The following is a 57,671-nucleotide window of genomic DNA, read 5'->3' on the forward strand; positions in this document are numbered from 1 at the left end:
ACAGCAGAAGAATTGTTGCCGAAATGGCTGCAGGCTGGCTTTAAACCCGATGCGATCGTCGTTGACCCACCTAGAACTGGATTAGATCAAAAGCTGCTCAAAGCGATCATGAAACAGCCGCCTAAAAAAATGGTGTACATTTCTTGTAATGTATCGACCTTGGCAAAAGATCTAGTTGATCTAGCTAAAGTCTTTGAGATCGATTATTTACAATCGGTAGATATGTTTCCGCAAACAGCACGTTGTGAAGCTGTGGTAAAATTGACTAGAAAATAGTCAGCTTTTTCAGAGTAGAATAAACTAAGAACCGTACAATGCAAGGCATGCATCGTACGGTTTCTCTATTCTTTTACATCTATATGTTCTATTCTTTTCCTTTTTCCAAATAACTTAGGTCACCGATTTTATCGATCGTAAATGTATCATCTTTGACTTTAACTGTTGTTACACTACAATTTTTGATGTCTTCTCCTTGATAGCCTCCTGGAACTAATATTTCCAAAATCGTCGGGATTTCACTACCATGAGCCACGATCAACACATTCCCGCCGCCTTTTACTTTCGCTTCTGCTAAAATTTGGTCCATCGCTTCTTTCGATCGTTTAACAATCTCTTTGTAATTTTCAGCTGTACCAGTTTTATCATTTGCGGCAATTTCATCAGCGATCTCTTCATCACTTAATTTTCTTGTTAATTCTCCATATTGAGTCCATTCCTCATCAAATTTCAGCCCATTTTTTTCAAAAATCGGTGTCCACATATCCGCATTATCCCGACCTTCATAGCCGCCATAATTCCATTCCCTTAATCCTGATAAGGTCTCCAGCGTTACTCCTTTGCGATCGCCTTCATCGAGTATATGATTTGCAGTAGACATCGCTCGGCCTAAATCACTCGAGTATGCTAAAACAAAAGGGGTTTCTTTTAATCCTATCGCTAATTCCTTGGCTCCTTGCACCCCTTCGTCAGTCAGCGGTGTATCAGACCAGCCTTGAACTTGCCCCGTTGTATTGAACATCGTTTTGCCATGCCGGACAAAATATAAGGTTGTTTCTTGTGCTGCTTTCGTTTCAGATGCGTTTGTTTTCTCAGTTGTTTTTCCAGTACTGCAGCCGCTCAACAAAAATACTAAACCAACAAATACTACCCAACTCTTTTTCACTATCGAACTCCTCCAATCGATTATAAAGCTTCCCCATTCGTCTCGATCACTTGTTTCATCCAGGCATAGCTATCTTTCAAATAGCGTCTTTGACTGCCTTTGCCATAATCATCCTGATCCACATAAATAAAACCATAACGCTTACTCATCTCTGAAGAAGAACAGCTGATGATATCGATCGGCCCCCACGCGCAATAGCCTCTAAGATCCACACCGTCTTTGATTGCTTCTTTCATTTGTTCGATATGCGCTTTATAATAATCGATTCGGTAATCATCGTGGATCGTTCCATCTGCTTCCAGTTTGTCATAACAGCCGATCCCATTTTCAGTAATATAGATCGGACACTGGTAACGGTCATAAAAAGAATTCAGCAAGGTTCTTAGTCCTAAGGGATCGATCGTCCAGCCCCAAGGATTTGCTGGTAATTCTTTATTTCGGTAAGGTTCATCATGCTTTGCATCGCAAATTTGCGTATAGTAGTATGAAAAGGACATATAATCAGCTGTGTTTCTTAAAACTGCTTCATCCTCTTCAGCAAAGGTGAGCTTGATTCCCTGCTCTTCAAAATAGCGAAACGCATAGCCTGGATAGTATCCTCTCAACAATACATCCGCAAAGAAATACTGCATTTGATTGATTTTTAATGTTGCCAATACATCTTCTGGCTGACAAGTCGCAGCGTATTCCGGCCCTCCACATAGCATCATGCCAACTTCATAATTTTCATCTACTTGATGTGCATATTCAGTAACTGCAGCAGAAGCCACCATCATATGATGCACTCCTTGATATTTTGCCTCCAGTAAATTATCTACTTTATCCTCCGCAATTCCTAAGTGATTGAAAGATTCATGCCCAATCAAATTGATCTGATTGATCACGATCCAATATTTTACTTTTCCCTTGTAACGATCTAAAATGACCTTGGCATAACGAATAAAGAAGTCTGCAACTTCCCGTGAGTACCACCCTTGATACTTCAATGTCAGGTTCAAAGGAATCTCATAATGAGAAAGAGTGATCATCGGTTCCATTCCATTTGCAATGATTTCATCGATCAGTTTGTCATAAAACCGGAGTCCAGCCTCATTTGGCTCCAACTCATCGCCATTTGGAAAAATCCGTGACCAGTCAATCGATGTTCTAAATAATTTTAAGCCCATATCGCCTAAGAGCTTCAAGTCATCAGGATACGTTTCTTTGAAGTTGATCCCCCATCTTTTCGGAAATACTCCCGTCTTGCTGTTCAAAGCTTCTTCAATATAACTAGTCGATATCTCTGCATTTGAGCGCTTTTCTAAAGGTAAATCTGCTCTAAATTCATTGATATCAGCAACACTTGTGCCTTTGCCTTCATATTCATAGGCTCCTTCACATTGATTTGCTGCAACAGCGCCGCCCCATAAAAAATCTTTTGGAAACCCTTTTGGTACTTGATACATCCGTCTTACCTCTTTTCTTTATTGTTTTTCAAGTTGTTGTAGTCGTTCATCAATCTGCTTAGCTATCTTGATCAAATGATTCGCCATATTGATCTCACTATAAATCGTCATCAATGTATCCTGTGCGTGTGTAAACAGTAGTGAATGAGGATGTTCTTCTGCTTCTTCTCCCATTTCACTTTGAATCGCTTTTGTCTGTACCTGATGTGCTTGTGTGATATTGCTTTTTGCAAGCTTCATTTCTTCATTTGCTGTATCAAAATCATTTTTCTCAATAGCAACAAGTGCATTTCGGCAATTGACTCTGGCATCTCCAGCATATAAAATGATTTTCATGGCTTGCTCTGATAATAGATCATCCATCCTTTTAAGCCTCCTTCAATGATTGGTTTTCTGCTTTTACTTCTTGATCGTCGTATGCTTTGAAAAATGGATACCAAATTGCAGCCGAGAGCATAAAAATCACGGCCATCAAAATCAAACCTGTGATCGTTCCAGTGGTAAACCATGTCGCAAACGGAAACGGACAATACCACAGTTCAAATTGAACTTTAGGAATCGGTGCAAATGGGATCACTTTCGTAAAAATATAAATCACGATCGGTAAAATAATCCCCTGAAGCCACATTGGGATCATTAAAAGCGGGTTCCAAGCAACCGCACCAAAAATCACTGGTTCATTGATGTTAAAAATCGAAGGTGCAATACAGGCTTTCCCCAAAGCACTGATTTTTTTTGAACGCGCCCGCATCATCATCAAAACAAGCGGCATCGTACAACCGATTCCACCAATCCAAAGATACGCAGAATATAACGTACTGCTAGTTACCAAATTCAATGTGTCAACACTTGCTGTACCATTTTGAACAAGAGCGATATTTTCAGCGATCGCTTTTAATAAAACTGGCTGTACCACTGGCGTTAAGACCCACGTTGAGATCCCCATTGAGTACAAGAAACAAATCAAGAACATCATACCGACAAAACCGCCTGGTGATTCCATAAAACTTGATAATGGCATAAAAATACTTAAGACGATATTGTACAGATCGACTTTCATGATCAAGACGACGACCCAGCCGAAAATCACAATGATTCCGATCGGCAGCATCGAATCAAACCATGCTCTAACAAAATCCGGAATCACCGATTCTTCTTTGAAGAAAGAGAATTTGCCTAGCGTCACCAAAACGAATCCTGCGATCAGCCCAGCTACGATCGCCACAAACATTCCCCCAGCGCCCAAAGCATCGTGACCAAAACCAATGACACTATCTTTTTCCACTTGCGGTGAAATGATCATCAAAAATAAGACCAAACCACTCATACCAGCAACGATCCGCTGTTTTCTTAATCTTTTTTTCTCCATTAAATTAAATGGAATCAAAAAAGCAACAAATAATGAAATTTTCCCCATCGTCCAGCCAAACGGTACCCAAAAACTTGGTAATGCCGGAAAGTAATCATTTAGAATCGCCAGCATTGAAAAGACTGATCCTAAAAAGATAAACGGCAATGTTTGCATGATCGAATCCTTGATACTAACGATCCAAGGATTGTTGTTCACTTTATTCATCTTTGGTGAAAAACTATTTTCCAGCCAGAAAATCAATTTGTTCATCATTTACTCCTCCTTTTTTATTCTTCTTCTTTCATTGATGCTAATAAGTGCTCGATTGCAGCTTCTCCGTCAAGTGTTGCATAATATTCTTTCTTCATCAGAATTACTTTTACTGGAAATCCATGAATGATTTCGTCGATTTCGTCAATAATATACTCAAGGTGAGGCCCAACCATCAACGCATCGATTTCTTCAATATAATTTTCAATTTCCGACTCACTTCTAGCAACAATATTCATATTCAGGTCCTTGGACTTAGCCGCCTTCCGCATATTTGCTGCCATAAATCCACTGCTGGCACCTGATCCACAAACTAATAACACATTCAATTCACTCATCTTTATTCCTCCTATTTTTCAAGATCGACGTATTTACGTAACTAGGCTGCTGCATACAAACGGTATATCACTGAATTGAAACAGCTCTTTGCTACACTTTCATCTTCAACTTTTTTTTAAACAGTTTCAAATATACTTCTTTCCTCTCACAAGAGTTTTAGCGGAAACAACTATACTTGATTTGCCGTTTGAAAATCTCAATAATAAGAAGTACAAAAGGGAAAGAAGGTGAAAAATGTGTCGTTAAACAAAAAGGAAGCAGAACTGATCAAATTATTGTCCCAGCATCATGACTGGTTATCTGCCGCTTTTTTAGCTGAAACGTTATCTACTTCGACTCGAACGATCCGCAATTACGTTACTCGAATCAATCAATTGACTGAGCATGAAATAATCTGTTCTTCCAGACAAGGCTATAAAATCAATGATGCCGTCCAAATCGATGACATTCTCTCTCTAAGCAAAAAGGAAATCAATACACCTAAAGACAGAATAAATTATTTGATGAACTTATTGATCCAGCATCATACTATAAATTATTTTGAGGCCGCTGAAACATTGTTTGTCAGCATTCCGACCATTGAAAAAGACTTGCTTCGTTTACGTAAAAAAATGGAAAAATATCGTTTAAAAATCATTAAAAACGGACAGCATCTTACGATGATCGGAGAGGAAATCGATTTTAGAAAGCTTACGAGTGATTTGCTGCAAGATGAAGCATTACGTAATTTCCAGTCACTTGATTATATTCAGACGATTTTTCCAGATGTTCCTATTGAAACGATTCAAAAAATCGTTGTCGAGCGTTTAAGTAATCAGCATCTCTATGTCAACGGCTATGCAATCAATAGTCTATTATTACATATTGCAATTGCTATCGATCGTCTCTTACATCATCAACGCTCAGATATAGAAATGACTTCAGAGCTTCTCTCAGAAGATCAGTTAGAATATAAGATTGCCACTGATATTGGAAAAGACATCCATCAAGCTCTATCTATCGAAATGGATCTTTATGAAATTCATAACTTGGCTCTTTTACTGATGACAAAAATTTCTCCTGCAAATGAAACCTTTTTAAGAGAGTATATGGATACCAGCATTTATGCCTTTATTTCCCAAACAATGGAAACAGTTGCAGAAAAATATTTTATTACTCATATCTCAGAAGAATTGATTTTGAACTTAGCCTTACATGTTTCAAATTTGATTTCACGAGCAAAAAGAGGCAAACAAGTCAGTAATCCTCTTTCCGAAGAAATCAAACAGTCTTATGCTTTTATTTACGAAGTAGCGATTTTTATTGCCAAACAAATTCAAAAACAAATCAATATTCCCATTTCTGATGATGAAATCACATTTATTGCACTTCATATTGGTTCTTATTTTGAAGAAAAATTCGAAACAGAAAATAAATTGAATTGTGTGATCTATACACCTGAATACTATGACATGCACAAACGCTTAGTTTATAAGATCAGCGATATTTTTAAGAAAAGTATAAACATAACAGGCGCATTCTATCGTTTAGATGAGCAAAGTCGCTTAGAGATGAGCAATTCCGATTTAGTTTTGTCTACGATCGAACTCAAGGAATTTTCTAATACAGTTCAACTCTCACCTTTTTTGTCTGGGAAAGATATTGATAAAGTTCAAAAAGCGATCAATAGGTTGAAACAACAAAAACTTGTTGCTGATTTGAAAGAAAGTATTGGCAAGTATCTGACTTCTGAACGTTTTGAGCGAAATGTTTATCTATCGTCCGAATATGACTATATCGACTATCTAGGGAGTAAGTTGATTGAAAGTCAGCATATCGAGTCTTCTTTCATCGAGCTGATCAAAGAGCGTGAAAAAATGTCCGCAACCTCTTTCAATAACTCAGTTGCATTACCTCATGCAATTGAAATGAGCGCAAAAAAAACGGGCATTTCGATCATTCTGAATGATCGGCCAGTTCAGTGGGGCACTCATTACGTTCAAGTTATCATAATGATCGTCATGAACCAAAGAGATATGAAAAAGTTTCGGCAATTATTTGATTTTATGATAGATACATTTTCTACAAGTGAAAAACTAGAACAATTGTTACTAGTCCAAAATTATGAAGCTTTTATAGAAAAATTATTTGATTAGCACAAAAAACCGCTTGGAAACAATGCTTCCAAGCGGTTTTTACTGAAAATACTTATTTTTTACCTAAAAAGAATGAAACGACTGCTACTAAAATCACCGCACCGATGATTGAAGGAATCAAAGCCATTCCAGCAAGCTGAGGACCCCAGCTACCAAGTAAAGCTTGACCGATCGATGAACCGACTAAACCTGCGATAATGTTGAAAATTATGCCCATAGATTTGCCTTTACTAGTGATTGCGCCAGCAATTGCGCCGATCACACCACCGACGATTAATGTCCATAACCAATGCATATTCATGTCCTCCTTCACAACAAAATTTAAAAATAAAAATGAGTACTTATTTATGCTAACAAATTCTATTATTTCATGCGAAAGATATGCATCAAAATGAGAAAATAATGAAATTTCCCATTTCAATGGATGATTAGAAGCTTCAATTTTATATAAAAATTCCGTTCTATTGTCAATCGAATCTACTAAAATGTCTAAAGAACATAAAATTCTAAATAAGTCTCATTTTATTTCATTTTCATGATATTGTTATCGCTTACTATGACTGATATAATATAAAAAACAAGTTAATAATTGGCTATTGACTTGTTTTTACTCATGATTTTATGAGAATATCCAAAAATATCACACAATGAAAAGGGGAGTAAAATGAAAAAATTTATTTTGTTAGCTGTTGGGGTCAGTCTTTTAGCTGGATGTAGTTCTGGCGGAAAAAAAGAAAATGTTAAAACAAATAGTTCGACGAAAGAAACTACGGAAATGACCAGTTCTTCAAAAGAAGAGAGCAAAACTAAAGATGAACCTGAGTCAGTTGAATTTGTCGCTAAAGGAGACTATATCGTAGGGACTGATATTGAGCCTGGAACTTATTATGCTGTTTTGACTGAATTAAGCCATGGAGAAAGAGATACTGACAAAAATGCTTATGTGAGCATGAATGTTCGTGGTAATACTAGAAAAAGTGAAATGCTTAGAGATGTAGGAGCCAAACAACGATTGATCTTAAAAGAAGGTGACACGATCACTTTTGATGATAATTACTCTCCAAGCTCTTGGACAGTGAGCTTTTTAAATGATTCAGATTTCAAAAAATATATGGGCGGTAAAGATACGGATACTTCAAGCTCTAGTTCAAAAGAAGCTCCTTCTTCTAGTTCTAAAGAAAGTACTCCTTCTAGCACTAAAGAAGAGACAAAAGCTTCTGAAAAATCTGAATCAACTGCATTTAAGCCTACTGATGTGTCTGATGAAACAATTAAATCGATCAAAACCTATGAAGATTATCTAGTGATGTATCAAGCGATTATCAATAATTATTTAGCTGAGTACGAAGCCGCTATAAAAGATACTGCACTTTACGATCAAGCTGCTTTTGAAGAACAGAAAAAGCAATATGAACAAGCTTTTGACGCCCAAAAAACACAGTATGCTAGCTACGGAAATAAGAAATTAGCAGGAAAAAGTACACTTGTTGATTTCCTGATCACCTATAGAGATAGTTTGTCAGATCTAACAAACAGCTTGAAAGATTCTTTATAATAAAAAAGACCCTAGGGTCTTTTTTATTACCTTAGACATATTCTCTAATTTCTCTAGAAATAATTTAATATCCTTTCAGTTTCTGATATCAATATCCCTATGGACGTCCCCTGACAAGAACAAAGCTTCTCAGCAATGCTTCATTCTTCTAGTTTTTCACCATTAGATGCGATTACTTGTTTATACCAATCAAAAGATTTTTTCTTTGAACGTTTCAGTGTGCCATTCCCTTCATCATCTCGATCAACATAAATAAATCCATAACGTTTACTCATTTGTCCTGTACTAGCCGAAACTAAATCGATACATCCCCATGTTGTATAGCCGAGTAATTCTACCCCATCGATTTCTACAGCATCTTTAAAAGCTTTAATGTGTTTTTTTAAGTAATCAATGCGATAATCGTCTGCAACATAACCATTCTCATCAGGGATGTCAACTGCCCCTAAACCATTTTCTACAATAAATAAGGGTTTTTGATACCGATCGTACAGTTGATTTAGCGAATTTCGTAATCCCAATGGATCGATTTGCCAACCCCATTCTGTTGAAGGGAGATACTCATTTTTAATAGATGGAAATAAGTTCCCAGTTGCTTGGGCATAATCTTCAGGATTAGCACTGACCGTTCTTGAGCAATAATATGAAAAAGTAACAAAATCAACTGGAGATGCAGCTAGAATTTTTTTATCGTTCGGTTCCATCCGTATATTCAATTTTTCACGTTCAAATTTTTTCAATGCATAATTTGGGTATTTTCCACGTGCTTGTATATCAATAAAGAAATAACCTTCTCTGTCCCGATTAATAGCCTCTTGATAATCTTCTGGGCGGCAAGTATATGGATAGTGACTCCCACCCGCTAACATACAACCAATCTTATTTTCACTATCTATTTCATGGGCAAGCTTGGTTACCAGTGCACTGGCCAGTAGTTGATGATGAGCCGCTTGATACTTGATTTCTTGTTTGTTATCACCTTCTTGAAAAACAATTCCTCCACCAACAAATGGCTGATGTAGGAGTATGTTAATCTCATTGATCGTTAGCCAATACTTCACCAAGCCTTTATAACGTGTAATAACTGTTTCAGCATACTTTGTATAGAAATCAACGAGACGACGATTTTTCCATCCACCATATTTTTTGATTAATTGAACAGGGATATCAAAATGAGCAATAGTTACTAATGGTTCAATCTCATGTTTTCTTAGTTCTTTGAAGATCTTCTCGTAAAAAATCAAACCTGCTTCATTTGGCTCTTCATCATCTCCATTTGGAAAAATTCGTGACCACGAAAGAGACATCCGATACACCTTAAAGCCCATTTCTGCAAACAGTTGGATATCCTCCATATAATGTCGATACATATCGATGGCCATTTTTGCTGGGTAATAGTAGCCGTCTTTCCATTCTAACATTTCTAAATCGCCAGCTGCGACTTTTTTCCTATCTGGTCCACTTGGCAGTAAATCTACATTTGATAATTTTCGTCCACCTTCCAACACGCCGCCTTCGGCTTGATTCGCAGCGATTGCGCCACCCCACAAAAAATTCTCATTCAATCCCATATTTTATCGCTCCTAAACTTTAATGGTTAGTATATCTTTATTTTTGTTTGTATTCCCTTGGTTGATAATTTCAATTGAGGAATACTGTGGTGTATTGGTTATGATAACTGGAACTTGAGTAGAGTATCCTGCTTCTTGAATCTTATCGATGTCAAACGTCAACAATAATTGACCTGGAGAAACCTCTTGCCCCACTTCCACCAGTGTTTCAAAATACTGTCCATTCAGCTCAACTGTGTTCAAACCAACATGAATCAATAGTTCCACTCCCGTTTCAGAAGTCAACCCAATGGCATGCTTTGTAGGGAAAATAGCGACCACTTTTCCTTTAAATGGAGCAACTACCTCTCCTTTAGATGGTTCCACTGCAAATCCTTTTCCTAAAGCCCCAGAAGCGAACGCTTCGTCTTGAACCTCATTCAAAGGGATAATTTTTCCCTCGATCGGAGTAGCAATCTTTGTGTCTTCTAAAATTACTTCTTTGATTTCTGGAATCACTTCTTCTTTTTCGAATTTAAAGCTTAAAACATAAGTTAGAATTGCTGTAGAAACAGCAGAGATAATTAGAGCGACCACAATATTCCAGAAAAAACGCATTGTGTCATCACCAATATAAAGAAAGATCGCTGGTAAACCAGAAGAACCAGTAGCAAAACGGTGTGTATTGGTCAATCCAGCATACAAACCACCTAATCCTCCACCGATCATTGCTGCGATCAAAGGGTATTTTTTCGGTAAATTGACACCATACAAAACAGGTTCAGTTATTCCCATATAAGCTGTGATCGAACCGGAAGTTGCTACTTGTTTCAACTTTTTATCTTTGGTACGTAAAGCTACGACTGCAGAGGCTGTTGCTTGCGCAATATTGGAACAAACACAGCCTGGTCCAAAAATACTGTCATAGCCTAATTCAGCCATTTGCATAACGCCTAGTGGAGCGACTCCATTATGCAAACCAAACATCACCATGATCGGTAAAAAACCACCAATCAGAACTGCTGGAACCCAACTGGCATTAATACTTAGGAAGGTAAAGAAGGTTGCCAAATATCCGCCTAACACACTCCCAATCGGTCCTAATATTGAAAAAGCTAATGTTCCCATGATAAGAAAAGTTAACATTGGTACAAATACCAACTCTACAGATTTTGGAATTATTTTTCCTAGGAATTTTTCTATATACGACTGCGCAAAAATGATGATCAAAATAGGAATCACGGAACCAGTATAATTAGCTAGAGTAAATGGAATAAAACCAAAAAACGTTACTGGCTCCCCAGCTGTTACTAAAGCGCCCCAATTAGGATGCATCATCATCGCAGCAACTGACACTGCGAGAATTGGATTAGATCTTAATTTTTGTGCTACGGTAAATGCTAGCATCATTGGTAGAAAGAAAAATACGCCATCTGCGAAAAGATTTAACATGTAGTATGTCTGAGAATCTGTCGTGATCACTTTAAAAACAATAAGTAATGCTAAAACTGCTTTAACCATACCAGCGCCAGATAGCGCAGGTATAATAGGTTGGAATGTTCCAGCGACAAAATCAATTACAGTCGCTGCTGGTCCTTTTTTCTCTGAGTGAGTACTGTCTGCTTGGTGTTGCACATCGATATTTTTCTCGATTTCTTCAAACACATCTTTTACATGTGTTCCTATGACGACTTGGTGAACACCAGCGTTGTTAATATATTTAGTTACCCCATCTAACTCTTCCAATTTCTCTTTGTCCAGCTTTGATTCATCCACTATTTTAAACCGTAGCCTTGTCTGACAATGATAGGCTTCAACTATATTATCTTTACCACCCAATTGCTGTATGATCTCTTTTGCTAACTGATTATATTTTTTACTCATCCAAACCACCCCTTGATAGATTGAAAGATGCTTATGATGTCACCGGTAACATCCATTATCCCTCTTAAGGTCAATCTATCATTTATGGATAGCGTTTCCAATAGATTTTTCAACATTCGAAATGCATTTCACTTTTTCTTTAAAACAGGTCTATTTTATGAAATCTATTTCATGAAAAAAGCAACTTGACTTGGAGTATACTCTACCTGCTATACTTAACTAAAAAAGGAGAAAGTTATGACACAATATCTTTATTTGATGCGCCATGGAGAAACCCTATTCAATCAATTAAATAAAGTTCAGGGAGCTTGCGATTCTCCTTTAACACAATTAGGTATTTCTCAAGCTCATGATGCAAAAGAATATTTCAAATCAGCTGGTATTTCTTTTGACAGCGCTTTTTCTTCCACACAAGAACGAGCTAGCGATACCTTAGAAATCATTACCACTTTACCTTACCAGCGATTAAAAGGATTAAAGGAAATGAATTTTGGTTTATTTGAAGCTCAGTCTGTTTTTCTGCAACCAAAAGGACCAGAATCTTTCGAAAATTTCTATGTTCGATATGGTGGAGAAAGCGCTGATTCTGTTAGAAAGAGAGTATTTGAAACATTGACAAGCATTATGCAGCAAAAGGAAAATACGAACGTGTTAGCCGTTTCTCATAATGGCACATGTTTCTTTTTCTTGTCTCAGATTTGGAAAGAAGATCTTGGTATACAACCTATTCATTTACCAAATTGCGGTATTATTAAGTTGGGATTCAACAATGATGCATTTGAATTTTTAGGTCTCATCGATCCCACACAGCACAATGATCAAGACTAGTTGACTTGACTGAAAAAAGTAAGGACCTTTCCTTCTGATGATGGATTATTGTAAACTTTGATTAAGAGTGTTGATAGTATACTGTAAATAAACTCTATACATTTTTTTGAATAGAGGCCCGATAATCTTCTGATAAAATCAGTATTCTAAGATAATAGCATTGAACCATTTTGTTCAAATCAAGAAAGAACAAACTAAAAAATTGGCTCTAAAAGAGCTTGTGATCGCTACCTAAAAAGGCATATCACAAGCTCTTTCAATTCATACAAACAAAACAATTATTATTGTATAATTTTTAAGTATCTTCAGAAATATCTTTAAACGTCGTTTCCCTTTCTATTTCCAACGAACGAGAATTGCTAAGCTTTGTCAGCATATTTTCCTCATAATTCAAAGAAAATACTTTTGCATATAAGATGTCCAAAATAAACTGAATCGATTCCTCTGTAGAAAAATTAGTTATTTTCGAATAGAGTTTTTCTCTACTCAATATATTTAGAACAATTGTTGAATAGTCACGCAAATAGTTATCACCACCACTTGTGATACTAATAATTGGAACTTGATTTCTTAATAACAACTTCACATTTTTCATGGGATACGAATCAGGATTATTTCCTGAATAAGAGATGATTATTGCACAATCTTTGTCAGTTAAGGTCGTCGAAATCAAACCTGACTCATCTGCATCCGCCAAAAAAGCCTTTTTATTGATCGTGTTTAGATTTCGCTTGAATAGCTCACCAAAATACGAATTTGGACTTCTTCCATAAATAACGATCGTTTCAGATTCAGCTAAAATTGAAGCTGCCTTATTTATATCAGAGACTGACATTAAGGACGAGGTTTCTTTTATTGTTTGAATTCGTAATTTAGCAATGTTTTCAATGATTTCTAGCGTATTTGCTGATTGATCAAATGGAATATTTATATCTACTTCAAGAGAGCTATTGTCAAACTGAACCACTTCATGTGTAAATGCATACATAAATTCTTTCCAACCAGAATAATCAAAATGTTTGGCAAATCGAACCAATGTAGACTTAGAGGTATGCGTCAATTTAGCAATATCTTCCATTGTATAGTCAGCTAAGTTTTCTCTATTTTCCAAAAGAAACTCTCCAATAATCCGCCGAGCATCAAATTGTTTAAATACAGCTTCTTCAATTTTTTGAAAGAGGTACATCACTTTTCACACTCCAGTGCATAATGCATTAGGTAACTTTTTATATTGTATTTTAACATAAATCAAACTATCAAGCACAAGAAAATTTCAATCACAATGTTGTACGCTCTAATGATAGATACTTTGTCTTCTTAACAGATAAATTTTAGTTATTCAACATACTAACATCTATTTTCTGGACACATCATAACAGATTGTCTTATAAACGTAAAAATCCATTCTATTCTTTCCAAACTACAGACAACACCAGTATTTCATTCTTATAACTTATGCTTTAAGACGATTAATTTATTACTAAAGAATAACTAAGCTCTTAATAAAACAAAAAAAGTCAGAGTCCTTATTGCTAAGGACTCTGACTCAAAATCATCAAAATGAATTATTTTAATGTTACAGAAGCGCCAACTTCTTCTAAAGCAGCTTTTAATGCTTCTGCTTCTTCTTTAGATGCGCCTTCTTTAACTGGTGCAGGAGCGCCATCAACTACAGCTTTAGCTTCTTTCAAGCCAAGACCAGTTGCTTCACGAACTGCTTTGATAACTTTAACTTTTTGATCTCCAGCTGCAGTTAATTCTACAGTGAATTCAGTTTGTTCTTCGCCACCGCCAGCTGCAGGACCTGCTGCTGCTGCAACAGGAGCTGCTGCTGATACGTCAAATTTTTCTTCGATAGCTTTAACTAATTCGCTTAATTCTAAGATAGTTGCTGTTTCTAGTTCAGCAATAATGTTTTCAATGTTTAATGCCATTTGAATTTCCTCCATTTAATTTAAAATTATTTTTTTAGTTTGTGTAAATTAGGCTGCGATTAAGCAACTTCTTCTTGTTTGTCTGCCACTGCTTTGACAGCGTAAGCCACGTTTCTGACTGGCGCTTGCAATACAGATAATAGCATAGAAAGTAATCCATCGCGGCTTGGTAGTTTTGCCAAAGCTGTGATTTCTTCGATAGAAGAAACTTTCCCTTCGATAACGCCACCTTTGATCTCCAATGCTTTCGCATCTTTCGCGAATTCGTCGATAATTTTAGCTGGTGCTACTACGTCTTCATTACTGAAAGCGACAGCAGTTGGACCAGTAAATACTTCGTCTAAACCTTCTAGACCTGCTTTTTTAGCTGCACGTGAAAGGATAGAATTTTTGATAACTTTCATTTCAACGTTTGCATCACGTAATTGTTTACGTAGGTTTGTTACTTCTTCTACTGTTAAACCACGGTAGTCTACAATAACAACTGAAGATGCTGCTGAGAATTTCGCTGCTGCTTCTTCAACTAGGGTTTCTTTTTTAGCGATTGCTGCTTCACTCATTTATTTTCACCTCCTGAATAGTGATGGTGGAGTTTCGACGTATATGTAGCAAAGAAATCTATTTTGCCACAAAAAGTTAGTAGCAATAACGGAAACTTCGCTCACTTTGTTCGCCAAGTATTGTTTTACATCGTCTTTTTTTCAAAAAGTCGTGTAAAACAACAAAACTCCATGCCACCGTTGACATAGAGGGACCATTGATCTATTTCATCAATCATTGTCCTCGGTAGGAAATTAAGACTTGCGTCACCTACTGTCTTCGGTACAGTTAATTATTAACCTCACTCACTTTACCATAAGGTAAGTGAGTGAGTCAAGAATAATTTTAAAAATCATTCAGCTTTTCTTTTGATCTAGTTCCATAGACCAGATTGCTCGACAAATAGATAAACTTCCTTCAAAGATAAAAACCATCTTTGAGTAAGTTTTCTAATTTGCTCACAACCTAACTGGTCTATTGTACTTTTTTATTGATCTAGCTTTATGAACTGAAACTTCGGAAAAAAGACAAATACTATTGGTGACAAAAAACGTCACAAATAGTATTTTCTATTTTTCTGTCAGTCTCGAACGAGTTCATTCAGCTTTTCTAATTAAAATGAAGCTTGGTCAACGTGGATTCCAGGTCCAAATGTTGTTGTTACTGAAATGTTTTTGATGTATTGACCTTTTGCTGCTGATGGTTTAGCTTTCAACAATACGTCGTTGATCGTATTGAAGTTTTCAACTAATTTTGCATCATCAAATGATACTTTACCGATCGGTACATGGATGTTACCAGCTTTGTCAACACGGTAAGTTACTTTACCAGCTTTTACTTCGTTGACAGCTTTTGTTACGTCCATTGTTACTGTACCAGTTTTAGGGTTAGGCATTAGACCTTTAGGACCTAAGACACGACCTAATTTACCAACTTCAGCCATCATGTCTGGAGTTGCTACAACTACGTCAAAGTCAAACCATCCACCTTGGATTTTTTGAACCATGTCAGCATCGCCTACGTAATCTGCACCAGCTGCTTCAGCTTCTTTTGCTTTTTCGCCTTTAGCGAAAACTAAAACAGATTGTGTTTTACCAGTTCCGTTAGGTAATACTACAGCACCACGAATTTGTTGGTCTGCTTTTTTAGGGTCTACATTTAAACGGTAAGCAACTTCAACAGTTGCGTCGAATTTTGCAATATTTGTTTCTTTAGCTAAAGCGATCGCTTCTGCTACTGGGTAAACTTTTGTTGATTCAACTTTTTTCAATGCTTCTTGCATTTTTTTGCTCTTTTTAGCCATTTTGTTTCCTCCTTGATTGTGGTTATAACGGTAGAACCTCCCACGTAATTCATATCTTTAAATATGAAATAAACTGAGAAGCTACTTCTTCGGGACGATAGAATAAAATTATTCTACAGTGATTCCCATGCTTCGTGCAGTTCCTTCAACCATGCGCATTGCTGACTCAACGTTAGCTGCGTTTAGGTCTGCCATTTTAAGTTCAGCGATTTCTTTTACTTGATCGCTAGTTACTTTAGCTACTTTAGTTTTGTTTGGCTCACCAGAACCTTTGTCGATTTTTGCAGCTTTTTTCAATAATACTGCAGCTGGTGGTGTTTTAGTAATGAATGTAAATGAACGGTCTTCATATACAGAAATTACTACTGGAATGATCAAACCAGCTTGATCAGCTGTACGAGCGTTGAATTCTTTAGTGAATCCCATGATGTTGATACCCGCTTGACCTAGTGCAGGACCTACTGGCGGAGCTGGTGTTGCTTTACCTGCAGGAATTTGCAATTTAACTAATTTTTCTACTTTTTTTGCCACGAGACATACCTCCTTGAGTCCGTGATGTGGTTAATTGGAGATGAAGATTTCTCCTCCCACGTCAGTCCTTCTTTGTTTGAGCAAAGAATTATGATGTACAAAATTGCACACTAAAACAGTATACACTCTTTTTATCCGTATTTCAACAGCTTACTAAATAAAAACGAGCAAGTTATCTGTACCCGTGCCAAAAATAGATCCCAAAATCTAGTTCTTTAGATTCAGCACATACCACTTGCTCTTTTTATCTATTTGATATATCCACTATAAGTAACAAACCAGATAATACCTGGTGCTTGGCTATGATGAGATTCTTTCGTCAGATAACCTGATTTTTTACCGTTGCTATACCATCGTAAAACAGGAGGAAATCCTGCAGTTGTAACATGGATCCTGACAAATTCCGGCTTGCCATCGCTCTGCGGAAACAACGGCTTGATCCCGTCGCCTATAGTGATCGTGTCTATTTTATTAAACCTTGTATTGACGTTCCCTTCTTTTACTATCCGATCATTGCTGCTTTTAGCACTTGCTACTGCAACATTCCCAGCAAAACAACTACAGAAAATCACCATTAAACCTGCAAAAGCCATCATTCTAATTTTTTTCATTGTTCTATCTCCTTTTTTCTTTTTGGATATTAAATATAACATTAAGTTAAAATAAATTCAATTTTTATTCTCTAGTATTATTTATACAAATATGATAGACTTTCGTTAGCAAAAATCTACGTTCAAAATAAGAAAATAGGTGAATGAAATCATGGAAAATTTACGTTATAAAAGTGTCTTTGACATTATTGGTCCAGTAATGATCGGTCCTAGCAGTTCCCATACTGCAGGAGCAGCACGTATCGGTAAAATCGTCCGCAGCATTTTCGGAGAACAGCCTGATACTGTCGATATTTATTTATATGAATCGTTTGCTAAAACCTATCGCGGGCATGGGACCGATATTGCTTTAGTCGGAGGATTATTGGATATGGAACCTGATGATGAACGATTGGCAGACTCATTAAAAATCGCTCATGAACAAAATATGGAAGTCCTATTTGTGCCACTCAAAGAAAAAGCAGAGCATCCCAATTCAGTAAAATTACTCGTCTCTAAAGGAGATCGTAAATTGTCAGTTACTGGAATTTCGATCGGCGGCGGTAATATTCAAATTTCCGAGCTGAATGGGTTCAAGATTTCGTTGACTATGGGAACTCCGACATTTATCATCGTCCATCAAGATGTTCCTGGAATGATCGCTAAAGTGACCAACCTTCTTTCTGAAACAAATATCAATATTGGCACAATGACTGTCACACGGGAATCGAAGGGTGAAAAAGCTATCATGATCATTGAGATCGATCATGCAGATATTGGGGACATTACTATGAAACTAGTCCAGATCCCTCATATTTTCAGTGTAAATTATTTTGATTAAACGAAAGGAGCAGTAAAAATATGTTTCTATCAATAGAAGAGTTAGTAGAACAAGCAGCAGCTTACCCTTCTGTGGCTGAATTGATGATCGCAACAGAAATCGAAAATCATGGTCATAGTCGTGAAAAAATCATTGAGACAATGGAACGCAACCTTGCAGTTATGAAGCAGTCGATCGAGGAAGGTGTCGCTGGTGTGACATCAGTCACTGGTATCACGGGAGGGGACGCAACCCGATTAAATACATATATTCAAGCTGGAAATTTTTTAAGCGGCGAAACGATTTTAACCGCTGTTAGAAATGCGGTTGCTGTAAACGAAGTCAATGCCAACATGGGCTTGATTTGCGCCACTCCGACAGCTGGAAGTGCTGGGGTCGTTCCCGGTGTTTTGATGGCAGCTATTGAAAAATTACATTTAACACATGAACAACAGCTGGATTTCTTATTTACTGCTGGCGCTTTTGGCTTGGTGATTGCCAATAATTCCTCTATCAGTGGTGCAGAAGGTGGCTGTCAGGCCGAAGTTGGTTCAGCCAGTGCAATGGCCAGCGCCGCTTTAGTCAGTGCTGCCGGCGGCTCCGCCGATCAATCTGCTCAAGCGGTTGCGATCACTTTAAAAAATATGATGGGGTTAATTTGTGATCCTGTCGCTGGACTTGTTGAAGTTCCTTGTGTGAAACGCAATGCCTTAGGTTCCTCACAAGCATTTATCTCAGCAGACATGGCACTTGCCGGCATCCGCAGTGTCATACCACCAGATGAAGTCGTAGCAGCAATGTATCAAGTAGGACGTCAAATGCCTCAAATCTTCAAAGAAACTGCCGAAGGCGGATTAGCGATGACACCAACTGCTCAATGGCTGACAAAAGAAATCGCAAATAATCAAACAAAATAAACTGAAAAACTGTTGCAGCCTCCATTGAGTTTCATCTGGAGTGCAACAGTTTTTCAGTTTTATTTTTCAGACAGCCACAAAAAGTTTGCAACAGTCTGATCTACTTCTCTATTTTCATGCAGCTGACTATGCTGTGCGTTTTTCCCATAAAAGATTTTTTCTTGAACACTATTTCCATGTGCTTTAAATAAGGCTACTACGCTTAGTGCATCTGCTACTGGAACGATTTCATCACTTAGACTGCCGTCCTCTATATCTCCGGCAAGAATCAGTACAGGTATTCCTGCTGAAACTTTATTGATCCCGTTTGCATAATCTACATAGCGTTCACTTTGAACAGACGGTCCATTTGCAAGCAATCCATCAATCGTCTCCCCTTCTGACAATTCAACAAAATTATTGAAAGGAGCGGCAATCGCAACAAATTTTTGAACTGCCGGTAAGCTTGGATCATCGCCATATGTCGTCAAATACCTTAACGCACTGACGCCGCCCATTGAATGTCCGACAAGATCGACTTGATCGATTTCAAATGTATCTCGAAGATAAATCAGGCAATTCTTGATCCACTCCGCTTGGTTCCATTCATTATTTTTATTATCTTCAAATAATACTTGAATACTTGGATTGTCCTGTTTTCCCGTAAGATTTCCTGAAGCTTTCACTTCTCCTTCAACGCTAACCGTTAGAACAAGTTCTTTCTTCGTGACGCGATCTGCTTCTAGTCGTTTGATCATTCCGCCAAAAGAACCGCTGCCGCCGCTATAACCATGAATAAAAAGTGTAGGAACTGCTGATTTTGACTCAGTTACACTAGAACTTGTCGGGTCTGATGAAGGCTGCTTCTCCACTATTTTTTTACTTGTACAGCCTGTAAAAAGAAGCGCTAAACAAATCAGAACTGTATAAAACATCTTTTTTCTTTTCATAACCGAACCTCCATAACAATAAAATCAAAAAAGCAAGCCAAACCGAATCTCCAGTCTTGACCTGCTTTAGTATATTGGATCTTTTAAATTGAATCTACTTGTTCAAAGTCTAGCTCTGTGCTTGTTTCACGACCGAACATATCGATATTTACTTTCAGTTTTTGGCGTTCTTCATCTACCTCAGTCACTTCTCCTTCAAGACCAGAGAATGCTCCTTCAATGATTCGAACTGTGTCTCCTAAAGAAACATCTAGATCAGACTGACGAGTACTCATGCCGATCGAACGCAAAATGTGGTTGATCTCTTCTTGTAATAACGGTGCTGGTTTACTCCCCGCTCCATGTGAGCCGACAAATCCCGTAACACCTGGTGTATTACGGACAACGTACCAAGAATCATCCGTCATTGTCATTTCTACTAAAACATATCCTGGGAATGTTTTATTGACGATTTCTTTTTCTTTCCCATTTTTTATTTCTGTGGCTGTTTCTTCTGGAACAACAACACGGAAAATAAAATCACCCATTCCCATGCTTTGCGCACGTGATTCAATGTTTGCTTTGACCTTATTCTCGTAACCAGAGTATGTATGAAGTACATACCAATTTTTTTCAAATGATTCCATTTTGATGCAGCTCCTTTGATTTTATAGTAAAAATGATCATTCAAGAATCGTAAACGTCTAGTTAAAACTCATTTTCTTTTGTAAGTGAAAATAAAAAAACCTCAGTTCCCCGAAGTTTTTCTCCACTGCAATTATAGCATCGTTTCTGCTAAATTACTAGTTTTATTATTTAAGAATCCAGCCAAACACTGTTTGAACTGCAGTATCCATGACAAAGAACAATGCTGCGAAAATAATTGACGTTTCAATAACGACCAATGTATCTTTGCGTAATTGTTTTTTTGATGGCCAAGTTACTTGTTTCATCTCATCTTTAACACTACGTAAAAACTTCATTTGAGTCCCTCCAATATCTATTTCGTCTCTTTATGTAACGTGTATTTTTGACAGTATTTACAGAATTTTTTGATTTCTAACCGTTCTCCACGTTTTCCTTCACTGACGGCTTTAGAATAGTTTCTGGAGCCACAATCTGAACATGCAAGTGCTGCTTTTTTGGTTGCCATTGTTCAACCTCCTCTATTCAAAAATTTACTAACTAACATTATCATTCTTTTGACAGAATGTCAATCTATACTCAATAAACTATGGTTTTCAAGGGAATTATGGTATGATTAGCTTGTCAGAAGAATTTATCCTACGGGGGGCTTATCATGTTATTAAAATCCGTTGTTATCAAAAAGAAAAACCTTACAACTGTCAATGAATCTTGTACATTAGAAGAAGCATTGAACATCCTTGAAGATTCAGGTTACCGCTGCGTGCCGATTCTTGATGAATCAGAAAAAATCTTCCGAGGAAATATCTATAAAATGCATATCTATCGCCATAAAGCAAACGGCGGAGACATGAGTCTACCAGTGACTTATTTATTGAAGAATGCCACTAAGTTTATTTTTGTGAATACTTCTTTCTTCAAAGTATTTTTCACGATCAAAGAGTTGCCTTACATTGCAGTTCTAGATGAAAACAATTATTTTTACGGCATTTTAACACATAGTACGTTATTAAATATCTTGGCGCAATCTTGGAATATCGAACGCGGAAGCTATGTTTTGACGATCGCAACAACTGGAAGACAAGGTGATTTAGCTGCAATGACGAAAATCATTGCTAAACACAGTAGTATTGCTAGCTGTATCACTTTAGATATTGGCGAAGATGAGTTTATCCGCCGTACATTGATTACTTTACCAGCTGAAACAACTGAAGAAACTTGTGCTCAAATAGTTGAAAATCTAGAGCGCAAAAACTTAAAAGTTGTTGAAATCGAAGATTTAAAAGCAAATAATGCAGAATAGATAAAAAAGAGCTTGCACGGTGCAAGCTCTTTTTTTATCTTCGATCATTCTTTATTTTTCTTCCCCGATGATTCGAACCTCTGTTTCTAATGAAACATCAAATTTTTCTTTGATGACTGCTTGAATATGTGCGATCAATTCCACATAGTCAGTTGCAGTGGCGTGATCGATATTTACAATGAAGCCGGCATGCTTTTCAGATATCTGCGCACCGCCCCATTTTAGTCCTTGTAAACCTGCATCTTGAATCAGCTTTCCAGTAAAATGCCCGTCCGGACGTTTAAATACACTTCCACAAGAAGGATATTCCAGCGGTTGTTTAGAAACTCTCAGCTCTGTCAGCTCATCCATTTTCGCTTTGATCAGTTTATAGTCACCTTTCGTCAGGCTAAATCTAGCTTCAAGAATGATACAATGCATTGTTTGGATCACACTGTGGCGATAAGAAAAGTCCATTTCTTCATTTGTAAGAGTCTTGATCGTGCCGTCTTCTAATAAAATATCGACAGATGTAAAAACATCCTTGATCTCTCCACCATAAGCGCCAGCATTCATATAGACAGCGCCGCCCACACTTCCCGGAATCCCGCAGGCAAATTCAAAACCAGCCAAATCATGATCCAGCGCAACGTAGGTCGTATCGATCAATTTTGCTCCAGCTTCGACCACTAATCCATCATCCAAAACCGACACTTGCTTCATTTCTTCCAACATAATGACCATTCCGCGAATCCCGCCATCACGCACGATCAAATTACTGGCATTTCCTAAAACAAGCCAAGGAATGTCATGATTTTTACAATAAGCAACTAATAAAGCGACTTCTTCTTTTGATTTTGGGAAAGCCAAAACATCGACTGGGCCTCCAGTTTTCGTAAAAGTAAAGTTCATCAAAGGCTCATCAAATAGTAGTTTTATATCTTTTAATTCAGTCATCATTTCATTTTTATTCATCGAAAGTCGTTCCTTTCTTTCAAACATCCTATTTATTCTAGCATGCCTAAGGAAAACTTTCTAGTCCAATTCTATAAAATATGCTGTTGATGCTGACGAATCATTTTTGCGCATAATTCATGACTTGTGAAAATGTCCGCTTGCCGTAACGTTTCTATTTCTTGGTTTTCTATTGCAGCAATAAATGTCGTCACCATTTGCTGAAATCCTCTTTTTTCTAAAGTCGGCGTCCAATCACCAAACCCTTTTTGTTCTGTCCCCTGAATAGTTCTGACTGTCAAATCAGTTAGATTTTCTAAAGTATACGTTCCCTCATCACTCATCAATTGATACGTTTCTGTATTGGCTCCAGCAAAAAGATTCATCGAAGCAATCGCTGTTGTTGTTTCTGTTTCAACCTGAAGAACGGCTCTTTTTAAGAACCCTTTTTCCTCGATGATCTTCGTCTGAACCTGGCGGATTGAATCATCCAGTAAGTAAACTAGTGTATCTGCAACATGTAAAAATAGATCATAGATGACAAAATCTGTCGTTTGCTGTGCAGCGGTCCGATTCTTTTGGATGAATAACATATTTTTATTTTTCACTGCCTTTAGTTCATCTACTAAAGGTGCAAACCGGCGATTGAAGCCCACCATCAAAAGTAAGTTTTTTTCTGCTGCCAATGTTTGGATTTCCTGCACTTCCGCCAAATTTTCACTTAACGGTTTATCAACAAATACATGGACACCCGCTTCAAGCAATTGCTTTACTACTTGTCCATGAACTTTAGTCGCTACATGGACAAAACAAGCATCGATCCCTCTTTCGATCAATTCCTCGATGGATGATACTGTCTCCGTAAATCCATATCTTTCACTAACTTCCCGACGCGTTGCCTCATTTCTGGTAGATAAGATAAAGGTTGCCTGATCTCTCAATTCAGCATATACAGGTAAATAAGCTTTTTGGGCAATATTCCCTAAACCGATCACTCCGATTTTCATCTGATTTCCTCACAATCATTAATTGATAGCTCTATCATACTATATTTTCTCAATACAGCACCACTTATACCTTATATAAAAAGTTTTAATCTCTCGATATTCCTCTTCTTTATGTTAAACTAAGACTATCAAATCATTACTCTAGAAAGGTGCTGTAAAGATGAAATGTATCTCATGGAATGTCAACGGCTTGAGAGCTGTTGTGAAGAAAAATTTTATGGACGTCTTCAATGAATTAGATGCGGACTTTTTCTGCTTACAAGAAACAAAATTACAAGAAGGTCAAATCGATTTAGATCTTCCTGGTTATTATCAATACTGGAATTATGCTGAAAAAAAAGGCTACTCCGGCACAGCGATTTTTGCGAAAAAAGAAGCGCTGAGCGTTCGCTACGGTATGGGGCTTGAAGAGCACGATCAGGAAGGTCGGCTGATCACATTAGAGTATCCAGAATTTTTTATGATCACGTGCTATACGCCTAATTCTCAAAACGAATTGAAACGTTTGGATTATCGCATGACTTGGGAAGATGCTTTTCGTGCGTATTTGAATGAATTAAGCAAAGAAAAACCTGTGATCTTATGCGGTGATTTAAATGTCGCTCATCAAAATATCGATCTAAAAAACTGGAAAACGAATCAAAAAAATGCTGGCTTCACACCTGAAGAACGTCAGAAATTTACTGAGCTCTTAGACAGTGGATTTATTGATACTTACCGTTATTTCAATCCAGATCAAGAAGGTGTATATTCTTGGTGGAGTTATCGCTTCAATGCGCGGAAAAATAATGCTGGATGGAGAATCGACTATTTTGTTGTTTCTGATGGCTTAAAAGAGCAATTGACTGATGCAAAAATCCATACTGATATTATAGGTAGTGATCATTGTCCAGTCGAAGTCGATTTGGCTTTTTCATAGCCTTTAACGAATTTTATTTCATTTTTATTAATATTTTTCAATTTGCCTTACCATCTGTCTAATCTTTTGATATACTGCATGTATGAATTAATTTTGTTAATCGAAAGGGATAATGACCATGAACTTTTATTCCATAGACTTTGAAACAGCCAGCTATGCTAAACATAGTGCCTGTTCCATCGCTTTAGTAAAAGTAGAAAATAGTAAGATCGTTGATGAATATTATTCACTGATCAAGCCAGAAACAGATTTCTTCTGGAAAAATATTCAAATCCACGGAATCAAACCAGAAGATGTGGCTGATGCACCCAAGTTTCCAGATGTTTGGCAGCAAATTCAAGCTTGTTTCAAACCAAACAGTTTAGTTGTTGCTCATAATGCTCCGTTTGACTGTGGTGTTCTTGCTGGCTGTTTAGATTATTACGGCTTAAATCAGCCGAACTATTTATCCTTATGCACAGTTAAAACAAGCCGCAAACTTTTTCCGGAAATGCCAAATCACAAGTTGAATACTGTTTGTGAGAACTTAAATATTCAATTGAACAATCACCACGACGCCCTTGAAGATAGTCGTGCCTGTGCTGAAATCTTACTTTATCAGGAAAAACATTTCGGTGTAGAACCCTTGAAAAAATTAGTAACAATCAAATAATTCGGCTTTCTCCGCTTCGTTCACTTGATTTTCAAGTTGTAGGAAGCGGTCTTTTTTTGGTATACTCTAGACTACTACGAAAAAAGGGATGTTCTAGATGAAAAAAATTAGTTATGCATTGGCTGGTGCGGCTGTTCCTATCATTATATTTATCCTCTATTTTTTCTTTGCCGCAAATCCTGCAAAAGAAAAAACGATGGAAGCTGCCGAGTCAAGCACATTTGAAACAAACGAGTCAACGTCAACTACCAATGAAGTTTCAACAAGCCTACCAGAAAAATTGGTATATGCTCCGATGGGCGATAGCTTGAGTGCTGGCTGGATCGTTGAAAAAGAAGACGAGAAATTTACTTCTGTTTTAGCAACTAAACTTTCAGAAGAGTTTGATATAAACATCGATCAGAAAGGTATTTTCAAAGCAGGCGAAAAAGCAAGCGGCTTAGGAATATCCAGCATTGAAGACATAAAGGAACAAAAACCAGATTTGGTAACGATCGAATATGGTACCAATGATATTTTAGCTTATAAAGATGATCAAAGCTTACTTCAGTTTGAAGCAAATATTTCTCATATCGTTACAGAGTTGCAGGCTGAACACATTTTTATCGTTTTAGTGACTACTTGGAATCGCGATCAAAAACTGTCCCAGCGCTATGATGACGTTCTTTTTAAAGTAGGAGCAAAATATGGTGTTCCAGTCGCAAATATTCGTGGTCTATGGACTACTCAAACGGATACTATCGATCCCAAAAAGTATCCGAACATTATCGATAGAAAAGAACTGGATAAGGATATGCACCCTAATACTAAAGGGCACGAAGAAATCGCTCAGCGGATTTTCCAGACAATCGAACGGCCTTTTTCAGAGTACCTAAATGAAAAATATGGACTATCGAAATAAAAGAGAGGCTTGCAAAATGCAAGCCTCATTTTTGTTCGCTTATTTTTCTAAAATCTCAATGATTTCTTCCATGTTTTTTGATCCAAAAACAATTTCTTCATCATCAATGATCATTGCTGGTACACTCATGATTTTTTTCTCTGCTTTTAGTTCTGGGAAAACACCGATGTCGATCATTTCTGCTTCGACATCGTGATTCAATGACGCAATTCGCTGACATGAAGCTACGACATCTGGGCAATAATGGCAAGTCAAAGAGACAAAAATTTGAACTTTCTTCTTAGGCAGTTCTTTTATTTTAGCAACTACCGGTTCTTCTATCGGCTGACCTTCGCTCCCTACATTGTAGACAGCTAACACGATCGAGTTGACTTCATGACCACTTGGGATACCGCTAAACTTGATGCCGGTATATTTTCCTTGATCATCTAAAACAACTACACTTGGTAATTTATCAATGCCGTATTGCTCTTCTAGATCAGTTTTCTCGCCTTTTTGGATCGTTTCTAAAAGAATCTTGTCACTTAGTGAAGCGAACTCTGTTAAGAATGAATTCAATTCAAGTGATTTTTCTGCACTACTGTCCATAACTTGCAGCAATATTACGTTTTTTGTTAGTTTTCCGAAGATTCCGCCAAGCTGTTCTCTCATCGCATCTGGGAACCAGGTACTGCTTCCACTTGTTTTTGCCGGCTTTTGCTCTTTAGGTTTTACTTCTTTCTTTTCAGCACGTTGTTTTTCTAAACGGGCTTCCAGACGCGCATTAACGATTGGCAAACCAGCTTTTGTCTTTTCTTCTGTCACGTATTTTTGTGCACTTGTTGCTGCAATTGCACCATCTGCAACAGCTGTGACGATTTGGCGTAATTCTTTGATTCTAAGATCTCCGGCTGCATAAACGCCTGGTACATTTGTTTCCATATTTTCATTGGTTGGCACATAGCCGCGATCTAATTCGACTTTGCCTTCAAAGATTTCTGTGCTAGGTTTGTTTCCAGCAAAGACAAACATGCCGAATGTGCTGCCTTCTGGTGCTTCATAGGTTGTTTCCTCACCTGTTTCGTTGTTGAAAAAGACCGCTTTACGGACAAAATCATCTCCTGTGATCTCTTTTACCTCGGTATTATAGACGATCTTGATATCAGGATGTTGTTTGGCTGCTTCAGCTGTCAGCTTTGCACAAGTAAAATCAGGCTCACGAATGATCATCGTTACTGATTTCCCATAACGAGTTAGATAAACGGCTTCTTCTGCCGCAGCATAACCGCCGCCTAAAACAAAAATGTCTAGTCCTTGGAAAAATTCACCATCACAGGTTGAGCAATAAGCGATTCCACGTCCAGTAAATTCGGCTTCTCCAGGAAAACCGATTTTACGTGCAGAAGCCCCTGTAGCAATGATCACTGCATATGCTTGATAGGTTTTAGTTGCAGACTTTACTGTTTTAACTGTCTGACTCAAATCAACATCAATGATTTCATCTGTTGTAAAATCCACACCAAAATCTAAAGCTTGTAACCGCATATCTTCCATTAATTCTGGACCTGTTGTTGCTCTGATCGCTGGGTAGTTCACGATTTCAGATGTAGTCGTCACTTGTCCGCCGATTTTATCTTTTTCGATGATCAATGTATCCAACATCGCCCGTCCAGCATAGATCCCAGCTGATAAAGCAGCAGAGCCTCCGCCAATAACGATCAAATCATAAATTTCTTGACTCATATATTTTCTCCTGTCTCCTTTTTTAAAAGAAGCCGAACCAGAAGTTTGTACGCTTCTGTCTCAGCCTCTAAGTTTTGCTATTAAAAAATTAGATTTTACCAACTAAGTCTAAGCTTGGCGCGATCGTTTCTTCACCTGGTTTCCAGTTTGCCGGACAAACTTTATCTCCGTGTTCAGCAACAAATTGAGAAGCTTCCAGCTTACGAACTAATTCGTCTGCGTTACGGCCGATTCCCATATCGTTGATTTCGTATGATTTGATTTCGCCTTCCGGGCTGACGATGAATGTGCCGCGGTATGCTTGACCTAACTCTTCATTTAAAACACCGAAGAAACGAGCGATTTTACCGTTTGGATCAGCTAACATCGGGTATTTGATTTTGCCGATCGTGTCTGTTGCATCTGCCCATGCTTTGTGGACAAAATGGCTATCTTCTGATACAGAATAGACTTCACAGTTCAACTCTTTTAAGTGGTCGTAGTGATCTTGCATATCCCCTAATTCTGTTGGACAAACAAATGAAAAGTCAGCTGGATAAAAGAAGAAAATGCTCCATTTGCCTAAAACATCTGCTGTACTAACTTTAATAAAGTCTCCATCTTGGTACGCGTCGCATTCAAAATCCAATAATTTTGTGTTGATTAAATTCATTTATTTTTCCTCCTAATTTTTATGTACTGAATGAAAGCTCGACTCTTATAAAATTAAAAGACAAACTGACTTCAGCAAACTTTTTTTCCTACAATCTTAGCCTATCAGTTTGAAATAATTGTGTCAATAGAATTATTATAATTTAGTTATTTTATCTTTGATATTTCAAGCTTCTCTTTGAGAATATACAAGCTTCATTCTCAATAACATCAAAAAAGGGAGCTTAAACAGAATCCTATTGATTTTTACATAAAGTAATGAAACATTTTTCTTGGCTTAAATAAAAAAACAGTAGAAGTAGAAATGAACGTTTTTTCATTTCTACTTCTACTGCATTACGTCTCCCAAAAGAAGGCTTGTAGCTGTTTGATGAATTCTTTATTTTCAACCAGCTCGCTATGTTTAGTCCTTTCTCCCTGAATCAATAATTCTTGGTAGTCAGACACATTTTCTTGGTAGATCATACTTCCAGAAAAAACACTTTGAACTGGAACAGTTCCATCTGTGGCACTATCTTCGATTTCTCCAGCAATGTTCAACATGTCGATCGTTGAAGGAATCTCATGACGATTTTGGACGTAGCTCTTTAGTAACTGACTAACTTGCTTCACTTCGCCAGCATTAGTTACTGTATCATTCTCTTTATCAGAAGTTCCATTATACGGTGTTCCTAAAGTGATCAGCTTATTCAATTCGGGATCTTCTGTTAAAAGAAAGTTTTCTAAATAGGAAGTGATCACCAATCCGCCATTGGAATGCCCCAAATAATTATAGGTTTTAAAGATATATTTCTTTTGAATAGCTGTTAATGCTTGTTGATACCATTTTCCCTGAACAGCTAATGTGTCGTCACTACTATCTTCAAAAGCAATCACAATGATCGGATGCTCAGATGATGGTGAAAGTTTTCCACTGAAAGAAGTTGTTCCATCAGTTGCTACTGTTACTTTTAAAACTTCTGACTGTTCATTTACTTTTAAAGCTTTGATCAGGCCATCAAAGCGATCCACTGTTCCGTTAGTTCCAGGAACCATGATCGTGGGTGTTTGAATGGGTATTGGTGGATTATTTTCTAATGATTTATCAGCAAATACTGTCAGACTTTTTTGTCCTAAAAAAATGAACAGCAACATGATCGCTGCCATTGAAAAAAATTGAATCATCCAGCTTTTAACTGTTCTCTCCTGCTTCATTGCGATACCTCCTGTTCAAAAAGAACATACGCCTTGAAACTTAAATGAACATTAAAATACTAGGATACAACTTCTTTTTATGCTAAAAGGAATTTTTCATCCATCTTCTTATTTCTAGCGAACTGTTTTCCATGAACATCAATTGCTGCATGCCATTCTTTACATAAATGATGGGGAATTTGCTCAGTCAAATGATTGAATTCTTTACGCATCGCTTCATAATTTTTGTAAGGACCGTAACCAAAGCGGGCAAACAAGCGCATAGCATATTGATCTGCAATAAAGACATTTCTTTCAAAGATGTATAAAAGCATCGCATCTGCGGTTTCTCCTCCCACACCTTTGATTGCTAAAAGTTCTTTTCTAAGTATATCTGTCGGATAAGAACGAAATTTGTCAAGATCAGCATCATGTGAAGCAAACCACTCGATCAACGCCTTGATATAGCTGCTTTTTTGTTTGTAAAAGCCTGCTGGACGAATCAATTCCTGCAACGTGTCTAGATCGATCATCAGTAGAGACTCCACAGTAAGATGAGGTGTCAGATTATCTAATGCTTTATTCGCATTTTTTTCAGTTGTTTGCTGGATCAAAATCATCGATACCCAGTCAGCGATTCGATTTTCCTGTTCCCACCAATACTGATATCCGTAATGAGCCACTAAATTATCCAATATTTTTATTTTTTGTTCATCATTTTTCATCAATTTCGATTCCTTCATTTAAGATAATCACTTTCCCAAAGCTACCGCTGCTTTGTAAGTATTCATGTGCTTTTGATAATTCTTTGAGTTGAAAAATTTTTTCTGGTTTGATGTTTATCTTATTTTTATCTATATAAGTCAATAATTGAGTTAATTTTTCACTATCGACATTCCCAGAATAAAAGCTTGTTAAGTAGCTGTTCCTTTTCAGATCAATAATCGGATCAAAGTTTTCAAGGAACCACTTTCCTCCTAACTGACCAGTGCTGCATAAAATACCGCCTTCGTTAAGACAGTTAAAACTATCTTTGATCGTTGCCGGACCGATCAATTCTAAAATTTTGTCGTAAGAATTAGCTGTTTGTAAATACCCATTTCGATCTTCGACCACATGATCAAAACCTGCTGCGAGCAATTTCGTTTGTTTATCCATCTGTCTGCTGGTTCCGTCTACCACGATTTTAGGATATTTTCCTTTGAGTAATTTAAGAAATGCATTGCCTACTCCGCTTGTTGCACCTCTTACGAGCACCTTATCTGTTGGCTGTATATTTAAGTTTTGCATAGAACCAAATGCTGTGTAATAGGTTTCTGGGATCGTTGCTAAGGTTTCCCAAGAAAGCTTAGTACAGACTGGATAAATCTGTTCATTTGGTAATAGCACATATTCCGCATAACTGCCATCGTAGTCTCGTCCCATTTCTCCCATGATCGAAACGACTTTTTGCCCTAGCGGCAACTTAACTGGATCTGTTGTTTCTTCGATCACACCCACACATTCAATACCTAAAATGCGAGGGAATTTGACTGAAGGAGACTTTCCTTCTCTTGTAAAAATTTCTGAATGATTGATGCCAAACCCCATCACCTTGATCAATGACCAACCTTCTTTAAGTGTTGGCGTTGGAACAGTTTCATAAACTAAATTTTCAGGTCCTCCTGCTTCATAAACGACAACCGCTTTCATTCCTCTTTCCTCCTATTGTTTGATTGTGGATGTAGAAAAACTCAGACCAAATGATGCTATTTTGATCTGAGTAGATGAATTATTCAGTTAGCTCTTTATTTTTAGTGATCATGATCACACCATCACCTAACGGTAACAGAGTTGAAGTCAAATCTGGATGAGTCATCACAGTATCTAAAAATTGATTTAGCTTTCTGTGAATCGTCCGCTGGCTGCGGGGGATCTCTTCGATTGGATCTAAGATCGTTCCTGCCTGAAACACGTCATCCACCATTAAAACACCACCAACACGTAATAAACGCAGACATTCAGGTAAAAACTCAATGTACTTTGATTTTGCACTATCCATAAAAATAAAATCATATGGACCAGTTAATGTAGGTAAAATTTCAGCAGCTTGTCCTTCAAGTAGAGTCACTTTCTCTTCTAAACCTAAGCGTTTATATGTAGCTTTCGCTTTTCTGATCATCACATCAAATCGATCGATCGTCGTGACGTGCCCTTCTTCCCCGACATATTGTGCCATCAAGCTAGAAGAAAAACCGATCGCAGTCCCGATTTCCAAAATATTTTTAGGCTTCATTTGATCTAAGAAAAATTGTAAAAAAACCACTGTTTCATGAGGAATGACCGGAACTCCAGCTTCGTGAGCTTCTTCTTCGATCACACCTAATTCACCTTCGATTTTCTTTTGTTTATCTCGCATAAAATCGACAAGTTCCTTTTTGACAACTGGTCGATGCATCATTTCATTTCGCATACATTTCGCTCCTTTTCGCTTCTTTATTATACGAAGAGATAGCATTGATGTCAAAAAAGAATGTAGAGCAAAACCAAAAATCAGTTTTGTTCCACACTCTTTAAATTTAAGTAAACAGCTAACAAAAAGCAGCCGATAAGCGACCTCTACTTGGCTTATAAGATCGATTTCTTTTTTTGTTGTCCTATTTAGTATAACAATGAGACTAGATCGGCTTTTTCAATATTACCGAAATATTTCTTCACATCGATTTTGTCGACAGCTTCTTCGATCGCTGCTTTTTCATATTTTGTGCCAGTTAGAATTTCTTCGACGTCTTTGATTTCACCTAAGCCAAAGAAATCACCGAAAATTTTGATTTCTTTGATTTCACCGTCTTCTACATTCATTTGAGCATCGATTGCACCAATTGGGAAGCGATGGCGGCGTTCTAGGTTGAATGCAGGAGATTTGCCGTAGTTCCAATCCCAATTACGGTAATATTCATCAGATATTTTATTGATTTTTTTCCAGTCATCATCAGTCAATTCGTATGTTTTTACTTGATCGACAGAATCTACTCCAAAGATTTTCAATAGAATGTCCTCACGAAATTCTTCTGTCGTCATTCCTTGTTTTTCTTCGGGTAAGAATGGTTTGATATTCGTTACACGTGAACGAACAGATTTGATTCCCTTTGATTCAATTTTATCTTTGCGAACTTTTAAAGCGTTGACTACTTCGTCGATATCGCTATCAAACATCAATGTTCCATGAGCAAACATTCTACCGGCAGTCGCGTACATCGCATTGCCAGAAAATTTCATGCCGTCGATCACTAAATCATTACGACCTTTTAATTCAGCTCCGGAAACACCAAGCTCATGCAAGGCTTGAATGATCGGCTGTGTGACTTTAGCAAAATCACGGAAAGAATTGCCATCATCCGGCATGATGAAACTGAAATTCAGATTGCCATGATCATGATACACCGCACCACCACCGCTTAAACGACGAACAACATGGATCCCTTTTTTATCCACATATTCTTTATTGATTTCTTCGATCGTATTTTGGTTACGACCAATGATGATCGATGGATCATTGATATAAAATAATAATATCGGTTCATCCAATGGCTTTTCTTTTAGAAGATATGTCTCGATTGCTAAGTTTACTCTTGGGTCATTATTTTCATTTGGTACAAAAATCACACTTGCTCACTCCTTAAATAGTAATAACTAAATTTTTCTCTGCTAAACAAACTTCTACTTGATCTCCAGCTGCTTTTTGCGCTTGCTCTTTTAGCTCTTCCAACGAGCCATGTTGAGGCAAATGAGTCAAAACAAGCGTTTTAACATGAGCAGCTTTAGCGATTTCTCCTGATTCTTTGGACGTGAAATGAGCATGATGTTGTTCATTTCCTTCAAATAAATACGTATCCGCTAAAAAGACATCCGCATTTTCAGCAAAATCAATAAAGCTTTCTAAGTAACCTGAGTCTCCCGTATAAACAAAAACCTTGCCTGTTTTTTCCTCTACAAAACGCATAGCATAACAAGGAACTGGATGGATCGTTTTCATGAAGGTAATCAAAAATGGCCCTATTTTTAATTCTTCAGCCTCAAAATAAGGCACCGCTTTTGACACATTCGGCATATTCAATGCCTCAAAATGAATTTGATCATCTGTATGTCCATAAATCGGCAAAATAGGCGTCGGTTCCATCACCGGATATAATTGGCGGTAATACTGCAATACACCTAGATCAGCGATATGATCATGATGGTAGTGAGATAAAATCACAGCATCAAGGGTCAAAGGATCGATATGCTCCTCCAAATTTACAAGCGTTGTACTTCCTGCATCTAATAAAAGCTGAAACCCATCCGATTCCAACAAATACGAACTTGTTCCTTCGCCTTTATATGGATATGCGCCTAAACAGCCTAAAACGGTAATGTTCAACTCCATCGACCTCCTTCATTCTTCTCATCCTTATGGTAACATAAAAATGGAAAATAACGGGAAAGAATTAACTGAGGAAACAAAAAAAGAGCATGCCTATTGAAAGACAGCTCTAGTTTATATTAATCAATAACTTTTGGTGCTCCTTTTTCATCACGGGATGTGTCATAAAAGCTTGCAATTGCTACATCATGATAAGGGATCACCCATAGTAATCCGATACCAAACACTAATGTTCCAATAATAAACCAGCCAATAAATGAAAGCTGTAAAAGTAAATATTGACCAAAACGGCCTTTCATCAAGAACAGCGCATATTTAAGTGCATCACTAACTGACAGCTCAGAATCATCCATTTTCACCCAAACAGCGAACTGGAACACTCCGCTAACAAACACACTGATCAAGATCATCAACAAACCAAAAATGATCAATAACAAAGCTAAGGAAATATCCCCAGTCATTTCAGTTCTAAATTGGTCGACTGTCACTGTATTGAACATCAAGCCAAAATAGATCGTCGCACCATATGAGATGAAAATCGGCAATAACACAAGTACGTTCAACACAAGCTCAATAATAGTCTGAGTAAAATTGATCAATAGCATTGGCAAATAGAACTTCCCTTGAAAAATCGCTGTCAGCATATTTGCCTGCACGCGCTTGCCGCGAAGGACTTGCAGCGCACAAAAATACGTACCATACGTAATCGCAAAAAACAGAAAATTATTCAGTAAAAAAGACATCACATTATTTCCTGCACTATCTTGCGGGAAGTTAGCGATCCCTCCCACGACTGAACCAATAATAAATCGAATAAAAACCGCCAAAAAGGTGATCCAAGCCATCGTTCCCCATTGATTCTTCAAGGAAATCCGTGCTTGCTCTCGATGCATAGCATTTGTAATTTGACTTTTCATAAACAAAAACCTTTCTTAATTAATACTCACGGATCTTCGCAACCGTTTCTTGATCCAATCGCTTGATCACTTCTGTTACTAATTTAACTGTATTCAAATAATCATCTTCATGGATCATTGATGTATGTGAATGTAAATAACGAACCGGCACTGTAATCGCCAATGAAGGAACACCGTTTCGAGTCAAATGCATTCTGCCAGCATCCGTTCCTCCGCCTGTGATAACGGTATATTGGAAAGGTATATCATTTTCCTCCGCTACCTGAATCACAAAATCACGCAGTTTTTTATGCGGGATCATCGATGCGTCAAAAATCAAAATTTGTGGTCCCTTACCTAATTCAGAATCAGCTTCCTTCGGTGTCATGCCCGGTGTATCTCCTGCTGTTCCAGTATCAAGTGCGAATGCGATATCAGGATCGACTAAATGAGTACTGGTTTGAGCACCACGCAGACCGACCTCTTCTTGTACATCACTTCCAGCAAAGATAACATTAGGGTGCCCTTGCTCAGCTAGATTTTCCAACACTTTCAATGATACCGCTGTCCCAATACGATTATCCCAAGCTTTAGCTAACATAAATTTTGTATCATTCATTCGACGATATTCAATATATGGTGTGATCATATCACCAGGTCTGATGCCCCATTCAGCAACTTGTTCTGAACTTGACGCACCAATATCGATAAACATATCCGCCACTTCATATGGCTGTTTTCGCGCATCCGGTGTTAATACATGAGGTGGTTTCGATCCGATCACTCCATGAAACAGCTTGCCTTTTGTAGTTTTGATCTGTACTTGTTGTGCCAGCATCACTTGTCCCCACCAGCCGCCAAGCGTTTGAAATTTGATAAAACCTTTATCCGTGATTTGAGTCACCATAAAACCAACTTCATCCAAGTGACCTGAGAAAAAGACTTTTGGTCCTTCTTTATCACCGATACGTTTAGCAATGATACTGCCTAATCCGTCATATATGATCTTATCTGCAAAAGGCTCCGCATATTTTTTGAACAGATCTCTGACCTCTCCTTCATTTCCGGGTACACCTTTGGCATTCGTAAGCTCGATCAGCATTTGTTCTTCTTTTTGATCCACAGTATAAAACTCCCTTCCTGAATAGTTCCTCTAGTATTATACCATTCATTTTTAAATAAAAATAAAGAAACTATTTGTTTTTACTTCAAATGATCCATTTTCAGCATCGTTTGATATGCTATAATGATACAAATTTACTAATTGGCTTTACTCAATTAAAGAAAAATGAGTAAGGAAAGGAAAACAAGTGTATGGAGTATACAGCTATTGATTTAAAACAGAAATTAGCTCTTTTTAATGAACATTGGTCGCCAAAGGTCATCGCAGAAATGAATGATTATCAATTTAAATTAGTGAAAATCTTGGATCGTTTTGTGTGGCATCAACATGAGGACACAGATGAAGTATTTTTAGTTTTGGATGGAGAGATGACTATTGAATTTCGAGATGGAAAAGTTGAATTAGCGCAAGGACAAATGTTTGTTATTCCAAAAGGAGTGGAACATCGACCTTTCTCAGAAAAGGAATGTCAAATTTTACTGATCGAGCCAAAAGGTGTGGTCAACACTGGCGATAACAGTAGCGAGCTGACAGCAGAAAATGATGTTTGGATTTAACTTACTTTTGCTTATAAAAAGGACGAAGAATGAAACAGAGCCGTTGCTGCGTTGTTTCATTCTTCGTTCTTTTCTATTCGGAGCCTAACATTTGTTTCTATAAATCAGCTGGGTCTTGTTCCTGCCATTCCTTTGAATAAAAGGCTGGATTCAGCTGATAATTTGGTGTAGTTACTTTCTTGTCTTCAAGAAATGGTCGAATCCGCTGATCTGCTGCTAACCAGCCGCGCCAGCCTAAATGAATCGTATCCGCCATGAAATATTGTGTGTCGCATTCCTTTGAAAAATCAGCAATATTCGTAAATCCCTGACTTTCCAGCTGATATTTCACTTTCTTAGAAAAACCCTGCAGCATTTCCTGAGACAAACCAGTAAAGTCTGTCCAGCGTTTGTTGACTGGCGGAATAATGAATAAAACCTCTGCATTGTCTTGCGACAATTGACTCAAAGCTAACTGTAAGTCTGAATATTCCGGTGAGGAAAGGTAGTTCCAATTCTTTTGAGAATTTTCTAAATGATTTAATTTCTTCTTCACGCGCTTTGTATAAAAAGGATTAGCAATTTCAAACGGGTTATTACTTGTTGCTTTTCGTCCGATCGTAATCGCTAGATCATCAAGTGTCTGTTCATCATAGACATTAGGCAGATGTTTCTCTGCTTTTTCGATGGCTTGATTTTTGCTGACCATTCCAATTTTACTAAACAATTCATCTTCTCTTGAGAACATATTCAGCATCAATTCAATATATTGTTTATCAGAAGTATCCGGCAACTCTCCTGCTCGAATATCGGACAATGCGCTTGTTAAGCGTTTATCATCTCTTACCTTGGGGAAATCTAATAAACGCTCCGCAAAATATTTATCATCTTCTGTAACTGTCTTTAAATCACGCACCCACTGATACGTCTGTAGTTCTGAATAATAGGCATTGAAATAGTCATTCGTCACTCCTTGCTCAACGAACCATTGAGGAGAAAGGATAAAAACTACCTTTTTATACGAAAGATTTTTTCCCATCGACTGCATCATCATGGCTTGTGTCAATGACTGCGTACCTGGCGCTCCCAATAAAAACGGCCGATAATTTCGGTCATATTTTTCCGCCAATACAGAAGGATGAAACGGACTGATCCGGCTCAGTTCAGAAGAACCGAAAAATGGGACGTACTCCTTTGAGCCAATCGCTTTATTTTTGATTGCATCTCCTTTTAAAACATTCGTCGCCATCGATGTAGATGCATCAGCTAAAACATGCTTGCTATCTAGATCTATTTTGAACGGTGCAAAGAAAAATACAGCCAAAAGAACCGCGGAAACCAGGATCGGCCCAATGATTCCCCAAATCTTTTTTTTCATTGTCATTACTGTAATGCTTTCACTTGTTCAATGACTTTATTAGGTGTGTTCCACAATTCGCGGTCAAATTCTGAAACAGGGACTTGTACACCTAATTGTCCTTCGATTTCGACTAACAATTGAACCGTTGCTAATGAATCCATCAGTCCTTCGTCGAATAAATTTACCTCTTTATCTTCTTTTACCTCATCCGTACCTGTGATTTCTTCTAAAATATCTAAAACTGTTTCTTCTACATTCATGATCCATTCTCCTTTAACTCATATTTTATTTGAAAAATAACGTATCCAAAAATCCTGAAAAAATCAGGAAACTGAAACATACTGCATTAAATGTTAAAAATACTGCCAATGCGTGCGTAAATTTATTGGACGGGATGCTGTCTTTGTGTTTTTTCTTAAAACGCAGCCAAGCATCCGTCACACAAATCAATGTTGCATGATATATACCATAAGCTAAATAATACCAAGTCAGTCCGTGCCAAACGCCCATCAGTAAAAACAAAGCGAAGTATCCGACATTAGAAGCAACGATCCGACTCTTAAACACTTTCTTTTTTATCAGTGTGAACATCAAGCGCATATAAATATAATCACGGAACCAAAAAGATAAAGTCATATGCCAACGATTCCAAAATTCTTTGATATTCCAGCTCAAGAAAGGTTTATTAAAATTGACTGGCGTATCGTAGCCCATCAAATAACTTGTCCCGACTGCAAACAGGCTATAACCAGCAAAATCAAAAAATAGATACATACTATAAATATACATGTACGCAACCAATGCCCAGGAGAAGCCGCCATTTTTTTCAGCTATCTTAGCTGCGACAGGCATCAAAACCTGACCAAAATAATACCCAATAATAAATTTGTATAAAAAGCCTAGGAAGAAATTATGGATTCCTTTTCCTAAAAAATCAACATATTTTTCAGGCGCTGGCGGATTTTCGACATCTTTCTCAAAACGGCGATACCTGTCAATTGGGCCGGAAGATATCGTTGGGAAGAACAAAAGGAATTGGATGTATCGAAACACATTGTACTCCTTGATCGAACCATCCCGCATTTCCATGATGATTTGAACAGATTTAAATGTCAAATAAGAAATTCCCAAAAAGCCCAACAATGAGGCATGACCTGATACAAACGGCACTACTTTAACAAGTACTAATGGCAAGATGGCCAGAAAAACAGCTAAATAGAAAGCCCATGCGGCGTTTTGTTTTTGTCGATAGTGAAAATAGAACCAAACCAAAATCGTTTGCCAAATCACATAACCGATCAAGGCAACGCCTTGCTTCCAATCCTCTCCGCCAAAGCTCATATACAAGAAAAATAGTGTAACGAGCACTTGATACCATGACCAGCGCTTTCCTTTGATCAATAAGGTCAAAATCATTGGCAACAGTGCGACTAGCAAATAAATAAAATAGAGCGGATTCGCGTAGGGAATCATATGCGGAAAGCCCATCATGTTACATTCACCTCATTCATCAATCCCTTACGATCGATCTTTCCATTGGGAGTCAGCGGCAACTGCTCCACGTAAACAAATTTTTGTGGAATCATATAATCCATGACCGTTTGACCTAGTTCTTCTTTGATTGCTTTTGTTAATTTGAATTCTTTTTCAAATTCATTTGGATGAGCAACGACAAACGCAACTAACTGCTGGACTTTATGTTCATGATATTTTGGTACGACTGCAGCTTGTTTTACGTAGGAAACGTTAGCCAGATGGTGATCGATATCTTCAAGCTCAATGCGGTAACCGTGCATTTTTATCTGAAAATCGATTCGTCCGTCATAGATCAGCATGCTTTCTTCCAGCTTTCCAGCGTCGCCTGTACGATATGCTGGCTGGCCTTGATACTCAAAAAAGGCTGCTTCTGTTTTTTCTTTGTTGTTCATATATCCTTTAGAAACACTTGGTCCTGCAATGATGATTTCTCCTACTTCGCCCTCTGGCAGTTCAGTATTTTCATCCATAATGTATACGTGTGTGTCTTCTTTTACATATCCGATCGGTATTCGATCATACTTTTCTAACAATTCTGGTGTAATCTCAACTCCGGAAATAGCCACAGTTGCTTCCGTTGGCCCATAGGTATTAAAAATATGAGCATCTGGAAAACGCTCCAGTAATTTTTGCGCAGTTGCTTTCGGTAACTCTTCTCCGCAGAATAAGAAAATTTTCAGACTCTTTACATTTTTTTGTTCAAAATTTGGTTCCATCAAACAGATATCCATGAATGAAGGAGTCGAAACCCAAACCTCTATCTCTAAAGTCGGAAGAACCTTGAACAGCTGTTTAAAATCGGTGATGATTTCTTTCTTCATTGGCGTCAAAGAGCCTCCTGAAACTAATGCAGGATAGAGATCCATTACCGACAAATCAAAGGAATATGGTGCTTGCGATAAAAAGCGCATCCCTTCAGAGATGCCAAAATCTGCCAGCTCCCAGTTTACAAAACTCAATAAGTTGGTGTGACTGATTTGAACCCCTTTAGGAACACCTGTCGTTCCAGAGGTAAAAATAATATAGTAGGTCTGTGATCCTTCAACTGGTCGAAGCGTGTCTGCTGAAGTAGAAATCGTATGCTCTTCCTTCACTTTTTCTAAAGAAATAATTTCAGCTTGGGTCGCGATGTCCGGCCAGTCTGCTATAGAGAAGATCAACGCTGGCTCCGCAACATCTAAAATCATTTCGATCCTTTCAGCCGGTGTATGAGCTTCGATCGGGATATAGGCATGACCAGCTTTAGAGGCGCCAAGAAAGCAGGCTAACATATCAAATTCTAGTTCCCCATAAACAACAACAGGACGAGAGCGTTCTATGTTTTGCTGTAAATATCCAGCAACAGCATCGGAGTCTCTTTTTAATTCTCCGTAAGTATATGTTTGATCAGCTTCAATATACACAGGTCGATTTGGCTCATTTATTCCCCAACGATCGACTGCTTCAATAATATCAGTAATCATGTTGAAGTCTCTCCTTTCTAAAACTCATTATAAATAAATGATCCACCATCAATATTTTTATAATGATACAAGTAAATCAGCATCAATAGTATGCCAAAATAAAAAATTGTTTTTCCGATAAATTTGCTCCAATATTGAACATTGGTCCTATTCAAAAATTCTTTCAATTTTTAGCCCTCCTAAACAGTCACCTATCACCTTTTTTGTAAGGTAATTGTAATAAAGTAAAATGAAAAAAGAAATCCAATTTGCTAACAAATAACTGTTTTTTACTAACAGTTTTGTCACTTCCATAAAAAAAGGGTGGACAAAAGTCATAAGCTTTGCTCCACCCTTGATTGAGTATTTGGAAACGTTAGAAATTTATTTTTTTAGCATCATTATTTTTTTAAGAAATCATTAAGGTTATTCGAATTTTCTTAGTTATATTAAACACATTTACCTATTATATACTTGAATGCCTAGAAAATGAAGCACAGTTTCATTTTATTATCCATTTTTAACCTTCTTCTACATTCATTTATTTAATCTTTCTCAAGTACGATTCGAATATAAATCGCTGAAGTTAAAAAATAATACGCTAAATATATTAAAATCAACAGACCACAAGATAAATAAGCTAACCAATAGCCTGAACTGGTAACTATTTTACTAAAAACATAAATAGCAAAGCTCGCATGGAGAACACCAATGATCATTGGTGGAAAAAAGATGATGCTATTTTGTTGATAGACAAGTTTTCGAATCTCTTTTTCAGAAATTCCGATTTTCTTTAATAGCTCATAGCGCTCCTTTTCTCTTTCAGCTTCCGAAAACTGATGCAGCATCAGAATACTCCCTGTAATGATCAATGCTAAGATTCCCAGAAACATAGCAACATAGATAAACAAGCCCATCTCTCTTCTTTTGTATCTCAAATCAGAAAAACGACTGGTATAATTTAATTGCCAATACTCTTGCTCGTCTGAATCAGATTGATCTTGTCTTTCCTTTTTTTCTGGATGCTGACTTGTTTTTGAAGTGTAGCCTTCAATTTTCTGATTTTTCCACTGATAATTATAATAAACAGGTGCGATCCATTTTGGTTTTATTTCTTCAGCTATTTTATCTGAGAGAGCCTCTTCATCTTTCGACTCTACATTTATCGCATATAATGAGTAGCTGATCCCTGTATTGATTTTGTTGAACTCTTCGTCTGAGACGATCACCGTTGGAAAACTATAACGAAGCAGATCCTGACCTAAATAATCCGGTCGAACATCGGCGATCTGAAATCTGGCATTTTCGGAAAAAATAAAGTCAGAATCATAACGGATAACGCCAGCTAATGTGTTTTGAATACTATCCAAAACAACTAGATCGGTCGGATGTTCCAAGTCGATATTCTTTAAGTAATGGTTATATTTTTGAAATTCACGGTAATTTGAAAGAGCCATTATATTGACTGGGCTTAAATTACTTTGACTCGCATCTTGACCAATCTTAAGACTATATCGGCTGCCGGTCAGCTTATAATTCAATTCTACTTGCGATTTTATTGAGGTATTTGGCTCATTTTCGATTGCCCCCACTATTTTATCAAGATCATCCTTCGCTACGATATAGTCATTTGGAGCAACAATATTCACAGAATTCATGCCAATCGTATAAACAGAGGCTGAGCCTCCGATCATACCCAATGCAATGGCAATAAAAATCGTGACCGCAAAAAGTGTACTGCCCACTCTTGTCATATGAAGTTTTGTATTTCCAATAGTAACCATATTCAAATTTCGATAATAAGCTGAGCGATTTTTTGTAAATAAATAAACCACTAGATGCATCGTATATTTAAAAAATAGAAAAGTACCAATACAGCAAATTGCTAAAATAACTAGAGGAGCAATAAAAAAACCGCTAAATCCCAGTGAAGTTTTCATCAAAAGTGCAATGAACCGCACAATATTATAGGATAAAAAATACCCCAAAAGAATCAAGAACGCACCGAAAACACCAAGCCCCGCTTTAAATCTGGATAAACGACTAGAAGTAGCTAGTCGTTTATTTTCAGGTGTCAGTAAATTGGTCACCTGATACAGATAAATCAGCCAAGTACTTCGAATCGATACCGCCAGTAACATAAAAACGAATACAACGCTCGTTTGAATCATCGAAGGAATCGAGATAGAAAACAAGCTTTCTACCTGTATAAACATCGCTTTGGCAAGAATCATCGAAAAGAGCTTCGAAAAAATCACACCTAAAAACAAGCCCGTGATCAAGGAAATAGCGCCTAAAAATAATGTTTCAATAAAAAACAATAAGGATATCTGCGCCTTTTTCATTCCAACTAGCTGATACAGCCCAATCTCTTTTCGACGTTTCAATAAGAAGAAATGATTTGCTGCAAACATAAAACCTAAAATCATGATGACAATCAAAACACCACCTAGATTCATTGCACCATCTATATGGATTTCCTGCCCTAGCCGATTCGTCAATGAACGATTGTATGTAATCGCGCTAAAACAATAATAAACAACTACCGCAAACGTCATACTGACAAAATAAACTAAATAATTCAAAAATTGCCCTTTAAAATTTTTCCAGGATAAGTTAAAAATCATTGGCACGACCACCTCCGCCAATCGTGGCCTGCATATCGATCACTCGATTGAAAAATTCCTTTCTCGATCCTTGGCGTACGACTTCTGAAAAAATCACCCCATCTTTGATAAATAAAATACGATTACAGTAACTTGCCGTATAAGGATCATGCGTCACCATCATGATCGTTGCATCATCTTCAACATTCATATTCGTCATATATTGGAGCAGCTCCGCAGCCGACTTAGAATCTAGTGCGCCGGTAGGTTCATCCGCAAAAATCAATTTGGGCTCTGTGATCAATGCTCTAGCTGCAGCAACTCGCTGCTTTTGACCTACCGAAATCGTATTAGGATATTCTTCCAATAATTGCTCAATTCCCAAAATAGTGGCCACATGGTTCAAACGCTGCTCCATCTTTTCAAGCGGTATTCGATCGATCGCTAACGGCAATAAAATGTTGTCTTTCACATTCAACGTATCCAGCAAATTGAAATCCTGAAAAATAAACCCTAATTCTTTGCGGCGAAAATCGCTGATTTGATTATTTCGCATTTTTAAAATATCCTGACCATCGATCTGAACTGTGCCAGTCGTCGGCAAAGCGATAGTCGAAATCGCATTCAGCAATGTTGACTTCCCCGCTCCGCTTGGTCCCATGATCCCAACAAATTCGCCTTGTTCTACAGAAAAGGAAATATTGTTTAGGACCTGAACCTTATTATTTCGATAGCCATAAGATTTACTTAGATGATTCACTTCTAAAATTTTTTTCATCTGATTCGCTCCAGTTTATTCATTGTCCTTATTCTACCAATTTTTTGAACTGGTGAACATCGATTCCTCTTACAATTAAGTAATGATAATAAAATGTTTAGGAAGTATTTATTTTTCCTGACAAAAAGTTGTGACACTTTCCACAAACCTTTTAGGCAGTCGTTTTCATACTTTTTTCATTTTTAATAAACACTATATATAGTTGTTCACGTGATAAAAAATAAAAAATAGCCACTATATATAGTTGAAACTTTCAATAATTTGATTTATGATAGGAAAGGAATAAATCTATGAGGAGATGGGTTATAAATGATGGAGATTAAGCAAGCTAAAAATGACGTGGGTGCTACTGATTTACCTTTGCATACGATGAAAATTATCAAAAGAGATGGACGTCTAGTTGATTTTAATGACCAGAAAATTTATGATGCTTTGATCAAAGCTGAACAAAAAATTCGTGGTTCATTAGACCCCCTTGCTCATGAGCGCATTCAGGAAATCGTGGAACGAATCGATCAAGAAATTGCGGAACGTTTTGCAGATAATGTCAAAATCTATGAAATTCAAAATATCGTAGAACATATTTTACTTGCTAAAAATGAGTACGAGCTTGCAGAAGAATATATCAATTACCGTACACGCCGTGATTTTGAACGCAGCAAATCAACAGATATCAATTTTACGATCGGTAAATTGATCAATAAGGATCAAACGGTCGTCAACGAAAATGCAAATAAAGACAGCGATGTATTCAATACACAGCGTGATTTAACTGCAGGGATCGTTGGGAAATCGATTGGATTGAAGATGCTTCCTCCACATGTGGCAAATGCCCATCAAAAAGGAGATATCCACTATCATGATTTAGATTATCATCCATATACCCCAATGACAAACTGTTGCCTGATCGACTTTAAGGGCATGTTGAATAACGGCTTTAAAATTGGTAATGCAGAGGTTGAATCGCCTAAATCGATCCAAACAGCGACTGCTCAAATTTCTCAAATCATCGCTAATGTAGCTTCAAGTCAATATGGCGGCTGCTCAGCTGACCGTGTAGATGAACTGCTTGCTCCTTTTGCAAAATTAAATTATGAAAAACATTTGGCAGATGCGAAAGAATGGATCGACGGCACTGAACGCCAAGAAGAATTTGCCAAAGCTAAAACGCAAAAAGATATCTACGATGCGATGCAAAGTTTAGAATATGAGATCAATACACTGTTTACGTCAAACGGACAAACTCCTTTTACTTCTTTGGGCTTTGGTTTGGGATTAAACTGGTTTGAACGTGAAATTCAAAAAGCGATCTTACAAATCAGGATCAATGGATTAGGTAGTGAAAAACGAACAGCGATCTTTCCTAAGTTGATTTTTACATTGAAACGCGGTGTCAATCTAAATGAAACTGATCCAAACTATGATGTAAAACAATTAGCGCTAGAATGTGCAACGAAACGGATGTATCCAGATGTTTTAAGTTACGATAAAATCGTTGAATTGACTGGCAGCTTCAAAGTCCCTATGGGTTGTCGTTCTTTCCTACAGGGCTGGAAGGATGAACATGGAGAAGAAATCAATGTCGGTCGTATGAACCTTGGGGTAGTTACGTTGAATCTACCAAGAATCGCAATGGAAGCAAACGGCGACTTAAATAAATTCTGGACACTTTTAGAAGAACGTTTAGGTATCATGAAAGACGCTTTAGTCTATCGTGTGGAACGCTGTAAAGAAGCGATCCCAGCCAATGCACCGATCCTTTATATGTATGGCGCTTTTGGGAAACGTTTATCTAGAAAAGAATCAGTCAATGAATTATTCAAAAACAAGCGCGCAACCATTTCATTAGGTTACATTGGTTTGTATGAAGTCGCTGCTGCCTTTTATGGTGGCGATTGGGAAAACGATCCTGAGGCAAAAGATTTCACGCTTGCAATCTTGAAAGATCTAAAAGCCCATGCCGATCAATGGGGCAATGATTATGGTTATCATTTCAGTGTCTATTCTACGCCTAGTGAAAGTCTGACTGACCGTTTCTGCCGCTTGGATGCTGAAAAATTTGGAGTAGTAGAGAATATCACCGATAAAGAGTATTACACAAATAGCTTCCATTATGATGTACGTAAAAATCCAACGCCATTTGAAAAACTAGATTTTGAAAAAGACTATCCTCAATATTGTTCTGGTGGTTTCATTCATTATTGTGAGTATCCTGTCTTACAACAAAATCCTAAAGCTTTAGAATCAGTTTGGGATTATGCTTATGACCGAGTTGGTTATCTCGGAACAAATACACCGATCGACCATTGTTATGAATGCGGCTTTGAGGGAGATTTCAATCCAACTGAACGAGGTTTTGAATGTCCACAATGCGGCAATCATGATCCAAAATCTTGTGATGTTGTAAAACGGACTTGCGGCTATCTTGGTAATCCACAAGCAAGACCGATGGTTCATGGACGACACAAAGAAATCTCTTCACGAGTGAAGCATATGAAATAAACCATTCAGCTAAGCAACTGGAAAAATAGTCTCACCTTTTCAGTTGTTTAGCTATTTATTGTACTTCTTATTCATAATCGTCATTTAGATGAACTACTATGGAAATGTTGTTTACTTTTATTTGAAAGAAGGAACTGTCATGAGAAATCCTAAACCTCAAGAGTGGCTGGCAGATGAGCTTAGTCAAAACTATGTTGCTGATTACAAGGCATTCAATTTCGTTGATGGCGAAGGAGTTCGAAATAGCTTATACGTCAGTGGCTGTTTATTCGCTTGTGAAGGATGCTTTAATCAAGCCGTGCAGAGTTTCCGGTATGGAAAGCCTTTTACAAAAGAGTTAGAGGATAAAATTATTGAAGATCTCTCTCTCGATTACGTTCAGGGATTGACTTTATTAGGTGGGGAACCTTTTTTAAATACACAGGTTTGCTTAACTGTTGTCGATCGTGTTCATAAAGAATTTGGTTTAGCTAAAGATATTTGGTCCTGGTCCGGCTATACCTTTGAAGAACTGCTGCTGGAATCTCCTGATAAATTAGAGTTACTGAGCAAAATCGATATTTTAGTTGATGGACGCTTTGAGCTATCAAAAAAGAATTTGAACTTACAATTCCGAGGAAGCAGTAACCAGCGAATCATCGATGTAAAAAAATCCTTAGCTTGCGGTCAAGCGGTCATTTGGGATAAATGCCATGATGGAGAACAGGCGTATGAGCAAATCAAAAAATCTGAATTGATATAATTCACTCTAGCTAAAAAAGTGCGGAACAAAACTAAAAATCGGTTTTGTTTCGCACTTTAAAACATAATAATCGACGCCAAAAGTCAGATTCTTTGGCGATTTTCCAAAGGGACTGGGTTGTAACTCGTGGAGTTATACCCCAGTCCCTTTGAAATTGAACACTTCTATCCCAGCCTTCATCTCGTTTAATGATTTTCCTTAAAGAAAGTAAGGATCTCAGCCCGCATTTTACTATGCTCAACAATCGGTTTCGGGTAGTCTTTCCCGATGAAAACATTGAGTGATTCTTGTAATTCTTTCGGCATTTTACTCGGTTCATGAATAAATTTATTAGGAACTTTGTTCAATTCTGGTAGATATTTACGGATAAACTCTCCTTTAGAGTCAAATTTTTCACTCTGAGTCGTTGGATTGAAAATCCTAAAATATGGAACCGCATCTGTCCCAGTTGAAGCGGCCCACTGCCAACCGCCAATATTGCTGGCTGCGTCATAATCGATCAATTGTTTTTGAAAATATTGCTCTCCTAGCCGCCAGTCGATCAATAAATCTTTCGTTAAGAATGATGCCACGATCATCCTCAAACGATTGTGCATCCAGCCAGTTTGATTCAATTGGCGCATAGCTGCATCTACGATCGGATAACCTGTTTCACCTTTTCGCCAACGCTCAAACAGCTGCTTATTGTACTGCCATTGGAGCTGACGATACTGTTCCTTGATTTCTTGTTTCTTTTGATCAGGGTTCACAAAATAAATCATATTATAAAAATCTCTCCAGCAAAGTTCAGAAATAAATGCTTGCCGACCATCAGAATCCGGTTCAGCAATAACTGCCTGCCAAACTTTTCGAATAGATAATTCTCCTGTTCTTAAAAATCGTGAGAGCTTACTTGTCTGATCTATAAATGGATAATCTCTATTTTTTTCATATGCATGTAATTCATTTTTGATGAATGCTTTTAAAACTTTTTCTGCATTGGCTTCACCACAATCATAAGTAAAGGGTAAATCTATCTTTTCTACTATTTCATTAAATCTATTTTCGCCCTCAAGAAATAACGAATGGGATAATTTTGAAAACGTACGATCGATTGTCGATACCTTTTCATACGCTTTTTTTGGTTGATTTTGCCAGTTTCGATAATAAGGTGTAAAGACTTTATACTTTTCTCCCGTAGGCTTTTTGATTTCCTCAACACCATGCAGGTGGCTATCCTGATAAGCATGAACTTGGATCTTCTGCTTTTTAAAGAAGTCCGTCATTTTTTGATCCCGCTTTCGACCAAAGCCTCGCTCATCTTTATTAAAAAAAATAGTTTGCCAATCATGAAAAGCATTCTTCAACTCTGAAAAATTCTCTTCTGGATCACCATATAAAAAATGAAGCGGTATTTCTTTTGTTTTAAGCTGCTCACGAAATGCTTTTACACTAGAAAAAAATGCATCATGATTATAGCTATTCGGGATAAACTGTGCTGGATTCAATTGAAAAATACAAATAAGCTCTTCAGTTGCAGCTGTTTGTTCTAACAGTTGGATAAACGCTGTATTGTCATCTAAGCGCAGGTCTTTTCTAAACCACATGATTGTTTTACTCATCTTTTTCCCCTACCTTTATTCTTGAGTGTAGCATAAAAAGAAGAGTAAAACGAAAGCTTCGCTTTATTCTTCTTTCTTTTCCCATAAAGGTAAAATAATATTTTCATATGCCATAGGATCTAGATTGGTTAGTGTGATACCCAATAATCGAATCCCTTGTTCTAAGCCTAAAATTTCTTCCCATATCAAATTCGCTTGATAAAATAGTTCTTCTTTTGTTGAAATATACTCAGGTAATGTTTGCCTTCTCGTCACGGTTGTATAATCAGTATAACGAACTTTTAGAACGACCGTTTTCCCATGCTTTTGAACATGCTCCAAGGACGCTTCCACCCGTTCTGCCAACTGCCTCAATTGAGCTGTCACTTGCGCCTGTGTGGTCAATGGCGTGCCATACGTATGCTCTTTGCCAACTGATTTACGGTCTCTCGTCACGTTGACAGGTGAATCATGGATCCCACGAACTTTTCGATAGAGTGAATACCCCATTTTACCAAACTTGCTGATCAGTTCCATCTCATCTTTTTCGTATAAGTCTGCTCCAGTAAAAATACCTAATTCATGCATTTTCGGTACTGTCTTTTTGCCAACACCATGAAATTTTTCAATAGGCAGTGCTTTTAAAAAAGCTTCTGCATCATCCGGCATCACAACAGTCAAGCCTTTTGGTTTTTGAAAATCTGAAGCTAGTTTTGCTAAGAATTTATTGTAACTGACACCTGCCGAACAAGTTAAATGCAGCTCATTCCAAATATCAAACTGTATTAGTTTCGCGATCTTGATCGCTGATTTACTATTGATTTTATTGACGGTGACATCAAGATAAGCCTCATCGATCGAAACAGGTTCAATGACATCCGTATATCTCCGGAAAATTGCACGAATCTGCTGAGAAATTTCCGAATATTTTTGATGATCACCTGCTTTAAAAATAGCCTGCGGGCAAAGTTCAAAAGCTTTTTGTGCACTCATCGCTGAATGGATACCAAATTTTCTTGCTTCATAATTGGCTGTTGTCACTACACCTTTTCCCCCTGTATCACTGGGATGACGGGCAATCACGAGAGGATGACCAACTAATTCAGGATGATCACGCTCTTCAACTGAAGCGAAAAAAGCATCCATGTCGATATGGATAATCTTACGTGATGTATCTTTTCGTAAAGGGAAACGCAATTCACTGATCATCAGTCTATCCTCCTTTGGTCAAATTCACTCAAGCCATCATCAAATCAATTTAAGATAGATTCCCTGCTCACTATCCGAACGCAGCTGCTCTACCTTGCTCCTTGCTTTTTCAGATACAGTTGATGCTGGAACTAATTGCTTGTCTCTTATAAGAACAGGGTCTACGATTCGTGTCTTCTTTTTTTGATAGATATCATAATTATCTTCTTTCTTACAAACAACATAAGAAGCTGGTGCTTCCATTCGCTTTATCAAGAACTGAATCACTTCAGAGTCTATCCTTCTGATTTTTTCGATAAATGCCGTGTCTGTCACCATCAAGTCCATCATCGTTATCATATCCTCGGCTAAACCGATACGAATGATCTGAGCCATCCATTCATAACTGCAAATATTCCGAGGATCATAGAAAAAGTCGATCACAACTTTATGGTATTGATCGATAAACCAAACAGCCCAGTCGATCGATCGTAAGGTGATTTGCCCGTCATCGATCTGAATATCTTCGATGAATTGTTTTATTTCATAAAGAGGAACATCAAAATAGCGGTGTACCTCCCTAAGTGTATAGTCTATTCGATCACAACACAGCTTTGGTGCTTCTTGCTCTAGTAGTGTCCATTTTTGATCGTCAAATAAAATCTCTTCATAATCAAAACCATATGCCTGCAATAACTTAGGTAATTCTGAATGTTCCACCAAATCTGCTTTGATTTTTTCATGATAATCATCTGATTCATTTTCCAAAGCAAGATCGATCACATGAGAAAAAGCTGTATGCGAAACATCATGAAGTAATCCTGCTATCTGTTCTTCCAACGTACCGCCTAATTTTCTGATCAATAGCATTACACCGACAGAATGTTCATAACGTGTCTCATTCCACAATGGATTTTGTAAATAGGCTGGGCCAGCCATATGTACATCTTTTAACCGTTGAACCTCATTAGACAAAATCAGCTGTTCTAGAACTTCTTCTACTTCAAAATATCCATACAAAACGTCTCCGATTCTCATGAATTATCTCCTGTCTACATTTTCATTTATGTCTTCATTATATACGAACGTTTGTTCATTTACAATCAAAATCGACTGCTTAAATAAGTGGCAAAAAAAGAGTGCGAACAAAACTAAAAATCAGTTTTGTTTCGCACTCTAAATCTTAATAAACGTGGAAACAGAAGCAACTACTACGCTTCGCTTCGATCACATCAAATTCTAAGTGCTAAAGCACTAAGATTTGAAGGCTTCGGAAATAAGCTGAAATTCACAAAAATTTGAAGAGCAATTTTCGTGAATTCTCTCTTATTTCTCGGAGCTTGACGCTTCTGTCCCATCCTCTTTTTAAACTATATTGCTTCTTTTCCTCGTTCACCTGTTCTGATCCGAATAGCTTCTTCTATTGGAGAGATAAAAATTTTACCATCCCCAACTTCTCCTGTCTGACAAATAGTCAAGATCAACTGAATGATGTCTTCTACTTTTTCATCGAAGACAACAAAGCTAACATTTATTTTAGGTAAAAGAGTTGTAATGATTTCTTGTCCGCGTACATACTCTTTTAATCCTTTTTGATTGCCGCATCCCAATACTTGTGTGACAGTCATTCCTGTCGTATCCAACTTCTGATCTAATGCAAGTTTCAATTCTTCTAACTTTTCTTGCTGAATGATGGCTTCCACTTTTTTCATTTCTTTTCCTCCTATGAATCTAATCCCATAAACGTAGGATATGCTGTTTCATCATGCTCGATCCGGTCTAATCCCAATGCCTCTTCTTTAGCTGAAACACGAATCGGCATAAACAGCTGAATTCCTTTGATGATCAAAAAGCTGGCTGCTCCTGCAAATATCAGCGTGAAGACGATACTAGCAATCTGTGCCATAAATAATTCTGTTCCGCCATAAAGCAAGCCTGTTTTGCCTCCGATCGCCGGATCAGCAAAAATTCCTGTCATGATCCCGCCAAATACACCACCAACACCATGACAGCCAAAAGCATCCAACGCATCATCATACCCAATTTTATGTTTGACAAAAGAAATGAAAAAATAGCAAAATGGACTAACTAATGCGCCCAATACAAAAGAGCTCCAAAGAGAAACAAATCCAGCTCCTGGTGTGATCGCAACTAAACCAACGACTGCTCCTGTACAAGCACCAACAACTGTTGGCTTACCAATTTTCCACTTCTCTAAAAGCATCCATGACAGCATCCCGCTTGCCGCCGCAGTATTTGTTGTCAACATCGCATGAATAGCTAAACTATCAGCTGCTAAAGCAGAACCCGCATTGAATCCGAACCAGCCAAACCAAAGTAAGCCGGCTCCTAAAACAACGAAAGGAATATTGTGCGGTCTATATTCCGTTTGATGATATTCACGACGCTGCCCTAGAACCATTGCTAAAACTAAACCAGAGATCCCCGAGCTGATATGAACTACATTTCCACCAGCAAAGTCGATCGATCCGATTTTATCTAAAAATCCTCCGCCCCAAACCATGTGAGCCATCGGATAATAAACGACAAGCGACCAAATCCCAATAAATAAAAAAATTGCTGAAAAACGCATTCGACCAACGACCGCTCCAGTAATAATTGCTGTTGTGATCAGAGCAAACATCATTTGAAAACCAGCGAATAATGCCTCCGGAATCTTTTCTCCTTCTGTCAGCGATACATGGTTAAAGAATAGCTTATCAAGATTCCCAATAAAATCATTTGAGCCGCTAAAAGATAAAGAATAGCCGATCATCACCCATAATACTGAAGCCAGTCCCATTACACAGATGACCATCATCATCGTATTCAAAATATTCTTGCGCCGTTCCAAACCTCCGTAGAAAAAAGCCAACGCAGGCGTCATCAAAAAAACCATACCCGAACATATCAAAATAAACGCAATATTTCCTGCCTCCATATTAAACCCCTCCATCAATAAATTAAGCCAACCTTCATTTAGCTTTATCGGTATTTTAGCATCCTTGTTTTCATTTTCCTATGAAAATATCTTGAAAATAAAAAATAATTTGATTTTTCTGACAATTCACGTGATGAAAAATGACATCTATACCAATAGAGCGATTTCACCAAAAATAAGGACTGAAATGACAATGATTTCAGTCCTTGTTTTTTATGTGCCGAGATATTTTATTTCTCTAATTAATTGATGATACCGATATCTTGTCTTAAACTAGCGTTTCCTGAAGTTCCTTCTATATAGTATTCACCAATGATATTCTTGTCTGCTAATGCTGTTGGTTTATCTACAGTCATTGCTGTCGTGCTCGTTAGGTTTTCAGGGATTCCTAGATAAAGAGATTGATCATAAGGTAAGTTGATCAATTTGTATTCACTGATGCTAGCTGGTGTTTTCACAGTGCTCAAAACATTTCCTTTAGCATCATAAATAGTTAGATCGATCGATTGAAGTCTTTCTAGTAGATCTTTTTTACCATTTTTATTCTTATCATTAAATGCATATCCTGATAAGGTTGCATATTTTTTGATGCCAAAGAAAAACTGATTTGTACGTTTGAATTTCAGACCTGTCAAATCATAGCTATTTCCGAAATGATCTACTTTGACAAAGCGCATCGCAGGAATCTTATTAAGTAGCGTTTCAATTGCTCGTAACTGATTGGTCGTTTTCGTGATCACGGCAGCATTATCTTCTCCAATGATCTCATTATAGTTGATTTTATCCACTTCATCAGCTATTTTTGGTAAGATCGATGCTAACAGATGGATATATTCATTATCTGAATTTGTATCGATATCACCTGCCGCGATCAGTTCCGGATCATTCAAGATCGCCTCGATATCCCCACCTTGTATAATGGCCAGCAATGCATTGATCTTGGTGATGTTACCAACCATCGAGGTCAAAGTCAGATCGAATGGAGAGCGAATAATAATATATAACTCTGAAGTGACATCCGGCATATTTATGAGCTGACCATTTTTTGTCGTTCTAAAATAAATCGCATCTGAGATGTCGAGATTGCCTCCTAGAGCACCCGAAAGCAATTTGGATACATCCAAACCATCAAGTTCTTTATTCTTGATAACTTCAGAAAAACGACGAACATTCAAAATGATCATTGTTTTACCATCCATAATTGCTTCTTCTGGATCCATTAACCCGTTCCAGTTTTTATCTTCAAAAGGTAAAATTTCTAAATTGGTCACACGCTTTTGCGGAAGGTCGATTGTATATAATAATTTAGAACGATTTGTTGCATCGATTTTAGCGATACCACTGCTTTGAATACCAGCATCATCTAATGCATTTTGAGCAAAGTTGACCGGACGATAAGCCTTGTCAAAGTCGTAACGGATATAATAATTTCCTCGTTTTAGTTTACTAAAGCTAAACATACCTACTGCATTCGTATTAGTCGCACTAATGACATTTTGATCTTGTTGTGCATCTACCAATGAATGATACAAACGAACCTGTTGTTTTGGAACTGTGATCTCAAAATTTTTCAGCTCCATCACACCATTTTCATTGATATCTTGATAAACAGAACCTGTAATTGTATTGACTGGTAAATCAAGTTGAGCCGCTTCTGTTGTTTCCCCAAACACAACAATGCCCAAAATCATTAGAATTAAAGTAACTATTCTTTTCTTGTCCATCCTTCTTCTCCTTTGTTATTCTCAGCACATTTATCAAGTTTTTTATTCTTTAAATAAAAAATGTAAAACTTAATACCCTATTTTACAATAAAGAAAAAGACGTATTGTATCATATTTTTTTCAGAAATGATAAATTTAAGAGAAAAAAATGGAACAAAAATCAAAAAAATGATCGTCGTTCCATTTCATAAATTATAGAAAAAGAAGAGAAAAGACATGCTACTAATTAAACTCTTCTAAATTTTAGTTAATATGATATTCCTTATAGACCTCTTGCTTTTTCAAGTTTCTTTGTTTCGCAACTTCTTTGATCGCTTCTTTTGAAGAAAGTCCTTCATCGATCAAAAGTTCGATATGTTCTTTGATTGATAAATGAAGCTCTTCTTGGTCAAGTGTTTCTCCAGAAAACCCTTCTACTAATAGACAGCATTCTCCTTTTAAGGTGTGATCAGCCAAATAATCTCTTAATTCAGCTAAAGTTCCTCGTAGATATTCTTCATGAAGCTTTGTCAATTCACGGCAAATCACAGCCTTCCGTTCCTCTCCAAAAACTTCTGCAACATGCTTCACTGTGGTTGCGATTCGATGAGGAGATTCGTAAAATATCTGTGTTGGACGATCCTGCTTCAGCTGCTCTAAACACTCGAGCTGTTCTTTTTTCTTTCTAGGCAAAAAACCATAAAAAGTGAAGGGTTGTGGAGATAATCCTGATGCGATCAGCGCTGTGATGCCAGCTGTTGGACCAGGGAGTGCAATGACTTTAATGTCATTTTCAATACAAGCAGTCACTAATTCATGACCCGGATCACTGATGGATGGCATCCCTGCATCGCTCACTTGTGCGATCATTTCCCCAGAAGCTAAACGTTCAATGAATTGCGGAATTCGTTCTTTATAATTATGTTCATGAAAACTGATCTGAGGAGTAGAAATCTCAAAATGATTCAATAACTTCTGTGTATTTCTGGTATCCTCACTCGCAATGATCGTCGCTTCTTTCATAATATTGATACACCGAACACTCATATCTTCTAAATTTCCAATAGGGGTCGGCACTAAGTAAAGCTGCCCCTGATTAGCTGAATCAAAACTTTTTTGCTTTTGCATACATTCTCCTTTTACACAAAAAAGGTGGGACAAATGTTTCACTCCCAGCCTCTTCAAAGTCTAAAAGTGCAAAACAAATGTACATAACCACTGTCCTACACTTTCCATGTCAACTCTTTATTTGTATCGTTCACCATAAATAACATCTAAACAAAAAGCACACTCTTCATCGTTTTCACGACGAGAACCATATAAGATATTACACACATGAAACCCTTCTTCATAAAGCTTTTCTAAATTCATACGGGATTTAGATAGCTCTTGTTTTGCTGGATCAGTAAGATCATCAGTATTTTCTGAAAGCTTCGTGACTTCCTGTAAATGCTCACGTAATCGCTGATTCTCTATCTCAAGCGTTGTATTTTTTTCGACTAGCTCATGAAGTGCTTCTTTGATTTCGGATAATTGTCCCAAAGTTCCCTGTAAATCTGTTTCAAGAGAACTCAGTCCATCGTATAAAGAACGCTTATCCATTCTGATCACCTTTTTCAGCTTGTGCTTTTTCTGTTGCTTCTTTGATTTCTTCATAGTCGTATTCGACGGCCGTTTCACGTCCGACTAAACGAACTTTGATAATTCTACTTAAAAGATTCAAACCAACTACTCGGCCTTTGCCATCTGGTGTCATGACATCTTTTCCATAGTCAGGTAATTCCTTTTTCGCTGCTTCATATTCATCATTTTCGTATTTCAAGCAGCACATCAAGCGCCCGCATAAGCCAGAAATTTTTACAGGATTTAAAGATAGTCCTTGATCTTTTGCCATTTTTATCGAAACAGGCATAAAATCACCTAAAAAAGTTGAACAGCACAATTGTCTGCCGCATGGACCGATTCCACCTAAAATTTTCGCTTCATCCCTAACACCGATCTGACGCAATTCGATCCTTGTACGGAAAATTGCAGCTAAATCTTTGACTAGTTCACGAAAATCGATTCGTCCATCTGCAGTAAAATAGAAAATCATTTTGCTACGGTCAAATGTATACTCGACACGAATCAATTTCATCTCTAATTCATGCGCACGAATCTTCTCTTTCGCCACACTTAGTGCCGCTTGTGCATCATCCACATTTTTTTGTTCTTTTTCTAAATCAGTTTCTGATGCTTTATTTAAAATAGGCTTCAATTCTTCCGGCAAATCTTCCGGATCGACCGTTTTTTTAGGTATCGCAACTGTGGCCAGCTGTTTAGACTGCTGTGATTCCACAAGAACTTTATCATTGTAAAAATACTCTGA

59 protein-coding genes and 1 other annotated feature (2 of these 60 cut by a window edge) are annotated in these 57,671 nt (G+C 37.4%); of the genes, 13 read left to right on the forward strand and 46 right to left on the reverse strand.

The genetic code is table 11. The features are described 5' to 3' along the window. Nucleotides 1-276, forward strand: the 3' portion of a protein-coding gene (gene rlmD / locus H3T55_RS02105) for a 23S rRNA (uracil(1939)-C(5))-methyltransferase RlmD (RefSeq protein WP_225532897.1). The gene continues 1,095 nt to the left of window position 1, outside the view; the window shows 276 of its 1,371 coding nt (coding positions 1,096-1,371); the start codon falls outside the window, past its left edge; it ends in the stop codon at nucleotides 274-276. A gap of 88 nt (nucleotides 277-364) precedes the next feature. On the opposite strand, the gene H3T55_RS02110 is transcribed toward rlmD, so the two are convergent. Genes H3T55_RS02110 through H3T55_RS02130 form a run of 5 tightly spaced genes read right to left on the reverse strand, consistent with a single transcriptional unit; the run spans nucleotide 365 to nucleotide 4,566 of the window. Next, nucleotides 365-1,162: a histidine phosphatase family protein gene (locus H3T55_RS02110; protein WP_225532896.1), complete on the reverse strand. Its 798-nt coding sequence runs from the start codon at nucleotides 1,160-1,162 to the stop codon at nucleotides 365-367. A gap of 20 nt (nucleotides 1,163-1,182) precedes the next feature. Continuing rightward, on the reverse strand, nucleotides 1,183-2,607 hold the full coding sequence (locus tag H3T55_RS02115) for a glycoside hydrolase family 1 protein (protein ID WP_225532895.1): 1,425 nt from the start codon (nucleotides 2,605-2,607) through the stop codon (nucleotides 1,183-1,185). Between the two features lie 18 nt (nucleotides 2,608-2,625). Next, the gene (locus H3T55_RS02120; RefSeq protein ID WP_225532894.1) at nucleotides 2,626-2,970 is read right to left on the reverse strand and encodes a PTS lactose/cellobiose transporter subunit IIA; all 345 of its coding nucleotides are present in this window, start codon (nucleotides 2,968-2,970) and stop codon (nucleotides 2,626-2,628) included. A 4-nt stretch (nucleotides 2,971-2,974) separates the two neighbouring features. Next, nucleotides 2,975-4,228 (reverse strand): PTS sugar transporter subunit IIC, encoded by a 1,254-nt coding sequence (locus tag H3T55_RS02125; protein ID WP_225532893.1) that lies wholly within the window; start codon nucleotides 4,226-4,228, stop codon nucleotides 2,975-2,977. 17 nt (nucleotides 4,229-4,245) lie between these two features. Then, nucleotides 4,246-4,566, reverse strand: coding sequence for a PTS sugar transporter subunit IIB (locus H3T55_RS02130; RefSeq protein ID WP_087639432.1), 321 nt, complete (start codon nucleotides 4,564-4,566; stop codon nucleotides 4,246-4,248). A 237-nt stretch (nucleotides 4,567-4,803) separates the two neighbouring features. Here H3T55_RS02130 and H3T55_RS02135 point away from each other — a divergent pair, with 237 nt between their 5' ends. Beyond that, nucleotides 4,804-6,702, forward strand: a complete 1,899-nt coding sequence (locus H3T55_RS02135) for a BglG family transcription antiterminator (RefSeq protein WP_225532892.1) — start codon at nucleotides 4,804-4,806, stop codon at nucleotides 6,700-6,702. Nucleotides 6,703-6,754: 52 nt separating this feature from the next. On the opposite strand, the gene H3T55_RS02140 is transcribed toward H3T55_RS02135, so the two are convergent. Then, nucleotides 6,755-6,997 carry a GlsB/YeaQ/YmgE family stress response membrane protein gene (locus H3T55_RS02140; protein ID WP_087639430.1) on the reverse strand — a complete coding sequence of 81 codons (243 nt, stop codon included), beginning with the start codon at nucleotides 6,995-6,997 and terminating at the stop codon, nucleotides 6,755-6,757. 369 nt (nucleotides 6,998-7,366) lie between these two features. On the opposite strand from H3T55_RS02140, the gene H3T55_RS02145 reads away from it, so the two are divergent. Beyond that, a complete protein-coding gene (locus tag H3T55_RS02145; protein WP_225532891.1) occupies nucleotides 7,367-8,257 on the forward strand; it encodes a hypothetical protein in 891 nt (296 codons plus the stop codon). A 140-nt stretch (nucleotides 8,258-8,397) separates the two neighbouring features. Here H3T55_RS02145 and H3T55_RS02150 read toward each other — a convergent pair whose 3' ends face one another. Both H3T55_RS02150 and H3T55_RS02155 read right to left on the reverse strand, forming a co-directional pair. After that, on the reverse strand, nucleotides 8,398-9,828 hold the full coding sequence (locus H3T55_RS02150; RefSeq protein ID WP_225532890.1) for a 6-phospho-beta-glucosidase: 1,431 nt from the start codon (nucleotides 9,826-9,828) through the stop codon (nucleotides 8,398-8,400). Between the two features lie 12 nt (nucleotides 9,829-9,840). After that, the gene (locus H3T55_RS02155) at nucleotides 9,841-11,691 is read right to left on the reverse strand and encodes a beta-glucoside-specific PTS transporter subunit IIABC (protein WP_225532889.1); all 1,851 of its coding nucleotides are present in this window, start codon (nucleotides 11,689-11,691) and stop codon (nucleotides 9,841-9,843) included. Nucleotides 11,692-11,928: 237 nt separating this feature from the next. Between H3T55_RS02155 and H3T55_RS02160 the strand changes: the two genes are divergently transcribed. Then, nucleotides 11,929-12,519: a histidine phosphatase family protein gene (locus H3T55_RS02160; RefSeq protein WP_225532888.1), complete on the forward strand. Its 591-nt coding sequence runs from the start codon at nucleotides 11,929-11,931 to the stop codon at nucleotides 12,517-12,519. Nucleotides 12,520-12,814: 295 nt separating this feature from the next. Here H3T55_RS02160 and H3T55_RS02165 read toward each other — a convergent pair whose 3' ends face one another. From H3T55_RS02165 to H3T55_RS02190, 6 genes are all read right to left on the reverse strand, one after another. After that, nucleotides 12,815-13,705, reverse strand: coding sequence for a MurR/RpiR family transcriptional regulator (locus tag H3T55_RS02165; protein ID WP_225533222.1), 891 nt, complete (start codon nucleotides 13,703-13,705; stop codon nucleotides 12,815-12,817). 379 nt (nucleotides 13,706-14,084) lie between these two features. Next, on the reverse strand, nucleotides 14,085-14,453 hold the full coding sequence (gene rplL, locus H3T55_RS02170; RefSeq protein WP_087639428.1) for a 50S ribosomal protein L7/L12: 369 nt from the start codon (nucleotides 14,451-14,453) through the stop codon (nucleotides 14,085-14,087). Between the two features lie 59 nt (nucleotides 14,454-14,512). Further along, entirely contained in the window at nucleotides 14,513-15,013 is a 501-nt protein-coding gene (rplJ, locus tag H3T55_RS02175; protein ID WP_087639427.1) for a 50S ribosomal protein L10, read from the reverse strand. A gap of 152 nt (nucleotides 15,014-15,165) precedes the next feature. After that, nucleotides 15,166-15,294: a sequence feature (ribosomal protein L10 leader region), on the reverse strand. Nucleotides 15,295-15,606: 312 nt separating this feature from the next. Then, complete coding sequence (gene rplA / locus H3T55_RS02180) at nucleotides 15,607-16,296, reverse strand: 50S ribosomal protein L1 (RefSeq protein ID WP_087639426.1); 690 nt, start codon at nucleotides 16,294-16,296, stop codon at nucleotides 15,607-15,609. Nucleotides 16,297-16,404: 108 nt separating this feature from the next. Then, on the reverse strand, nucleotides 16,405-16,827 hold the full coding sequence (gene rplK, locus H3T55_RS02185; RefSeq protein WP_087639425.1) for a 50S ribosomal protein L11: 423 nt from the start codon (nucleotides 16,825-16,827) through the stop codon (nucleotides 16,405-16,407). A gap of 248 nt (nucleotides 16,828-17,075) precedes the next feature. Further along, on the reverse strand, nucleotides 17,076-17,438 hold the full coding sequence (locus H3T55_RS02190) for a hypothetical protein (RefSeq protein ID WP_225532887.1): 363 nt from the start codon (nucleotides 17,436-17,438) through the stop codon (nucleotides 17,076-17,078). A gap of 151 nt (nucleotides 17,439-17,589) precedes the next feature. On the opposite strand from H3T55_RS02190, the gene sdaAB reads away from it, so the two are divergent. Continuing rightward, nucleotides 17,590-18,258 carry an L-serine ammonia-lyase, iron-sulfur-dependent subunit beta gene (sdaAB, locus tag H3T55_RS02195; RefSeq protein ID WP_087639423.1) on the forward strand — a complete coding sequence of 223 codons (669 nt, stop codon included), beginning with the start codon at nucleotides 17,590-17,592 and terminating at the stop codon, nucleotides 18,256-18,258. 20 nt (nucleotides 18,259-18,278) lie between these two features. Then, entirely contained in the window at nucleotides 18,279-19,154 is an 876-nt protein-coding gene (gene sdaAA, locus H3T55_RS02200; protein WP_225532886.1) for an L-serine ammonia-lyase, iron-sulfur-dependent, subunit alpha, read from the forward strand. Nucleotides 19,155-19,213: 59 nt separating this feature from the next. Here sdaAA and H3T55_RS02205 read toward each other — a convergent pair whose 3' ends face one another. The 4 genes from H3T55_RS02205 to rpmG all read right to left on the reverse strand — a co-directional run bounded on the left by H3T55_RS02205 (nucleotide 19,214) and on the right by rpmG (nucleotide 21,215). Continuing rightward, complete coding sequence (locus H3T55_RS02205; RefSeq protein WP_225532885.1) at nucleotides 19,214-20,083, reverse strand: alpha/beta fold hydrolase; 870 nt, start codon at nucleotides 20,081-20,083, stop codon at nucleotides 19,214-19,216. An 83-nt stretch (nucleotides 20,084-20,166) separates the two neighbouring features. Beyond that, nucleotides 20,167-20,709, reverse strand: coding sequence for a transcription termination/antitermination protein NusG (nusG, locus tag H3T55_RS02210; RefSeq protein WP_087639420.1), 543 nt, complete (start codon nucleotides 20,707-20,709; stop codon nucleotides 20,167-20,169). 165 nt (nucleotides 20,710-20,874) lie between these two features. Beyond that, nucleotides 20,875-21,045 (reverse strand): preprotein translocase subunit SecE, encoded by a 171-nt coding sequence (gene secE, locus H3T55_RS02215; RefSeq protein ID WP_087639412.1) that lies wholly within the window; start codon nucleotides 21,043-21,045, stop codon nucleotides 20,875-20,877. 17 nt (nucleotides 21,046-21,062) lie between these two features. Further along, the gene (gene rpmG, locus H3T55_RS02220; protein WP_087639411.1) at nucleotides 21,063-21,215 is read right to left on the reverse strand and encodes a 50S ribosomal protein L33; all 153 of its coding nucleotides are present in this window, start codon (nucleotides 21,213-21,215) and stop codon (nucleotides 21,063-21,065) included. A 147-nt stretch (nucleotides 21,216-21,362) separates the two neighbouring features. Between rpmG and cbpA the strand changes: the two genes are divergently transcribed. Further along, entirely contained in the window at nucleotides 21,363-22,010 is a 648-nt protein-coding gene (gene cbpA / locus H3T55_RS02225) for a cyclic di-AMP binding protein CbpA (protein WP_087639410.1), read from the forward strand. 51 nt (nucleotides 22,011-22,061) lie between these two features. Here cbpA and murB read toward each other — a convergent pair whose 3' ends face one another. Together murB and H3T55_RS02235 are read right to left on the reverse strand one after the other, a co-directional pair. Further along, entirely contained in the window at nucleotides 22,062-22,964 is a 903-nt protein-coding gene (murB, locus tag H3T55_RS02230; protein ID WP_225532884.1) for a UDP-N-acetylmuramate dehydrogenase, read from the reverse strand. A 71-nt stretch (nucleotides 22,965-23,035) separates the two neighbouring features. Then, nucleotides 23,036-23,950: a Gfo/Idh/MocA family protein gene (locus H3T55_RS02235; RefSeq protein ID WP_225532883.1), complete on the reverse strand. Its 915-nt coding sequence runs from the start codon at nucleotides 23,948-23,950 to the stop codon at nucleotides 23,036-23,038. Between the two features lie 160 nt (nucleotides 23,951-24,110). Here H3T55_RS02235 and H3T55_RS02240 point away from each other — a divergent pair, with 160 nt between their 5' ends. The 3 genes from H3T55_RS02240 (at nucleotide 24,111) to H3T55_RS02250 (ending at nucleotide 26,422) form a co-directional block, all read left to right on the forward strand. Next, nucleotides 24,111-24,869, forward strand: coding sequence for an exodeoxyribonuclease III (locus H3T55_RS02240; RefSeq protein WP_225532882.1), 759 nt, complete (start codon nucleotides 24,111-24,113; stop codon nucleotides 24,867-24,869). A 118-nt stretch (nucleotides 24,870-24,987) separates the two neighbouring features. Further along, a complete protein-coding gene (locus H3T55_RS02245; protein WP_087639418.1) occupies nucleotides 24,988-25,521 on the forward strand; it encodes a 3'-5' exonuclease in 534 nt (177 codons plus the stop codon). A 97-nt stretch (nucleotides 25,522-25,618) separates the two neighbouring features. Next, nucleotides 25,619-26,422 (forward strand): SGNH/GDSL hydrolase family protein, encoded by an 804-nt coding sequence (locus H3T55_RS02250; protein WP_225532881.1) that lies wholly within the window; start codon nucleotides 25,619-25,621, stop codon nucleotides 26,420-26,422. Nucleotides 26,423-26,461: 39 nt separating this feature from the next. On the opposite strand, the gene H3T55_RS02255 is transcribed toward H3T55_RS02250, so the two are convergent. The 10 genes from H3T55_RS02255 to H3T55_RS02300 all read right to left on the reverse strand — a co-directional run bounded on the left by H3T55_RS02255 (nucleotide 26,462) and on the right by H3T55_RS02300 (nucleotide 36,389). After that, the gene (locus H3T55_RS02255) at nucleotides 26,462-28,144 is read right to left on the reverse strand and encodes an FAD-dependent oxidoreductase (protein ID WP_225532880.1); all 1,683 of its coding nucleotides are present in this window, start codon (nucleotides 28,142-28,144) and stop codon (nucleotides 26,462-26,464) included. Nucleotides 28,145-28,232: 88 nt separating this feature from the next. Then, complete coding sequence (ahpC, locus tag H3T55_RS02260; RefSeq protein WP_087639415.1) at nucleotides 28,233-28,796, reverse strand: alkyl hydroperoxide reductase subunit C; 564 nt, start codon at nucleotides 28,794-28,796, stop codon at nucleotides 28,233-28,235. 335 nt (nucleotides 28,797-29,131) lie between these two features. Then, a complete protein-coding gene (locus H3T55_RS02265) occupies nucleotides 29,132-29,989 on the reverse strand; it encodes an alpha/beta hydrolase (RefSeq protein ID WP_225532879.1) in 858 nt (285 codons plus the stop codon). A gap of 77 nt (nucleotides 29,990-30,066) precedes the next feature. Continuing rightward, nucleotides 30,067-30,693 (reverse strand): endonuclease III domain-containing protein, encoded by a 627-nt coding sequence (locus H3T55_RS02270; RefSeq protein WP_225532878.1) that lies wholly within the window; start codon nucleotides 30,691-30,693, stop codon nucleotides 30,067-30,069. Beyond that, complete coding sequence (locus H3T55_RS02275) at nucleotides 30,683-31,660, reverse strand: zinc-binding dehydrogenase (RefSeq protein WP_225532877.1); 978 nt, start codon at nucleotides 31,658-31,660, stop codon at nucleotides 30,683-30,685. Before H3T55_RS02275 ends, H3T55_RS02270 begins: the two co-directional genes overlap by 11 nt. Before the next feature lie 79 nt (nucleotides 31,661-31,739). Next, complete coding sequence (locus H3T55_RS02280) at nucleotides 31,740-32,420, reverse strand: O-methyltransferase (protein WP_087639406.1); 681 nt, start codon at nucleotides 32,418-32,420, stop codon at nucleotides 31,740-31,742. A 188-nt stretch (nucleotides 32,421-32,608) separates the two neighbouring features. Beyond that, nucleotides 32,609-33,613 (reverse strand): lipoate--protein ligase, encoded by a 1,005-nt coding sequence (locus tag H3T55_RS02285; protein WP_225532876.1) that lies wholly within the window; start codon nucleotides 33,611-33,613, stop codon nucleotides 32,609-32,611. A 13-nt stretch (nucleotides 33,614-33,626) separates the two neighbouring features. Further along, nucleotides 33,627-34,367 (reverse strand): MBL fold metallo-hydrolase, encoded by a 741-nt coding sequence (locus H3T55_RS02290; protein WP_225533221.1) that lies wholly within the window; start codon nucleotides 34,365-34,367, stop codon nucleotides 33,627-33,629. Nucleotides 34,368-34,489: 122 nt separating this feature from the next. Then, the gene (locus tag H3T55_RS02295; protein WP_225532875.1) at nucleotides 34,490-35,287 is read right to left on the reverse strand and encodes a DUF975 family protein; all 798 of its coding nucleotides are present in this window, start codon (nucleotides 35,285-35,287) and stop codon (nucleotides 34,490-34,492) included. Nucleotides 35,288-35,306: 19 nt separating this feature from the next. Then, nucleotides 35,307-36,389: a M42 family metallopeptidase gene (locus H3T55_RS02300; protein WP_176372736.1), complete on the reverse strand. Its 1,083-nt coding sequence runs from the start codon at nucleotides 36,387-36,389 to the stop codon at nucleotides 35,307-35,309. Nucleotides 36,390-36,580: 191 nt separating this feature from the next. Here H3T55_RS02300 and H3T55_RS02305 point away from each other — a divergent pair, with 191 nt between their 5' ends. Beyond that, the gene (locus tag H3T55_RS02305) at nucleotides 36,581-36,946 is read left to right on the forward strand and encodes a cupin domain-containing protein (RefSeq protein ID WP_225532874.1); all 366 of its coding nucleotides are present in this window, start codon (nucleotides 36,581-36,583) and stop codon (nucleotides 36,944-36,946) included. A 97-nt stretch (nucleotides 36,947-37,043) separates the two neighbouring features. On the opposite strand, the gene dltD is transcribed toward H3T55_RS02305, so the two are convergent. From dltD to H3T55_RS02340, 7 genes are all read right to left on the reverse strand, one after another. After that, entirely contained in the window at nucleotides 37,044-38,309 is a 1,266-nt protein-coding gene (gene dltD / locus H3T55_RS02310) for a D-alanyl-lipoteichoic acid biosynthesis protein DltD (protein WP_225532873.1), read from the reverse strand. Then, a complete protein-coding gene (dltC, locus tag H3T55_RS02315; protein ID WP_087639402.1) occupies nucleotides 38,309-38,545 on the reverse strand; it encodes a D-alanine--poly(phosphoribitol) ligase subunit DltC in 237 nt (78 codons plus the stop codon). Before dltC ends, dltD begins: the two co-directional genes overlap by 1 nt. A gap of 25 nt (nucleotides 38,546-38,570) precedes the next feature. Beyond that, complete coding sequence (gene dltB, locus H3T55_RS02320) at nucleotides 38,571-39,776, reverse strand: D-alanyl-lipoteichoic acid biosynthesis protein DltB (RefSeq protein WP_225532872.1); 1,206 nt, start codon at nucleotides 39,774-39,776, stop codon at nucleotides 38,571-38,573. After that, nucleotides 39,773-41,284 carry a D-alanine--poly(phosphoribitol) ligase subunit DltA gene (gene dltA, locus H3T55_RS02325; RefSeq protein WP_225532871.1) on the reverse strand — a complete coding sequence of 504 codons (1,512 nt, stop codon included), beginning with the start codon at nucleotides 41,282-41,284 and terminating at the stop codon, nucleotides 39,773-39,775. Before dltA ends, dltB begins: the two co-directional genes overlap by 4 nt. Before the next feature lie 17 nt (nucleotides 41,285-41,301). Further along, nucleotides 41,302-41,451, reverse strand: a complete 150-nt coding sequence (locus H3T55_RS02330; protein WP_225532870.1) for a teichoic acid D-Ala incorporation-associated protein DltX — start codon at nucleotides 41,449-41,451, stop codon at nucleotides 41,302-41,304. Nucleotides 41,452-41,808: 357 nt separating this feature from the next. Continuing rightward, nucleotides 41,809-43,890: an ABC transporter permease gene (locus H3T55_RS02335; protein ID WP_225532869.1), complete on the reverse strand. Its 2,082-nt coding sequence runs from the start codon at nucleotides 43,888-43,890 to the stop codon at nucleotides 41,809-41,811. After that, the gene (locus tag H3T55_RS02340) at nucleotides 43,880-44,647 is read right to left on the reverse strand and encodes an ABC transporter ATP-binding protein (protein ID WP_225532868.1); all 768 of its coding nucleotides are present in this window, start codon (nucleotides 44,645-44,647) and stop codon (nucleotides 43,880-43,882) included. The genes H3T55_RS02335 and H3T55_RS02340 overlap by 11 nt, the downstream gene beginning before the upstream one ends. A gap of 309 nt (nucleotides 44,648-44,956) precedes the next feature. Here H3T55_RS02340 and nrdD point away from each other — a divergent pair, with 309 nt between their 5' ends. Both nrdD and nrdG read left to right on the forward strand, forming a co-directional pair. Then, nucleotides 44,957-47,149: an anaerobic ribonucleoside-triphosphate reductase gene (gene nrdD / locus H3T55_RS02345; protein ID WP_087639397.1), complete on the forward strand. Its 2,193-nt coding sequence runs from the start codon at nucleotides 44,957-44,959 to the stop codon at nucleotides 47,147-47,149. A 139-nt stretch (nucleotides 47,150-47,288) separates the two neighbouring features. Continuing rightward, nucleotides 47,289-47,891 carry an anaerobic ribonucleoside-triphosphate reductase activating protein gene (gene nrdG, locus H3T55_RS02350; protein ID WP_225532867.1) on the forward strand — a complete coding sequence of 201 codons (603 nt, stop codon included), beginning with the start codon at nucleotides 47,289-47,291 and terminating at the stop codon, nucleotides 47,889-47,891. Between the two features lie 185 nt (nucleotides 47,892-48,076). Here nrdG and H3T55_RS02355 read toward each other — a convergent pair whose 3' ends face one another. The 9 genes from H3T55_RS02355 to H3T55_RS02395 form a co-directional block, all read right to left on the reverse strand. Continuing rightward, nucleotides 48,077-49,492, reverse strand: coding sequence for a cryptochrome/photolyase family protein (locus H3T55_RS02355; protein WP_225532866.1), 1,416 nt, complete (start codon nucleotides 49,490-49,492; stop codon nucleotides 48,077-48,079). A 63-nt stretch (nucleotides 49,493-49,555) separates the two neighbouring features. Next, nucleotides 49,556-50,680, reverse strand: a complete 1,125-nt coding sequence (gene dinB / locus H3T55_RS02360; protein ID WP_087639390.1) for a DNA polymerase IV — start codon at nucleotides 50,678-50,680, stop codon at nucleotides 49,556-49,558. A 39-nt stretch (nucleotides 50,681-50,719) separates the two neighbouring features. After that, entirely contained in the window at nucleotides 50,720-51,697 is a 978-nt protein-coding gene (locus tag H3T55_RS02365; protein WP_225532865.1) for an HD domain-containing protein, read from the reverse strand. Nucleotides 51,698-52,029: 332 nt separating this feature from the next. Next, on the reverse strand, nucleotides 52,030-52,371 hold the full coding sequence (locus H3T55_RS02370) for a P-II family nitrogen regulator (protein WP_225532864.1): 342 nt from the start codon (nucleotides 52,369-52,371) through the stop codon (nucleotides 52,030-52,032). A gap of 11 nt (nucleotides 52,372-52,382) precedes the next feature. After that, nucleotides 52,383-53,600: an ammonium transporter gene (locus H3T55_RS02375; protein ID WP_225532863.1), complete on the reverse strand. Its 1,218-nt coding sequence runs from the start codon at nucleotides 53,598-53,600 to the stop codon at nucleotides 52,383-52,385. A 242-nt stretch (nucleotides 53,601-53,842) separates the two neighbouring features. Beyond that, entirely contained in the window at nucleotides 53,843-55,324 is a 1,482-nt protein-coding gene (locus H3T55_RS02380; RefSeq protein WP_225532862.1) for an SdrD B-like domain-containing protein, read from the reverse strand. A gap of 243 nt (nucleotides 55,325-55,567) precedes the next feature. Further along, on the reverse strand, nucleotides 55,568-56,431 hold the full coding sequence (rsmI, locus tag H3T55_RS02385; RefSeq protein WP_225532861.1) for a 16S rRNA (cytidine(1402)-2'-O)-methyltransferase: 864 nt from the start codon (nucleotides 56,429-56,431) through the stop codon (nucleotides 55,568-55,570). A 117-nt stretch (nucleotides 56,432-56,548) separates the two neighbouring features. Further along, a complete protein-coding gene (locus H3T55_RS02390; protein ID WP_087639381.1) occupies nucleotides 56,549-56,905 on the reverse strand; it encodes a DNA replication initiation control protein YabA in 357 nt (118 codons plus the stop codon). After that, nucleotides 56,898-57,671 carry the 3' portion of a stage 0 sporulation family protein gene (locus tag H3T55_RS02395; protein ID WP_087639380.1) on the reverse strand. The gene runs 66 nt beyond the window's last position, so the window shows 774 of its 840 coding nt (coding positions 67-840); the start codon falls outside the window, past its right edge; the stop codon is at nucleotides 56,898-56,900. Before H3T55_RS02395 ends, H3T55_RS02390 begins: the two co-directional genes overlap by 8 nt.

The sequence above is a fragment of the Enterococcus sp. S22(2020) genome (genome assembly GCF_020295385.1).
Classification (GTDB): domain Bacteria; phylum Bacillota; class Bacilli; order Lactobacillales; family Enterococcaceae; genus Enterococcus_L; species Enterococcus_L dunnyi.

Bases quoted from the DNA above. Each gene is read 5' to 3' on its own strand.
- H3T55_RS02115 (WP_225532895.1), bottom strand. From the start codon at position 2,607: ATGTATCAAGTACCAAAAGGGTTTCCAAAAGATTTTTTATGGGGCGGC.
- H3T55_RS02120 (WP_225532894.1), bottom strand. From the start codon at position 2,970: ATGGATGATCTATTATCAGAGCAAGCCATGAAAATCATTTTATATGCT.
- H3T55_RS02125 (WP_225532893.1), bottom strand. From the start codon at position 4,228: ATGAACAAATTGATTTTCTGGCTGGAAAATAGTTTTTCACCAAAGATG.
- H3T55_RS02130 (WP_087639432.1), bottom strand. From the start codon at position 4,566: ATGAGTGAATTGAATGTGTTATTAGTTTGTGGATCAGGTGCCAGCAGT.
- H3T55_RS02140 (WP_087639430.1), bottom strand. From the start codon at position 6,997: ATGCATTGGTTATGGACATTAATCGTCGGTGGTGTGATCGGCGCAATT.
- H3T55_RS02145 (WP_225532891.1), top strand. From the start codon at position 7,367: ATGAAAAAATTTATTTTGTTAGCTGTTGGGGTCAGTCTTTTAGCTGGA.
- H3T55_RS02150 (WP_225532890.1), bottom strand. From the start codon at position 9,828: ATGGGATTGAATGAGAATTTTTTGTGGGGTGGCGCAATCGCTGCGAAT.
- H3T55_RS02155 (WP_225532889.1), bottom strand. From the start codon at position 11,691: ATGAGTAAAAAATATAATCAGTTAGCAAAAGAGATCATACAGCAATTG.
- H3T55_RS02160 (WP_225532888.1), top strand. From the start codon at position 11,929: ATGACACAATATCTTTATTTGATGCGCCATGGAGAAACCCTATTCAAT.
- H3T55_RS02165 (WP_225533222.1), bottom strand. From the start codon at position 13,705: ATGTACCTCTTTCAAAAAATTGAAGAAGCTGTATTTAAACAATTTGAT.
- rplL (WP_087639428.1), bottom strand. From the start codon at position 14,453: ATGGCATTAAACATTGAAAACATTATTGCTGAACTAGAAACAGCAACT.
- rplJ (WP_087639427.1), bottom strand. From the start codon at position 15,013: ATGAGTGAAGCAGCAATCGCTAAAAAAGAAACCCTAGTTGAAGAAGCA.
- rplA (WP_087639426.1), bottom strand. From the start codon at position 16,296: ATGGCTAAAAAGAGCAAAAAAATGCAAGAAGCATTGAAAAAAGTTGAA.
- H3T55_RS02190 (WP_225532887.1), bottom strand. From the start codon at position 17,438: ATGAAAAAAATTAGAATGATGGCTTTTGCAGGTTTAATGGTGATTTTC.
- sdaAB (WP_087639423.1), top strand. From the start codon at position 17,590: ATGGAAAATTTACGTTATAAAAGTGTCTTTGACATTATTGGTCCAGTA.
- sdaAA (WP_225532886.1), top strand. From the start codon at position 18,279: ATGTTTCTATCAATAGAAGAGTTAGTAGAACAAGCAGCAGCTTACCCT.
- H3T55_RS02205 (WP_225532885.1), bottom strand. From the start codon at position 20,083: ATGAAAAGAAAAAAGATGTTTTATACAGTTCTGATTTGTTTAGCGCTT.
- nusG (WP_087639420.1), bottom strand. From the start codon at position 20,709: ATGGAATCATTTGAAAAAAATTGGTATGTACTTCATACATACTCTGGT.
- secE (WP_087639412.1), bottom strand. From the start codon at position 21,045: ATGAAGTTTTTACGTAGTGTTAAAGATGAGATGAAACAAGTAACTTGG.
- rpmG (WP_087639411.1), bottom strand. From the start codon at position 21,215: ATGGCAACCAAAAAAGCAGCACTTGCATGTTCAGATTGTGGCTCCAGA.
- cbpA (WP_087639410.1), top strand. From the start codon at position 21,363: ATGTTATTAAAATCCGTTGTTATCAAAAAGAAAAACCTTACAACTGTC.
- murB (WP_225532884.1), bottom strand. From the start codon at position 22,964: ATGAATAAAAATGAAATGATGACTGAATTAAAAGATATAAAACTACTA.
- H3T55_RS02235 (WP_225532883.1), bottom strand. From the start codon at position 23,950: ATGAAAATCGGAGTGATCGGTTTAGGGAATATTGCCCAAAAAGCTTAT.
- H3T55_RS02240 (WP_225532882.1), top strand. From the start codon at position 24,111: ATGAAATGTATCTCATGGAATGTCAACGGCTTGAGAGCTGTTGTGAAG.
- H3T55_RS02245 (WP_087639418.1), top strand. From the start codon at position 24,988: ATGAACTTTTATTCCATAGACTTTGAAACAGCCAGCTATGCTAAACAT.
- H3T55_RS02250 (WP_225532881.1), top strand. From the start codon at position 25,619: ATGAAAAAAATTAGTTATGCATTGGCTGGTGCGGCTGTTCCTATCATT.
- H3T55_RS02255 (WP_225532880.1), bottom strand. From the start codon at position 28,144: ATGAGTCAAGAAATTTATGATTTGATCGTTATTGGCGGAGGCTCTGCT.
- ahpC (WP_087639415.1), bottom strand. From the start codon at position 28,796: ATGAATTTAATCAACACAAAATTATTGGATTTTGAATGCGACGCGTAC.
- H3T55_RS02265 (WP_225532879.1), bottom strand. From the start codon at position 29,989: ATGAAGCAGGAGAGAACAGTTAAAAGCTGGATGATTCAATTTTTTTCA.
- H3T55_RS02270 (WP_225532878.1), bottom strand. From the start codon at position 30,693: ATGAAAAATGATGAACAAAAAATAAAAATATTGGATAATTTAGTGGCT.
- H3T55_RS02275 (WP_225532877.1), bottom strand. From the start codon at position 31,660: ATGAAAGCGGTTGTCGTTTATGAAGCAGGAGGACCTGAAAATTTAGTT.
- H3T55_RS02280 (WP_087639406.1), bottom strand. From the start codon at position 32,420: ATGCGAAATGAAATGATGCATCGACCAGTTGTCAAAAAGGAACTTGTC.
- H3T55_RS02295 (WP_225532875.1), bottom strand. From the start codon at position 35,287: ATGAAAAGTCAAATTACAAATGCTATGCATCGAGAGCAAGCACGGATT.
- H3T55_RS02305 (WP_225532874.1), top strand. From the start codon at position 36,581: ATGGAGTATACAGCTATTGATTTAAAACAGAAATTAGCTCTTTTTAAT.
- dltD (WP_225532873.1), bottom strand. From the start codon at position 38,309: ATGACAATGAAAAAAAAGATTTGGGGAATCATTGGGCCGATCCTGGTT.
- dltC (WP_087639402.1), bottom strand. From the start codon at position 38,545: ATGAATGTAGAAGAAACAGTTTTAGATATTTTAGAAGAAATCACAGGT.
- dltB (WP_225532872.1), bottom strand. From the start codon at position 39,776: ATGATGGGCTTTCCGCATATGATTCCCTACGCGAATCCGCTCTATTTT.
- dltA (WP_225532871.1), bottom strand. From the start codon at position 41,284: ATGATTACTGATATTATTGAAGCAGTCGATCGTTGGGGAATAAATGAG.
- H3T55_RS02335 (WP_225532869.1), bottom strand. From the start codon at position 43,890: ATGATTTTTAACTTATCCTGGAAAAATTTTAAAGGGCAATTTTTGAAT.
- H3T55_RS02340 (WP_225532868.1), bottom strand. From the start codon at position 44,647: ATGAAAAAAATTTTAGAAGTGAATCATCTAAGTAAATCTTATGGCTAT.
- nrdD (WP_087639397.1), top strand. From the start codon at position 44,957: ATGATGGAGATTAAGCAAGCTAAAAATGACGTGGGTGCTACTGATTTA.
- nrdG (WP_225532867.1), top strand. From the start codon at position 47,289: ATGAGAAATCCTAAACCTCAAGAGTGGCTGGCAGATGAGCTTAGTCAA.
- H3T55_RS02355 (WP_225532866.1), bottom strand. From the start codon at position 49,492: ATGAGTAAAACAATCATGTGGTTTAGAAAAGACCTGCGCTTAGATGAC.
- dinB (WP_087639390.1), bottom strand. From the start codon at position 50,680: ATGATCAGTGAATTGCGTTTCCCTTTACGAAAAGATACATCACGTAAG.
- H3T55_RS02365 (WP_225532865.1), bottom strand. From the start codon at position 51,697: ATGAGAATCGGAGACGTTTTGTATGGATATTTTGAAGTAGAAGAAGTT.
- H3T55_RS02370 (WP_225532864.1), bottom strand. From the start codon at position 52,371: ATGAAAAAAGTGGAAGCCATCATTCAGCAAGAAAAGTTAGAAGAATTG.
- H3T55_RS02375 (WP_225532863.1), bottom strand. From the start codon at position 53,600: ATGGAGGCAGGAAATATTGCGTTTATTTTGATATGTTCGGGTATGGTT.
- H3T55_RS02380 (WP_225532862.1), bottom strand. From the start codon at position 55,324: ATGGACAAGAAAAGAATAGTTACTTTAATTCTAATGATTTTGGGCATT.
- rsmI (WP_225532861.1), bottom strand. From the start codon at position 56,431: ATGCAAAAGCAAAAAAGTTTTGATTCAGCTAATCAGGGGCAGCTTTAC.
- H3T55_RS02390 (WP_087639381.1), bottom strand. From the start codon at position 56,905: ATGGATAAGCGTTCTTTATACGATGGACTGAGTTCTCTTGAAACAGAT.